The 57,089-nt window shown below is 71.3% G+C and carries 52 protein-coding genes (1 of these 52 only partly in view); 30 read left to right on the top strand and 22 right to left on the bottom strand.

From position 1 onward, the window contains the following. The 6 genes from AB0B68_RS23130 to AB0B68_RS23105 all read right to left on the bottom strand — a co-directional run. Positions 1-511: the 5' portion of a succinate dehydrogenase/fumarate reductase iron-sulfur subunit gene (locus AB0B68_RS23130; protein ID WP_355008232.1), read on the bottom strand. The gene continues 554 nt to the left of window position 1, outside the view; 511 of the gene's 1,065 nt are visible here — the first part of the coding sequence; the start codon lies at positions 509-511; its stop codon lies beyond the left edge, outside the window. After that, positions 508-2,436 (bottom strand): fumarate reductase/succinate dehydrogenase flavoprotein subunit, encoded by a 1,929-nt coding sequence (locus tag AB0B68_RS23125; protein ID WP_357207963.1) that lies wholly within the window; start codon positions 2,434-2,436, stop codon positions 508-510. Before AB0B68_RS23125 ends, AB0B68_RS23130 begins: the two co-directional genes overlap by 4 nt. 12 nt (positions 2,437-2,448) lie before the next feature. Continuing rightward, positions 2,449-3,255: a hypothetical protein gene (locus AB0B68_RS23120; RefSeq protein WP_124859396.1), complete on the bottom strand. Its 807-nt coding sequence runs from the start codon at positions 3,253-3,255 to the stop codon at positions 2,449-2,451. Between the two features lie 265 nt (positions 3,256-3,520). Further along, complete coding sequence (locus AB0B68_RS23115; RefSeq protein ID WP_357262610.1) at positions 3,521-4,927, bottom strand: metallopeptidase TldD-related protein; 1,407 nt, start codon at positions 4,925-4,927, stop codon at positions 3,521-3,523. Positions 4,928-5,047: 120 nt separating this feature from the next. Then, positions 5,048-6,484, bottom strand: coding sequence for a TldD/PmbA family protein (locus AB0B68_RS23110; RefSeq protein WP_357199827.1), 1,437 nt, complete (start codon positions 6,482-6,484; stop codon positions 5,048-5,050). Between the two features lie 32 nt (positions 6,485-6,516). Next, positions 6,517-7,065, bottom strand: a complete 549-nt coding sequence (locus AB0B68_RS23105; RefSeq protein ID WP_357199824.1) for a Uma2 family endonuclease — start codon at positions 7,063-7,065, stop codon at positions 6,517-6,519. A gap of 277 nt (positions 7,066-7,342) precedes the next feature. Between AB0B68_RS23105 and AB0B68_RS23100 the strand changes: the two genes are divergently transcribed. The 6 genes from AB0B68_RS23100 to pip all read left to right on the top strand — a co-directional run bounded on the left by AB0B68_RS23100 (position 7,343) and on the right by pip (position 14,364). Beyond that, on the top strand, positions 7,343-8,398 hold the full coding sequence (locus AB0B68_RS23100; RefSeq protein ID WP_357199836.1) for an ABC transporter ATP-binding protein: 1,056 nt from the start codon (positions 7,343-7,345) through the stop codon (positions 8,396-8,398). Positions 8,399-8,453: 55 nt separating this feature from the next. Beyond that, positions 8,454-9,464: a dipeptide ABC transporter ATP-binding protein gene (locus AB0B68_RS23095; protein ID WP_357199821.1), complete on the top strand. Its 1,011-nt coding sequence runs from the start codon at positions 8,454-8,456 to the stop codon at positions 9,462-9,464. After that, positions 9,461-10,468: an ABC transporter permease gene (locus tag AB0B68_RS23090; RefSeq protein ID WP_357199818.1), complete on the top strand. Its 1,008-nt coding sequence runs from the start codon at positions 9,461-9,463 to the stop codon at positions 10,466-10,468. Before AB0B68_RS23095 ends, AB0B68_RS23090 begins: the two co-directional genes overlap by 4 nt. Before the next feature lie 11 nt (positions 10,469-10,479). Next, positions 10,480-11,466: an ABC transporter permease gene (locus AB0B68_RS23085; RefSeq protein ID WP_112604983.1), complete on the top strand. Its 987-nt coding sequence runs from the start codon at positions 10,480-10,482 to the stop codon at positions 11,464-11,466. A gap of 145 nt (positions 11,467-11,611) precedes the next feature. Beyond that, positions 11,612-13,354, top strand: coding sequence for an ABC transporter substrate-binding protein (locus AB0B68_RS23080; RefSeq protein WP_357262606.1), 1,743 nt, complete (start codon positions 11,612-11,614; stop codon positions 13,352-13,354). Between the two features lie 62 nt (positions 13,355-13,416). Further along, the gene (pip, locus tag AB0B68_RS23075) at positions 13,417-14,364 is read left to right on the top strand and encodes a prolyl aminopeptidase (RefSeq protein ID WP_357262603.1); all 948 of its coding nucleotides are present in this window, start codon (positions 13,417-13,419) and stop codon (positions 14,362-14,364) included. 14 nt (positions 14,365-14,378) lie between these two features. Here the strand turns inward: pip and AB0B68_RS23070 are convergent, their stop codons facing one another. Then, entirely contained in the window at positions 14,379-15,131 is a 753-nt protein-coding gene (locus AB0B68_RS23070; RefSeq protein ID WP_357262600.1) for an XRE family transcriptional regulator, read from the bottom strand. A gap of 144 nt (positions 15,132-15,275) precedes the next feature. Between AB0B68_RS23070 and AB0B68_RS23065 the strand changes: the two genes are divergently transcribed. From AB0B68_RS23065 to AB0B68_RS23050, 4 genes are all read left to right on the top strand, one after another. After that, a complete protein-coding gene (locus AB0B68_RS23065; RefSeq protein ID WP_357199806.1) occupies positions 15,276-15,440 on the top strand; it encodes a hypothetical protein in 165 nt (54 codons plus the stop codon). Further along, entirely contained in the window at positions 15,430-16,602 is a 1,173-nt protein-coding gene (locus AB0B68_RS23060; protein WP_357262597.1) for a helix-turn-helix domain-containing protein, read from the top strand. The genes AB0B68_RS23065 and AB0B68_RS23060 overlap by 11 nt, the downstream gene beginning before the upstream one ends. 183 nt (positions 16,603-16,785) lie before the next feature. Beyond that, positions 16,786-17,247 (top strand): pantetheine-phosphate adenylyltransferase, encoded by a 462-nt coding sequence (gene coaD / locus AB0B68_RS23055; protein ID WP_357199800.1) that lies wholly within the window; start codon positions 16,786-16,788, stop codon positions 17,245-17,247. A 72-nt stretch (positions 17,248-17,319) separates the two neighbouring features. Next, entirely contained in the window at positions 17,320-17,856 is a 537-nt protein-coding gene (locus AB0B68_RS23050; RefSeq protein ID WP_357262594.1) for an ATP-binding protein, read from the top strand. 12 nt (positions 17,857-17,868) lie between these two features. Here the strand turns inward: AB0B68_RS23050 and AB0B68_RS23045 are convergent, their stop codons facing one another. From AB0B68_RS23045 to AB0B68_RS23025, 5 genes are all read right to left on the bottom strand, one after another. Beyond that, the gene (locus AB0B68_RS23045) at positions 17,869-18,519 is read right to left on the bottom strand and encodes a response regulator transcription factor (protein ID WP_357262591.1); all 651 of its coding nucleotides are present in this window, start codon (positions 18,517-18,519) and stop codon (positions 17,869-17,871) included. After that, positions 18,507-19,727 carry a sensor domain-containing protein gene (locus AB0B68_RS23040; RefSeq protein WP_357199791.1) on the bottom strand — a complete coding sequence of 407 codons (1,221 nt, stop codon included), beginning with the start codon at positions 19,725-19,727 and terminating at the stop codon, positions 18,507-18,509. The genes AB0B68_RS23045 and AB0B68_RS23040 overlap by 13 nt, the downstream gene beginning before the upstream one ends. Next, positions 19,724-21,064, bottom strand: a complete 1,341-nt coding sequence (locus AB0B68_RS23035; protein ID WP_357199788.1) for an FtsX-like permease family protein — start codon at positions 21,062-21,064, stop codon at positions 19,724-19,726. Before AB0B68_RS23035 ends, AB0B68_RS23040 begins: the two co-directional genes overlap by 4 nt. Then, on the bottom strand, positions 21,061-21,798 hold the full coding sequence (locus AB0B68_RS23030) for an ABC transporter ATP-binding protein (RefSeq protein ID WP_357199785.1): 738 nt from the start codon (positions 21,796-21,798) through the stop codon (positions 21,061-21,063). The genes AB0B68_RS23035 and AB0B68_RS23030 overlap by 4 nt, the downstream gene beginning before the upstream one ends. Before the next feature lie 244 nt (positions 21,799-22,042). Next, positions 22,043-22,945 (bottom strand): NADP-dependent oxidoreductase, encoded by a 903-nt coding sequence (locus tag AB0B68_RS23025; RefSeq protein ID WP_357199782.1) that lies wholly within the window; start codon positions 22,943-22,945, stop codon positions 22,043-22,045. A gap of 104 nt (positions 22,946-23,049) precedes the next feature. Between AB0B68_RS23025 and AB0B68_RS23020 the strand changes: the two genes are divergently transcribed. Beyond that, positions 23,050-23,448: a helix-turn-helix domain-containing protein gene (locus AB0B68_RS23020; protein ID WP_357199779.1), complete on the top strand. Its 399-nt coding sequence runs from the start codon at positions 23,050-23,052 to the stop codon at positions 23,446-23,448. Between the two features lie 203 nt (positions 23,449-23,651). Here AB0B68_RS23020 and AB0B68_RS23015 read toward each other — a convergent pair whose 3' ends face one another. Together AB0B68_RS23015 and AB0B68_RS23010 are read right to left on the bottom strand one after the other, a co-directional pair. Further along, a complete protein-coding gene (locus AB0B68_RS23015) occupies positions 23,652-23,855 on the bottom strand; it encodes a DUF1737 domain-containing protein (protein ID WP_357262588.1) in 204 nt (67 codons plus the stop codon). A gap of 66 nt (positions 23,856-23,921) precedes the next feature. Then, a complete protein-coding gene (locus AB0B68_RS23010; RefSeq protein WP_357262585.1) occupies positions 23,922-26,066 on the bottom strand; it encodes a prolyl oligopeptidase family serine peptidase in 2,145 nt (714 codons plus the stop codon). A gap of 86 nt (positions 26,067-26,152) precedes the next feature. On the opposite strand from AB0B68_RS23010, the gene mshB reads away from it, so the two are divergent. The 3 genes from mshB to AB0B68_RS22995 all read left to right on the top strand — a co-directional run bounded on the left by mshB (position 26,153) and on the right by AB0B68_RS22995 (position 28,113). Further along, positions 26,153-27,079 carry an N-acetyl-1-D-myo-inositol-2-amino-2-deoxy-alpha-D-glucopyranoside deacetylase gene (gene mshB / locus AB0B68_RS23005; protein WP_357262582.1) on the top strand — a complete coding sequence of 309 codons (927 nt, stop codon included), beginning with the start codon at positions 26,153-26,155 and terminating at the stop codon, positions 27,077-27,079. Positions 27,080-27,096: 17 nt separating this feature from the next. Further along, positions 27,097-27,534 carry a hypothetical protein gene (locus AB0B68_RS23000; protein ID WP_357199833.1) on the top strand — a complete coding sequence of 146 codons (438 nt, stop codon included), beginning with the start codon at positions 27,097-27,099 and terminating at the stop codon, positions 27,532-27,534. A gap of 114 nt (positions 27,535-27,648) precedes the next feature. After that, complete coding sequence (locus AB0B68_RS22995; protein ID WP_357199767.1) at positions 27,649-28,113, top strand: hypothetical protein; 465 nt, start codon at positions 27,649-27,651, stop codon at positions 28,111-28,113. A gap of 204 nt (positions 28,114-28,317) precedes the next feature. On the opposite strand, the gene AB0B68_RS22990 is transcribed toward AB0B68_RS22995, so the two are convergent. Continuing rightward, a complete protein-coding gene (locus AB0B68_RS22990) occupies positions 28,318-29,289 on the bottom strand; it encodes a GNAT family N-acetyltransferase (RefSeq protein ID WP_357262579.1) in 972 nt (323 codons plus the stop codon). Positions 29,290-29,368: 79 nt separating this feature from the next. On the opposite strand from AB0B68_RS22990, the gene fdxA reads away from it, so the two are divergent. Genes fdxA through AB0B68_RS22965 form a run of 5 tightly spaced genes read left to right on the top strand, consistent with a single transcriptional unit; the run spans position 29,369 to position 33,145 of the window. Further along, the gene (gene fdxA / locus AB0B68_RS22985; RefSeq protein WP_030490464.1) at positions 29,369-29,695 is read left to right on the top strand and encodes a ferredoxin; all 327 of its coding nucleotides are present in this window, start codon (positions 29,369-29,371) and stop codon (positions 29,693-29,695) included. Beyond that, positions 29,692-30,795: a succinyldiaminopimelate transaminase gene (gene dapC, locus AB0B68_RS22980; RefSeq protein WP_357262665.1), complete on the top strand. Its 1,104-nt coding sequence runs from the start codon at positions 29,692-29,694 to the stop codon at positions 30,793-30,795. Before fdxA ends, dapC begins: the two co-directional genes overlap by 4 nt. A 22-nt stretch (positions 30,796-30,817) precedes the next feature. Continuing rightward, positions 30,818-31,837, top strand: coding sequence for a prephenate dehydrogenase/arogenate dehydrogenase family protein (locus AB0B68_RS22975; RefSeq protein ID WP_357262576.1), 1,020 nt, complete (start codon positions 30,818-30,820; stop codon positions 31,835-31,837). Between the two features lie 10 nt (positions 31,838-31,847). Next, complete coding sequence (locus tag AB0B68_RS22970) at positions 31,848-32,498, top strand: SIMPL domain-containing protein (protein ID WP_357262573.1); 651 nt, start codon at positions 31,848-31,850, stop codon at positions 32,496-32,498. After that, positions 32,498-33,145 carry a nucleoside/nucleotide kinase family protein gene (locus AB0B68_RS22965; RefSeq protein ID WP_357262570.1) on the top strand — a complete coding sequence of 216 codons (648 nt, stop codon included), beginning with the start codon at positions 32,498-32,500 and terminating at the stop codon, positions 33,143-33,145. The genes AB0B68_RS22970 and AB0B68_RS22965 overlap by 1 nt, the downstream gene beginning before the upstream one ends. Here the strand turns inward: AB0B68_RS22965 and AB0B68_RS22960 are convergent. Next, positions 33,142-33,699, bottom strand: a complete 558-nt coding sequence (locus tag AB0B68_RS22960) for a sugar O-acetyltransferase (protein ID WP_357223445.1) — start codon at positions 33,697-33,699, stop codon at positions 33,142-33,144. The genes AB0B68_RS22965 and AB0B68_RS22960 overlap by 4 nt on opposite strands. A gap of 75 nt (positions 33,700-33,774) precedes the next feature. On the opposite strand from AB0B68_RS22960, the gene AB0B68_RS22955 reads away from it, so the two are divergent. Next, the gene (locus AB0B68_RS22955) at positions 33,775-37,194 is read left to right on the top strand and encodes a S8 family serine peptidase (protein WP_357262567.1); all 3,420 of its coding nucleotides are present in this window, start codon (positions 33,775-33,777) and stop codon (positions 37,192-37,194) included. Between the two features lie 51 nt (positions 37,195-37,245). Here AB0B68_RS22955 and dapD read toward each other — a convergent pair whose 3' ends face one another. After that, a complete protein-coding gene (dapD, locus tag AB0B68_RS22950; protein WP_112675716.1) occupies positions 37,246-38,205 on the bottom strand; it encodes a 2,3,4,5-tetrahydropyridine-2,6-dicarboxylate N-succinyltransferase in 960 nt (319 codons plus the stop codon). A gap of 78 nt (positions 38,206-38,283) precedes the next feature. Here dapD and dapE point away from each other — a divergent pair, with 78 nt between their 5' ends. Continuing rightward, positions 38,284-39,357, top strand: coding sequence for a succinyl-diaminopimelate desuccinylase (dapE, locus tag AB0B68_RS22945; RefSeq protein ID WP_355008204.1), 1,074 nt, complete (start codon positions 38,284-38,286; stop codon positions 39,355-39,357). Positions 39,358-39,393: 36 nt separating this feature from the next. Here dapE and AB0B68_RS22940 read toward each other — a convergent pair whose 3' ends face one another. Then, positions 39,394-39,561, bottom strand: coding sequence for a hypothetical protein (locus AB0B68_RS22940; protein ID WP_156057972.1), 168 nt, complete (start codon positions 39,559-39,561; stop codon positions 39,394-39,396). Between the two features lie 154 nt (positions 39,562-39,715). Here AB0B68_RS22940 and AB0B68_RS22935 point away from each other — a divergent pair, with 154 nt between their 5' ends. The 7 genes from AB0B68_RS22935 to AB0B68_RS22905 all read left to right on the top strand — a co-directional run bounded on the left by AB0B68_RS22935 (position 39,716) and on the right by AB0B68_RS22905 (position 50,944). Further along, positions 39,716-40,570 carry a TIGR00730 family Rossman fold protein gene (locus AB0B68_RS22935; protein WP_357206763.1) on the top strand — a complete coding sequence of 285 codons (855 nt, stop codon included), beginning with the start codon at positions 39,716-39,718 and terminating at the stop codon, positions 40,568-40,570. Next, on the top strand, positions 40,570-41,115 hold the full coding sequence (locus tag AB0B68_RS22930) for a TIGR00730 family Rossman fold protein (protein ID WP_355008201.1): 546 nt from the start codon (positions 40,570-40,572) through the stop codon (positions 41,113-41,115). The genes AB0B68_RS22935 and AB0B68_RS22930 overlap by 1 nt, the downstream gene beginning before the upstream one ends. Before the next feature lie 191 nt (positions 41,116-41,306). Beyond that, the gene (locus AB0B68_RS22925) at positions 41,307-44,876 is read left to right on the top strand and encodes an ATP-dependent DNA helicase (protein ID WP_357262562.1); all 3,570 of its coding nucleotides are present in this window, start codon (positions 41,307-41,309) and stop codon (positions 44,874-44,876) included. 187 nt (positions 44,877-45,063) lie between these two features. Next, entirely contained in the window at positions 45,064-48,531 is a 3,468-nt protein-coding gene (locus tag AB0B68_RS22920; RefSeq protein WP_357262559.1) for a UvrD-helicase domain-containing protein, read from the top strand. A gap of 226 nt (positions 48,532-48,757) precedes the next feature. Further along, positions 48,758-48,961: a cold-shock protein gene (locus AB0B68_RS22915; RefSeq protein ID WP_007464836.1), complete on the top strand. Its 204-nt coding sequence runs from the start codon at positions 48,758-48,760 to the stop codon at positions 48,959-48,961. Between the two features lie 224 nt (positions 48,962-49,185). After that, the gene (locus AB0B68_RS22910; RefSeq protein ID WP_357262555.1) at positions 49,186-50,499 is read left to right on the top strand and encodes a DEAD/DEAH box helicase; all 1,314 of its coding nucleotides are present in this window, start codon (positions 49,186-49,188) and stop codon (positions 50,497-50,499) included. Between the two features lie 244 nt (positions 50,500-50,743). Then, a complete protein-coding gene (locus tag AB0B68_RS22905; RefSeq protein ID WP_357208483.1) occupies positions 50,744-50,944 on the top strand; it encodes a hypothetical protein in 201 nt (66 codons plus the stop codon). A gap of 213 nt (positions 50,945-51,157) precedes the next feature. Here AB0B68_RS22905 and AB0B68_RS22900 read toward each other — a convergent pair whose 3' ends face one another. Genes AB0B68_RS22900 through AB0B68_RS22885 form a run of 4 tightly spaced genes read right to left on the bottom strand, consistent with a single transcriptional unit; the run spans position 51,158 to position 54,329 of the window. After that, the gene (locus AB0B68_RS22900) at positions 51,158-51,613 is read right to left on the bottom strand and encodes an Rrf2 family transcriptional regulator (protein WP_357262552.1); all 456 of its coding nucleotides are present in this window, start codon (positions 51,611-51,613) and stop codon (positions 51,158-51,160) included. 1 nt (position 51,614) lies between these two features. Next, positions 51,615-52,499 carry an ABC transporter permease gene (locus AB0B68_RS22895; RefSeq protein ID WP_357204798.1) on the bottom strand — a complete coding sequence of 295 codons (885 nt, stop codon included), beginning with the start codon at positions 52,497-52,499 and terminating at the stop codon, positions 51,615-51,617. After that, positions 52,489-53,268 (bottom strand): ABC transporter ATP-binding protein, encoded by a 780-nt coding sequence (locus AB0B68_RS22890; protein WP_357204796.1) that lies wholly within the window; start codon positions 53,266-53,268, stop codon positions 52,489-52,491. Before AB0B68_RS22890 ends, AB0B68_RS22895 begins: the two co-directional genes overlap by 11 nt. Next, entirely contained in the window at positions 53,265-54,329 is a 1,065-nt protein-coding gene (locus tag AB0B68_RS22885) for an ABC transporter substrate-binding protein (protein ID WP_357204795.1), read from the bottom strand. The genes AB0B68_RS22890 and AB0B68_RS22885 overlap by 4 nt, the downstream gene beginning before the upstream one ends. Before the next feature lie 173 nt (positions 54,330-54,502). Between AB0B68_RS22885 and AB0B68_RS22880 the strand changes: the two genes are divergently transcribed. Both AB0B68_RS22880 and AB0B68_RS22875 read left to right on the top strand, forming a co-directional pair. Next, on the top strand, positions 54,503-55,618 hold the full coding sequence (locus AB0B68_RS22880) for an LLM class flavin-dependent oxidoreductase (RefSeq protein WP_357262549.1): 1,116 nt from the start codon (positions 54,503-54,505) through the stop codon (positions 55,616-55,618). A gap of 10 nt (positions 55,619-55,628) precedes the next feature. Further along, positions 55,629-56,939, top strand: a complete 1,311-nt coding sequence (locus tag AB0B68_RS22875) for a pitrilysin family protein (RefSeq protein ID WP_357204791.1) — start codon at positions 55,629-55,631, stop codon at positions 56,937-56,939. Positions 56,940-57,089: the final 150 nt, after the last annotated feature.

The following is a 57,089-nucleotide window of genomic DNA, read 5'->3' as shown; positions in this document are numbered from 1 at the left end:
GCGGACCGGAGAACGCCTGCTTGTTCTCCTCGTGATCGCGGATCACGTGGCAGACCGTCTGGCACAGGAAGCACTCGATGCACTTACGGAACTCCTGCGAGCGCTCCACGTCGACCTGCTGCATCCGGTAGTCGCCCGGAGCCACGTCCGTCGGAGGGGCGAACGCCGGGGTCTCCCGTGCCTTCTCGTAGTTGAACGAGACGTCGGTGACCAGGTCCCGGATGACCGGGAAGGTGCGCAGCGGGGTGACAGTGACGGTCTCGTCGTCGCCGAAGGTCGACATCCGCGTCATGCAACCCAGCCGCGGCTTGCCGTTGATCTCCATCGAGCAGGAGCCGCACTTGCCGGCCTTGCAGTTCCACCGGCAGGCCAGGTCGGGCGCATCGGTGGCCTGCAAACGGTGGATGACGTCGAGGACGACCTCGCCCTCGTTCACCTCCACCATGTAGTCCTGGAGGTCGCCGCCGCTCTCGTCGCCCCGCCAGATCCGGAACTGACGCTTCCCGCTCATCGGTTGTCCGCCTCTCCAGCGTCGTCAACGAGGGCGTCGAAGTCGGCGAGCTCCTCGTCGGTGAGGTACTTGGCCAGCTCGGCCCGGTCGAAGAGGCCGATCAGCTCCGACCGCATCTTCGGCAGCGGCTTGCGGGTCAGCTGCACGGTGTCGCCGTCCAGCGCGCAGACCAGGTTGACCTGCCGCCACTTCGGCTCCATCGTCGGGTAGTCCTCCCGGGTGTGCCCGCCGCGCGACTCCTGCCGCTCCAGCGCCGCCTTCGCGGTGCACTCCGAGACCACCAGCATGTTGCGCAGGTCCAGGGCCAGGTGCCAGCCCGGGTTGTAGCGTCGGCCGCCGGCCGCGCTCACCTTGGCCACCCGCTCACGCAGCTCGGCGAGCCGGACCAGCGCGTCGGCCAGCTCACCCTCCCGGCGGATGATGCCCACCAGATCCCCCATCACCGCCTGGAGGTCCTGCTGAAGGGTGTACGGGTTCTCGCCGGTGTCCCGTTGCAGCGGCGCGAGGGCGGTCTCCACGGCCGCCTCGACCTCGTTCACGGCCACCTTCGGTCGGGCGGTCAGCCCGTCGGCGTAGCTGGCCGCGTGCCCGCCCGCCCGCTTGCCGAAGACCAGCAGGTCGGACAGGGAGTTACCACCGAGGCGGTTCGAGCCGTGCATGCCACCGGAGACCTCACCGGCGGCGAACAGCCCGCGTACGTGGCCGAAGGCCGCACCCGAATCCGGGTCGACCTCGACGCCGCCCATCACGTAGTGGCAGGTCGGGCCGACCTCCATCGGCTCGGCCGTGATGTCGACGTCGGCCAGCTCCTTGAACTGGTGATACATCGACGGCAGCCGGCGGCGGATCTCGTCGGCCGAACGTCGGCTCGCGATGTCCAGGAAGACGCCACCGGCGGGGGAGCCCCGGCCGGCCTTGACCTCGCTGTTGATGGCCCGGGCCACCTCGTCGCGCGGCAGCAGCTCCGGAGGGCGTCGGTTGTTGTCCGGGTCGGTGTACCAGCGGTCCGCCTCCTCCTCGGTCTCCGCGTACTGCTTGCGGAAGACGTCGGGGACGTAGTCGAACATGAACCGCTTGCCGTCGGAGTTCTTCAGAACGCCGCCGTCACCGCGCACCGACTCGGTGACCAGGATGCCCTTCACCGAGGGCGGCCAGACCATGCCGGTCGGGTGGAACTGGAGGAACTCCATGTTGATCAGCGTCGCCCCGGCGCGCAGCGCCAGCGCGTGCCCGTCCCCGGTGTACTCCCAGGAGTTCGAGGTGACCTTGTAGGAGCGCCCGACACCGCCGGTGGCCAGCACGACCGCAGGCGCCTCGAAGAGGATGAACTCGCCCGACTCGCGGTAGTAGCCGAACGCGCCGGCCACCCGGTCACCGTCGAGCAGCAGCTCGGTGATGGTCGTCTCGGAGAACACCCTGATCCGGGCGTCGTACGAGCCGAACTCCCGCTGGTCCTCCTGCTGAAGCGAGACGATCTTCTGCTGGAGGGTGCGGATCAGCTCCAGCCCGGTCCGGTCACCAACGTGCGCCAGGCGCGGGTACTCGTGGCCACCGAAGTTGCGCTGCGAGATCTTGCCGTCCTTGGTGCGGTCGAAGAGCGCACCGTACGTCTCCAGCTCCCAGATCCGCTGCGGCGACTCCTTCGCGTGCAGCTCGGCCATCCGGAAGTTGTTGAGGAACTTGCCGCCGCGCATGGTGTCGCGGAAGTGCACCTGCCAGTTGTCCCGGCTGTTCACATTGCCCATCGCGGCGGCCGCGCCGCCCTCGGCCATCACCGTGTGCGCCTTGCCGAACAGCGACTTGGAGATGATCGCGGTCTTCTTGCCGGCCAGCCGGGCCTCGATCGCCGCGCGCAGACCGGCGCCGCCGGCCCCGATGACGACGACGTCGTAGTGGTGTCGTTCGATGCGAGTGGTTGTGGTCATGTCAGGGGCCCTTTAGTTGATGAACCGCAGGTCGGAGAACCAGCCGGCAGCGAGCGCCATGATGTAGAAGTCGGCCAGCGCCAGGGTGCCGAGAGTGATCCAGGCGAGCTGCATGTGCCGCACGTTCAACGCCGAGACGAAGGTCCAGGCCTTGTACCGCACCGGGTGCTTGGAGAAGTGCTTGAGCCGGCCGCCGATGATGTGCCGGCAGGAGTGGCAGGAGATCGTGTACGCCCAGAGCATCACCACGTTGAGCAGCAGGATGATGTTGCCCAGCCCGAAGCCGAAGCCCTTCGGCGAGTGGAAGGCGAGAATCGCGTCCCAGGTGTTGATCAGCGAGATGATCGCGGCGGCGTAGAAGAAGTAGCGGTGCAGGTTCTGCCCGAGCAGCGGGAAACGGGTCTCACCGCCGTACTCCTTGTGCCCGTCCGGGACCGCGCAGGCCGGCGGCGACAGCCAGAACGACCGGTAGTACGCCTTACGGTAGTAGTAGCAGGTGAGCCGGAACAGCAGCAGGAACGGCAGGGTCAGCGCGGCGTCCGGGATGATCCACCAGCCGGGCAGGAACCGGCCGAAGTGCGAGGCTTCCTCGACACACCGGTCGGTCACGCACGGGGAGTAGAACGGGGTCAGGTAGTGGAACTGGTCCACCCAGTACCACTTGTGCATGAAGACCCGGACCGTCGCGTACGCGACCCAGGCGCTGAGCCCGATCACGGTGATCAGCGGGGCGAACCACCATCGGTCGGTACGCAACGTCTTCGCCGCGATGGCGGCGCGCGCCCGCGCCCCCTTCGGCCTCGTTGCCGTTGAAGTCATTCGAGTCGTCTCCTCGACGGGCCCGTACGGGCGGGCTGGTCTCTCTCCGGTCGGCACGCGGACCGGCGAACCCGCACCCGCTGCCACGTCATGCGCACACCAACGACCACGCCGGATCGACCGACGCAGCTAAGTGACACACGTTACGCCGATCTCCGCGAGCCGTCCGCGCAAGGGAGTGTCCCGTGTGTCTGGCCTGCGGAAAAGCCCTCGACGCGCCGGTTTTGCGCGCGTCGCCGACCATCAGCGAGCGTGGCCGACAACGTCAGCCGGAGGCTCCTCCGGTGAAGTGCCACGACGCCAGCCGCAGCGACGGCGCCGCCCACCAGGCACCGTCCACCCGGTCCGGTTGGCGCACCGCCCGCGCGCCGAGCCCGAGCACCGCCCCCGGCCCGAGCGCCCGCGGGTACGACTCGGTGAACCGCAGGTCACGGACCGCCCGGACGACAGTGCCGTCCTCGATCAGCCAGACGCCGTTGCGGGTCAAGCCGGTGACGACGAGGCTCTTCGGGTCGAGCACCCGGGTGTACCAGAGATCGGTGACCAGCAGCCCTCGGCGTACGCCGGCCACCAACGCGGCGGTGTCCGCGTCGACGACCGCCCCGGCCGCCGCGCCGGTGGTGCTCCGGCCCACTGCACTGGCCGGACCCGCCACCGCGCCGGTCAGCCGCAGGTTTCGGGGCATCGGGCCCCAGGTGGTACCCCCGGCGACCGCGTGCCCGGTGGACTCCGCGCCCGCCTCGGCGGCGGTCCGGCGATCGTGCGCCACCGCCCGGGTGGTGCCCGCCTCGACGAGCGTCAGCGCCCGTCGGCCGGTGCCCTCCGCGTCGAACGGCAACCCGGACCCGCCCAGCGGGTCGTCCACCACTGTCACCGCCCTGTCGAACTGGGCCGCGCCCGGCTCGGCGAACGACTGCCGCTCGGCGTACCGCTTGCCGTTGAAGCCGAAGAACGACAGGTTCTGCAGGAGGTCCGCCACCGCGGCCGGCTCGAACACCACCTCGTAGTGCCCCGGCGGCAGCTCGACCGGGTCGGCCGCCGCCCGCACCATCGCGGCCGCCTGCGCGCCCAACTCGGCGCCGTCGAGGTCGGACAGCCGGTCGGCGCTGCGCCGGGCCACCCCGTCGGCGCCGTCGAGGCGGGCGATGCCGTCCATCGCCGCCTCCACCGAGCGGCCGTACGCCGAGTGCCCGGCCGAGTTGGCGAACGCCGACGAGCGGTGCGCGGTGCGGCAGTAGCCGGCGGTGCTGAGGCCCCCGGCAGCGGCCACGAACGCCCGCACCCGATCGGCCCGCTGATCCGGCTCAGCGTGCGCGGTGGCCTCGTCGACGGGCGGGGCGTCCGGCGTGGGCATGGGCGGGGTAAGCCCTGGCCAACCCGGGTCGGGCGGGCAGAGCCGCGCCGCGGCCAGGGTGCGCTCCACCAGACCGGACAGCCCGTCGGCGGTGACCACGCTGCCGCCACCGGCAGCCGTCCGACCGTCGACGTGCACCCGCAGCCGAACCCCGACGGTGGACTCGGAGACGTTCTGGTGGATGCCCGAGTTGGCGAAGCGGGTCAGCGCCAGGTCCGCCCGCGTCACCACCGCCTCGGCCTGCGCGGCTGGCCCGCCAAGACGCCGAACCAGCTCCACCACCTGCCCCGCCAGCTCCAACTCCGTCTGCCCACTCATGCCGAGCCACCTTTCGTTCGCGACTGCGGGGCTCGCAAACCCGGCTCACTCCTCGCGCTCACGCCGAGCCACCTTTCGTTCGCGACTGCGGGGCTCGCAAACCCGGCTCACTCCTCGCGCTCACGCTGAGACCCCTACGCGGACGTTGCGGAACCGGGCCGGCGCAGCCGGGTGGCCGGTGTGCCCGATCTGGCCGGGCTGGCCCTTACCGCAGTTGGGCGTGCCCCAGGAGACCGTCTCGCTCGAGAGCATGTCCATCGAGCGCCAGAACAGGGGGCCGATCCCGGTGTACGTGGGGTTGCGCAGCATCCGCCCACGCCGCCCCTTCTTGATCTCCCAGCCGACCTCGCAGCCGAACTGGAAGTTGAGCCGCTTGTCGTCGATCGACCAGGAGCGGTTGAGGTCCATCAACACGCCGTCGTCGGTGGCCGCGATGATCTCCTCCAGCGTGTGCGGGCCGGGTTCCAGGCCGACGTTGGTCATCCGCACCATCGGCAGCCGGGCCCACCCGTCGGCCCGTACGCTGCCGCCGTAGTCGAGGCTCGCCATGGCTGCGGAGTCCCGGCCGGCGAGCACACCCACCCAGCGGCCGTCCCGGACCGCGTCCCGTTTGACCGCCGGGGAGCCCTCGTCGTCGAAACCGAAGCTGCCCAGCGCACCCGGGATCGTCGGGTCGATGGTGATGTTCATCAGCTCCGAGCCGTAACGCAGCGAGCCGAGCTGGGCCAGGTCCAGCCAGGACGTGCCGGCGAAGGCCGCCTCCCAGCCGAGGATCCGGTCCAGTTCGATGGCGTGCCCGACCGACTCGTGGATCTGCAGGGCCAACTGCTCGCCGCCGAGGATCAGGTCTGTCTCGCCGGCCGGGCAGGCCGGCGCGGTGAGCAGCGCCCGGGACTCCTCGGCGATCTGCGCGGCGTGCGCGGCCAGATCCAGCGACTCGACCAGCTCCCACCCGGTGGTGCCGTACTGGCCGCGGTAGCTCGGCCAGGAGCGGCGCTGCGTCTCGCCGTCGCCGATCGAGGTGGCCGAAATGCCGCCGCCGCACTCGCGGATGCGCTGGTCGATCCGGTGGCCCTCGCTGGAGACGAACCACTTCGCGGTGTCCCAGATCTGGTACAGGCCCTCGGCCAGGTCCGCGCCGTGCTCGGCCATCGTGCGCGTCGCGTCGACCAGCAGATCGCCCTTGTCGGACAGCGGCACCCCGAGCGGGTCGATCTGGCAGCCGGACGCCCAGCTCGCGGTGACAGCCTGGACCGGCACCAGGTCGACCGAAGGGCCCGGCACCCGCGCGCTCGCCATGGCGGTCCGCGTCGCGCGCCGGCCGGCGTCGCGGGCGGCGGCGTCCGACAGATCGGGTACGGCGTGGAAGCCCCAACTCGCTCCGACCAGCGCTCTGACCCCGAGCCCGATGCTCTCGTCCTGGGTCAGCTCCTCCACGTCACCGTTGCGCGCGGTCATCGACTCGTAGCGGCGGTGCATCACCCGGGCGTCGGCGTACCGGGCGCCCGCGTCGAGGGCGGCCTGGACGGCGGCGGCGGCCGCGTCGAACTCGGTCATGGACCGACCCTAGGCCAGCGGACCGACACCCGTCAGGGGAGCAGTTCCTCCGGCCGGATGGTGGCCTTCACCGGCTCAGTCAGCTCCAACACCTCTCCCGGTCTGGTCACGGACTGCTCGGTGTAGTGACCGCCCCGCCGCCGGTACAGATGCACAATGCCGCTGTCCTGCTCGACCAGGAGATACCACTCGATGCCGGCGGCGGCGTAGTAGTGCATCTTGAGGACTTTGTCGGTGGACGCGTTGCTCGGCGAGATGATTTCGCACACCAGCCGCACGTCACTCGCCTCGACGTTGAGCTCGTCGAAGTCGATCGGGCTGGTGATGACGAGATCGGGGATCGGAATCCGACCCGGCCTGAGCCGGACGTTCACCGCTTCCAGAACGTGCAGGCCGGCTTCGCGAACCGGGCCTCGCAGAACCGCGCGTAGTTCGCCCGAGATGTTTTGGTGCCGCGGGGTGGGGGCTGGGGTCACGTGAAGGCTCCCGTCGAAGAGTTCAACGCGTTGCTGCGTCTCGCCGAGGGCGAGGTACTCCTCTTCGGTCCACGGGCCTTCGTGGTTGAACACCGCCGCGGTCATCGTCACCTCCGCCTCGTGCCACGGGCATCCTCTGCTGGCTGCTCCGCCAATCGTCGCACTTCACGTGCGTCCTGGGCCATGAACGGGTGTGGATGGCGAGGTGACGGGGGTGCGGGGCCGATGCCGACTCGTTACGCTCGGGCCCGCTGACACGTGCCGACTTTGTAGCTTATTTTCACCCTCGGGACTTTGCTGTAAGTTCTCTTCGTCACTGAGGGAGGTGGCCGTGGACAGCTCGGAACCCTCGCCGTCCGGGGACCCGGACGACCGTCCCGCCGTGCCGGCGCAGCGCTCCGACCAGGACGCCTACCTGCGGGTGCGTGATCTTCGGGTCCGGTTCGACACCGAGGACGGCGTGGTGCGCGCTGTCGACGGGGTGTCGTTCGCCGTCGAGCGGGGCCGCACCCTCGGCATCGTGGGTGAGTCCGGCTCCGGCAAGAGCGTCACCTCGCTGGCGATTCTCGGCCTGCACGACCCGAAACGGACCACCATCACGGGGGAGATCTCCGTGGGTGGCCGGCAGGTGGTCGGCCTGGCCGACGAGGAGGTACGCCGGCTGCGCGGCCGGGATATGGCGATGATCTTCCAGGATCCACTGTCGGCTCTGCACCCGTACTACACGGTGGGCCGGCAGATCGCCGAGGCGTACCGGGTGCACCACCCGAAGGCCAACCGGCGCGAGGCCCGCCAGCGTGCTGTCGACATGCTGGACCGGGTCGGCATCCCGCAGCCGGCGCGTCGCTTCGACCAGTACGCCCACGAGTTCTCCGGCGGCATGCGCCAGCGGGCGATGATCGCGATGTCCCTGGTCAACGACCCGGCGCTGCTGATCGCCGACGAGCCGACCACCGCGTTGGACGTCACAGTGCAGGCGCAGATCCTGGACCTGCTCGCCGACCTCCAGGCCGAGTTCCACTCCGCGATCATCCTGATCACCCACGACCTCGGCGTGGTCGGCCAGGTCGCCGACGACGTGCTGGTCATGTACGGCGGGCGGGCCGTCGAGCGGGGCAGCGTCGAGCAGGTGCTCCGTGCGCCGCAGCATCCGTACACCTGGGGGTTGCTCTCCAGCGTGCCGTCGCTGCACGGCGACGCGGACGCGGACCTGGTGCCCATCCCCGGCAACCCGCCCAGCCTGATCAACCTGCCGTCGGGCTGCGCGTTCCACCCGCGCTGCCGGTACGCGGACCGCGCCGGCAGCCGCTCCCGCACCGAGGTGCCCGAGCTGCGCCCCGCCGGGGCCGATGGCCACCTGGTCGCCTGTCACCTGAGCGCGGAGGAGCGCGCCGCGTTCTACGCCGAGGACATCGCACGAGTGGGGGTGGCTGTGTGAGGGCGAGGAACGTAGCGCAGCGGAGTACCGCAGTCCCGAACGGAGGACTGTGGAGATGACCGATGAACCACTGCTGCGGGTACGCGGCCTGAGCAAGCACTTCCCGGTACGCCAGGGGCTGCGCGCCACCGGTCTGGTGCGGGCGGTCGACGGGCTCGACTTCGACGTGCGCCCGGGCGAGACGCTCGGCCTGGTGGGGGAGTCGGGCTGCGGCAAGACCACCACCGGTCGGATGCTGGTGCGGTTGCTGGAACCGACGAGCGGCAGCATCGAGTTCGACGGGCGGGACATCACGCACGCCGGCCGCCGGGAGTTGCGCCCGCTGCGCCAGGAACTCCAGATCATCTTCCAGGACCCGTACGCCTCGCTGAACCCTCGGCACACGGTGGGCCGGATCGTGGCGATGCCGCTACAGGTCAACGGAATCAAGCCGCCGGGTGGCATCAAGGCCCGTGTCCAGGAGTTGCTGGAGCTGGTCGGGCTGAACCCGGAGCACTACAACCGGTACCCGCACGAGTTCTCCGGTGGTCAACGCCAGCGCATCGGCATCGCCCGCGCGCTGGCCCTGCGGCCCAAGCTGATCGTCGCGGACGAGCCGGTCTCCGCGCTGGACGTCTCGATCCAGGCGCAGGTCGTCAATCTGCTGCGCGACCTGCAACGCGAGCTTGGCCTGGCCTTCGTGTTCATCGCGCACGACCTGGCCGTGGTCCGGCACTTCTGCCAGCGGGTCGCGGTCATGTACCTGGGTCGGATCGTGGAGATCGGCGACCGGGCGGACATCTACGAGCGCCCACAGCACCCGTACACCCGGGCCTTGCTCTCGGCGATCCCGGACGTCACCCAGCTCGGCCCGGCGGGGCGGATCCGGCTGACCGGTGACGTACCCACCCCGCTGGACCCGCCGTCGGGCTGTCGGTTCCGCACCCGGTGCTGGAAGGCGCAGGACATCTGCGCCACCGAGGAGCCCGCGCTGATCCCGCGCGACGGCGGCAACCAGGCCACCGCGTGTCACTTCCCCGAAGTGGCGGGGTCGATCACCCAGGTCGTCGAGGAGGTGTCGTCGTGAGCCTGTCCCCGGTGGAGGGTGTGGCGCTGGCCGAGATCGAGTCCGGTGGCGACGAGAGCGGAGCCGCGACCACTGGCGTCGTGGGCCGTTCGCCCGGTCAGCTCGCCTGGCTGCGGCTGCGCCGCGACCGGACGGCGGTGATCAGCGGCGTACTCCTGGTCTTCTTCCTGTTGTTGGGGTTGGCTGCTCCGCTGATCGAGATGGTCTACGGGATCGGCCCGCGGGAGCAGTTCCAGAACATGCTGGACGGCTTCGGCATGCCGCTGGGGTACGCCGGCGGGGTCAGTGGCGAGCACTGGTTCGGTCTGGAGCCGGGGCTGGGTCGGGACATCTTCATCCGGCTGATCTACGGGCTGCGGACCTCGCTGTTCATCGCGTTCGCGGCGGCCCTGATCACCGCGACGATCGGGATCGTGCTGGGGGCGCTCGCCGGCTACCTGGGCGGCTGGCTCGACGCGGTGATCAACTGGATCACCGACCTGACCCTGGCCATGCCCTTCCTGATTATCGCGCTGGCGCTCACGCCCACCATCACGCTGCGCTTCTACGGTGAGCGGGGGCAGGTGTCGTCCGCCTTCGGGGTGGGCGTGCTGATCGCCGTCTTCGCCATCTTCGGCTGGACCAGCACGGCCCGGCTGGTTCGCGGGCAGGTGATCGCGCTGCGCGAGCGGGAGTTCGTGGAGGCGGCCCGGGCCAGCGGGGCCGGGTTGGGGCACATGCTCTTCCGGCAGTTGCTGCCGAACATCTGGGCGCCGATCCTGGTGTCCTTCTCCCTGGCGGTGCCGCAGTTCATCACCAGCGAGGCGGCGCTGTCGTTCATCGGCGTCGGCCTCAGCGACGAGACGCCGAGCTTCGGCCGAATGATCTACCGCAGTCTGGACTTCCTCCAGACCGACCCGGCGTACGTGTTCTTTCCGGGCATCACGATCTTCGCGCTGGTGTTCGCCTTCAACCTCTTCGGCGACGCGTTGCGGGACGCGCTCGACCCGAAGTCGTCCCGGTAGGGGTCAAAATCATGGCGCGATTTCTGCTCAAGCGACTCTTCTCCGCCACGCTGACCCTCTTCGCGGTGAGCGTGTTGACCTTCCTGATGTTCTTCGCTCTTCCGCGCGACCCGGTCAGTAGCATCTGCTCGAAGAACTGCAACCCGGAGCGGCTGGAGCGGGTCCGCGACGACCTGGGCCTGAACGATCCGCTGATCAGCCAGTACGCCGGTTACATGAAGGGCATCGTGACCGGTCGGGACCTGGGTAGCGCCCAGGGCGGCCGGTGCGACGCACCCTGCCTGGGCTGGTCGTACGTCACCAACGAGGCCGTCTCGGACACCATCGCCCGGGTGCTGCCGGTGACGCTGAGCATCGTGATCCCGGCGGCCATCCTCTGGTTGCTGCTCGGCGTGGGGCTCGGCATGGTGTCCGCGCTGCGTCGGGGCACCTGGCTGGACCGGCTGGCGATCGGCTTCTCGCTGACCGGCGCCTCGTTGCAACTGTACTTCGTGGGCGCGGTGCTGCTGCTGGTGTTCGTCTACAACCTGCGGCTGTTGCCGGTGCCCAGCTACACCTCGATATTCGACAACCCGGCGAAGTGGGCCAGCGGGCTGGTGCTGGCCTGGGTGGCGCTGGCCTTCCTCTTCTCGGCGATCTACGCACGGCTGTCGCGGGCGCAGATGTTGGAGACGCTGTCGGAGGACTTCGTCCGGACCGCGCGGGCCAAGGGCCTGGCCAAACCCACTGTGTACGGGAGGCACGCGCTGCGCGCGGCGATCACTCCGGTGGTGACCATCGCGGGGCTGGACGTGGGCGGGGCGCTGGGCGGGACGGTGATCACCGAGACGACGTTCGGCATCCAGGGGTTGGGGCGTACGGCGGTGGACGCGGTGCGCTCGGGTGATCTGCCCACGATCATGGCGACGGTGCTGATCGCCGCCGTCTTCGTGGTGTTGGCGAACGTACTGGTGGACCTGCTCTACGCGGCCATCGACCCTCGGGTGCGGCTGCGCTGAGCTGTCGGTGGACGGGGCGCGCCCGGTGGCGGAATTTATCGACAACTGTTACACAAATTGTAAGTTTTTTTCCTTACGATCCTCGGGACGTCGGCGGTTCTCGCCCCGACGAAACCGCACGGCACATGGGTGAAGGGGGTACTTCATGAGACCACGCGTGGTGGCTGCCGCAGGCGGCGCGATCGCTCTGGTTGTGGCATTGGGTGCGTGCTCGAAGAACACGGGCGAGGGCACCACTGTGGACAGCGAGCGGAAGCAGACCGGGGTCATCGCGACCGACCCCAAGGACTCGCAGGGGCCGGCGGCCGAGGTGAGTGGCGCCCAGAAGGGTGGCACGTTCAGCGTCATCCGGGAGTCCCCGATCTCCCACCTGGACCCGCAGCGGACGTATTCGTTCGCCGGTCTGATGGCCAACCCCCTCTGGTCGCGCTACCTGACCACCTGGAAGGACGACGGCAAGGGCGGCCTGGTCCTGGTGGGCGACCTGGCCGAGACGCCGGGCAAGAACGTCAACAACGACTGCAAGGTCTGGGAGTTCACGATCAAGGACGGGGTGAAGTTCGAGGACGGCCGGCCGATCACCTCCAAGGAGATCGCGTACGGCATCGCCCGCTCCTTCGACCCGGACCTGTCCGGCGGCCCGACCTACATCCAGGAGTGGCTGGCCGACACCGCGCAGTTCGACACCAAGTGGGACTTCAAGAAGAACAAGACGTCGCTGCCCCCCGGCCTGAGCACGCCGGATGCGAAGACGCTGCGCTTCGAGTTCGCCAAGCCCCGCTGTGACCTGCCGTTCGCGGTCTCGCTGCCGACCACCGCGCCGCTGCCCGCCGACAAGGACACCGGCGTCGACCTGGACAAGCAGCCCTTCTCGTCCGGCCCGTACAAGGTCGCCAAGAACCAGGTCGGCGTGCAGATCACCCTGGACCGCAACCCCAACTGGGACCCGAAGACCGACCCGGTCCGGCACCAGTACCCGGACCAGTTCGTCTGGAGCTTCGGCCCCACCGCGGACGCCGCCAACAACCGGGTGATCGCCGACAACGGCGCCGACCAGAGCGCGCTCGCCTTCAACACGGTGCCCGCCTCGCTGGTCGCCAAGGTGGCCGGGGACGCGTCGCTGAAGTCCCGGACGCTCCTCTCGCCGACCCCGAGCGCAAACCAGCTCGTCATCAACAACCAGCGGGTCACCGACCTGAAGGTGCGTCAGGCGCTCAACTACGCCATCGATCGCGAAGGCATGATCAAGGCGCTCGGCGGTCAGACCGTCGCCGCGCCGCTGACCACGCTGATGCCGCCGGCCACCATCGGCTACAAGGCGTACGACGCGTACCCGGCGGGCGCCAACGGCAACGTCGACAAGGTCAAGGAGCTGCTCGGCGGCAAGACGCCGGAGCTGGTTCTCGGTGTCGCCGACAACTCGACCGAGCAGCAGCAGGGTGCCCAGCTCAAGGCGAACCTGGAGCGGGCCGGCTTCAAGATTACCGTCCGGAACATCTCGGACGACGCGAAGCTCGACGAGATCAAGAAGAAGAACAACCCCTGGGACCTGTACATCGGTAACTGGGCGGCGGACTGGCCCAGCGGAGCGTCGATCCTGCCGGTGCTCTACGACGGCCGGACCATCAAGGCCGAGGGCAACAGCAACCAGTCCTACTTCAACGACCCGACGATCAACGCTGAGATGGACCGCATCCTGGCCATGCCCCCGGCCGACCAGGGACCGGAGTGGGCCAAGCTCGACGAGCGGATCATGAAGGAGCACGCACCGGTGGTGCCGTTCTACGTCGACGTGGCCTACAACGTGCACGGCTCCAAGGCCGGCGGGATCTTCATCTCCAGCGTCTTCGGCTACCCGTCGTTCGTGAACGCGTACGTCAAGCCGTAAGTCACACCGCAGACCAGCAGGGTCCCCTTCCGACAACGTCGTCGGGAGGGGACCCTGCTGTCATGGACTGGTACCCGCCCATCGAGCCGTACGACTCCGGGATGCTCAGCGTCGGCCACGGCAACGAGCTCTACTGGGAAGTGTGTGGAAACCCCGGCGGCAAACCCGCGGTGTTCCTGCACGGCGGCCCCGGCGGTGGTCTGCTCCCCGGCAATCGGCAGTACTTCGACCCGTCCGGCTACCGCGTCGTGCTGTTCGACCAGCGGAACTGCGGTCGCAGCCGGCCCTTTGCGGGCGACCCGAAGACGTCACTGGAACACAACACCACCCCGCATCTGGTGGCGGACATCGAGCAGCTACGAGAGCACCTGGGGATTGAGCGCTGGCTCGTCTTCGGAGGCAGTTGGGGCAGCACCCTCGCCCTGGCCTACGCGCAGGCCCATCCCGAGCGGGTCACCGAACTCGTACTCCGTGGCGTGTGGCTGGTTCGCAGGTCGGACGAGGCATGGGCGTTCACCCCGGCGGGCGCAGCGCATCTGTTTCCCGCAGAGTGGGCGGCCTTCTGTGCTGCGATCCCCGTGACGGAACAGCACGACCTCGTCGGCGCCTATGGCCGCCGCATCTCCCATCCCGACCCCGCGGTCCACGGCCCGGCGGCCCGTGCCTGGATGAGCTGGGAGCTCTCGGCCAACACCCTGCTGCCGATGGCGCCGCCCGGCATCGACGACGCCAGCCTGCTGGCGTTCGCCCGCATCACACACCACTACATCAGTAACGGCGGCTTCCTCCTGCCGGAAGGTCTCCTGGCGGGAGTCGACCGCATTCGACACATCCCGGCGGTGATCGTGAACGGTCGATACGACATCAAGACGCCACCAAAGCAAGCCTGGGACCTGCATCGGGTCTGGCCTGAGGCGAAGTTCCACATCGTGGAGGACGCGGGCCACAGCGGCTCCGAACCTGGCACCCGCAGCCTGCTCATCGAAGCCACCAACCAGTTCCTCGCGTAAAGGGTCACAGCGTGCTATTCCGGCGAGGTGTTGTACTGGTGGAGCGTCGCCTTGGACGTGGAGGCGTCCCGGAAGGTCAGCTCCCATGGGCCGGTGTTGACGTCCATGTCCTTGCCGAAACCGACCCACTTCCCGGCCATCCGTCGACCAGTCGGCTCGACCAGTAGCTGGATCGCGCCGTGGTAACGGGCTCCTCGGTAGTAACCGGCCGAGTCGGTCTGCTCGACCCAGGTGCCGGTAACCACGGCACCGTCAACGGTCAGATCCATTGACAGTGAGGATGCCGCCGAGCCAGGAAGGCTTCGCACGGTTAGTTGGTCGCCGTGCTGGAGTACGACCACGAAGTGCTGTCCGGCGAATGATTCCCCCCGGCCACTGGAGTGGTACTGGTAGCGGCTGAGCCAGACCCCGTCGTACGACGCGTGGACCGTGAGTGGCTTGGGCGTTGGTGTGGCCAGGCTCGACATGGGCGAGGTCAGGTCGTGGCCACCGTGTTGGTCGTCGACGACATCGCCATTGGGTATCGCGGCGAAGCCGAGCAGTGAGACCGGCAGGCCGGTCACGACTTCCAGTGCGCGGGCGTACACGGGCCGGGGTGCGGCGATCGCGCCAGACTCCCAGCGCTGGACCAGTCTCTTGTTGGCGTCGTTGGGCTCGCCGACGCGACGGCCGGCGGCCTGGAGCGCGCGGGCGAAGTCGTCCTGGCTCATCCGCATCCCGGTGCGGACCGCGCGTAGAGCGGTATTCGGGGCATTCATGTTCGCCACAATAGCGATCTGTCGCCTTAATGTCGCCAGCAAAGTGCCCGTGTTGTCGGGCTCTGTGCCGTCGCGCCTGACGACGGCTCGGCGTCATTGTGACAAGCAACGCGGCGGCTGAGGCTGCGATGCGGACCAGCAGCGGAGGTGATGATGCCCAGTTCTGACGACGAGATGGTCAGCCGGGGAGAGCAGATCGACGCGGCCGAACGGGAAGAGGCCAAACGCCGGTTGCTCGCGCAGGCCGAGGCGGAGCGGATACCGGTGCAGGAGACGACTCGGGCGGTGCCGGACCGGCGGTGGCGTGGTGAGCCGTGAGCCGGTGCCGATCGGTCGGCGGGTCGCCTACCTGCGGGTGCGGCGGAGGTTGTCGCAGCAGTCGTTCGCGGATCGGTTGGGGAAGTCGAAGAGCTGGGTGGACAAGGTCGAACGCGGGGTCCGTTCTCTGGAGCGGGTATCGACCATCCGGGAGATCGCGGCGGTGCTGCGGGTCGATCCCGCAGCCCTGCTCGGTCGTGATGTCCAGCCCGCCGGGGCGGCGGAACGTCGCGAGGGAGTGGCGCGGATTCGGGCCGCGCTGTCGGCGTACCCAATGGCTTATGGTCGCCCGGCGGACCGTGACGTGATGTCGCCCGATCGGTTGGCTCGGGAGGTGCGGCACGCGTGGATGACCTACCAACATGCCCGGTACCCACGTCTGGTCGAGCTGCTCCCCACGTTGGTGACCGAGGTTCACCGCGCCCACGCGCTGGACCCCGAGGCCGGGCGCGCAGCGGTGGTCGAGGCGTATCGGGTGACGGCGGCGCTGCTGGTGAAGCTGGGTGAGAGGAGCCTCGCGTGGCTGGCCGCTGACCGGGCGATGTCCGCCGCCGCCGATGACCGGGTGATGTTGGCCTGCGCGGCGGTGCAACTTGGCCAGGTGCTGCGGGCATCGGCTCAGGCAGGGGCGGTAATGCTGGCCGCCGCTTCCCAGATCGCCCCGGGCACCCCGGAGGAGATGTCGCTGCGGGGATCGCTGCTTGTGCAGGCCGCCCTGATCGCGGCCAGGGCGGGTGACGATCGGGTGGTCGGTGGCCTGCTTGACGAGGCCGCCGAGCTGGCCGTCCAGGTGGGCGACGAACACGACCATCATCGGACGGCGTTCGGGCCGACGGCGGTCGAGTTGGCCCGGGTCACCGCTGCCGTGGAGATGGGCGACGGGCCGCAGGGGGTCGCCCGGCACGAGTTGGCGATCGGACGGGACGGGTGGCGATGGCTGCCGATCGAGCACCGCGCCGCGCACCTGATCGACGCGGCGCGCGCCTACCTCCAGACGGACGACGCCATCAACGCGGCCAGGGTTCTGCTGCGGGCCGAACACATCGCGCCCGCCGAGATTCACCATCGGCCGGCCGCCCGGGACGTGGTTGCCCAGGCCGCCCGCGACCCGGCCGCCCCAGCCACGATCACCCAGCTCGCCATCAACCTCGGAGTGCTGTGAGCAGGACGGTCCACCCCGATAGATCAACGTGTGTCGAGCGAGAAGATCGCGCCGATCTTGCAGATTCGGTCGTCAACATGAGTGGAATGCCTGTTGTGTCGCGACAGGAAGTGCAAGATCGCCGAGCAGGGTGAGTCCAGATTCGAAGGCTGGGATGATCGGGGCCATGCGGTTGGAGTCGCGGTGACGGCTGTGCCGGTGCTGCCGGTGCGCGATTCGCTGGCGGTCTACCCCGGCACATTCGATCCGTTCACCCCCGGCCACGGCGACCTGGTGGCGCGTGCCCGGATGATGTTCGACCTGGTCATCGTGTTGCTGGCGGTGAACGCCGACAAGCAACCAACCGCCGAGGCCACGGCCAGGGCGGCCCGCGTACGCGACGCCATGCCGGCGGCGTGGGGCAATGTCGAGGTGGACACCTGGACCGGGCTGACCGCTGCCTACTGCGCGCGTCGAGGTGCCACGGTCATCGTTCGCGGCGTGCGCACCGCCGCGGACCTTCGCTACGAGTACCAGCTCGCCGCGATGAACGAGCAGCTCGGCATCCAGACCGTCTGGCTGCCGCCCCGTCCGCACCTGGCCGCCGTCTCGTCCACTGCCGTACGGGCGTATGACGCGGCGCGGCCGGCACCGCCGGTCCCATAGCGTCCCGGAGAGCCGGAGCGGTGGCCGAGTCGAGAAGGCCGGCGATGGGCGTTCGCACGGAAGGGGGCGTCGATGACGCGACCAACACTGTTCCTGACGGTAGGGCTGCCGTGCACCGGGAAGACCACCGCCGCTCGGCGCATCGAGATCGAGTCGGCGGCACTTCGTCTCACGAAGGACGAATGGGTGAAGGCTCTCTACGGGCCTGAGAATCCGTCGTCGGCTCAGGACGTGATCGAGGGACGACTCATCGAGATCGGGCTGCGGGCGCTCGAACTCGGCAACAATGTGGTGATCGACTTTGGCCTCTGGAGCCGGGACGAGCGCTCCGCCCTACGCCAGGCGGCAGCAGACCTGGGCGCGCTTGTGGAGCTGCGCTACTTCGAAGTCAGTCCAGTCGAGCAGCGCCGGCGACTGGATCGGCGGCAGGCCGAAGCGCCGCACACCACATGGCCGATGTCCGATGCGGAACTCGCCGAATGGGCTGCCGGCATCGACATCCCGACGCCCGGCGAGCTGGACGGCAGTGAGCCTGTCGACGACCCACCTGCTGGTTTCGCGACATGGCACGAGTGGCGCGGACACCGCTGGCCACCCTCGGTCTCCTAGCGTCCCACCGGCTCAGCGCCCCGCGTTCAGGTAGCGCAGCACGGCGAGCACTCGTCGGTGGTCGGTCCGCGCCTGGGGCAGGTCCAGCTTGGTGAAGATGGCTGTCACGTGCTTCTCCACGCTGCGTGGGGCGAGGTGGAGCGCCTCGCAGATGGCAGCGTTGGACCTGCCCTCGGCCAGCATCCCCAGAACCTCTCGTTCCCGCTCGCTGAGGCGGGCGACGCCCGCGTCCACCGCCGGCGCCGCCAGCAACTGCCGCACCACCTCCGGGTCCAGCGCTGTCCCGCCGGCGGCCACCCTTCGCAGCGCGTCGATGAAGTCGTCGGTGCTGACGATGCGGTCCTTCAACAGGTATCCGACCCGCCCGGGGTGCTCGGCGATCAGTTGCCGCGCGTACCGGGTCTCCACCCACTGGGAGAAGACCAGCACACCGGTCTCCGGGTACGCCGCCCGGATCGCCAGCGCCGCCCGCAAGCCTTCATCGGTGAAGGTCGGCGGCATCCGCACGTCGACCACCGCCGTCTCCGGCCGGTGCTCGCCGACCGCCGCCAGCAGGTCGTCGCCGTTGTCGACAGTCGACACGACGGTGATTCCGTGATCGGTCAGCAGCAACCTGATCCCGTCGCGCAGCAACGGGTTGTCCTCAGCGATCACAACTCGCATGGCAGCTCCACTGTGATGGTCGTCGGTCCGCCGGGCGGGCTGTCCACCCGCAGCGCACCGTCCAGCGACTCGGCCCGCCGGACCAGCCCTGCCAGACCCGTACCCTTGCTTCCAGGCCTTGCCCCGCCGCGCCCGTCGTCGGTGACGGTCAGGCGCAGCGTGCCGTCCAGGGCGCGAAGGTCCAGCCGGATCCGGCTGGCAGCGGCGTGCTTCGCCACGTTGGTGAGCAGTTCCGCGGCGCTGAAATAGAGCGCCGACTCCATTTCGGGTGTTGGTCGCTGGGGCAGGTCCACGTGCACGTCGACGGGCACCGCGCTGCGTGCGGCCAGGGTCTCGATCGCGGTGCTCAGGCCGGAATCCAACGCGGGCGGGTGAATGCCCCGCACGATGTCCCGCAGCTCGGTCAGTGCCTCCACCACCGCGCCCTGGGCCTGCGTCACCATCGCCCGCAGCTCCGGCTCGCCGACTCGCCGCTCGATGCGCGACAGCGCGACGCCCAACGCGACCAGCCGGGCCTGCGTTCCGTCGTGCAGGTCCCGCTCCACCCGCCGCAGGAGTGCGGCCGCATCCGCCCGCAACGCGGCCCGGCTGGCCTCCAGCGCAGCTATCCGGGCTCGCTCCGGGCCCGGCTCCAGCAGCGCCCCCACCAACCGCCGGTCCAACCACACGATGAGCCGGAAATACCACGGAAACGCCAGCAGCGCGGCCAACCCCTGTGCGGCCAGACCCCAGGTGCCGCCCCACGGCGGATCCTGCGGGAACCGGTGCATCCACACGGGGTACGCGAGCCCCAGCAGCCCTCCCACGATGAGGACCCCGCCGAGGTAGGTGGCCGCGGTCATCAGCGGCAGCCGGGCTAAGCAGTACCCGAGGGCCCTCCAACCGCTGGCGTCTGTCAGCACCGCAGCCGCCCAGCGCACCGGGCCCGACCCGCGGCGTCGCAGCGGTGGCGGGTTCGGCCAACTCCAGCCGAGGAAGAGCTGGGCCGGTCCACGGAAGTACCGCACTGTCAGCCGGACCAGCACCAGCACACCGGTCAGCAGCGGTAGCCCGATCGTCAGCAGCGACAGCGCGGAGAACACCAACCCCAGCAGTGCCAGCGCGAACGTCGGCACGGCCAGTACGGCGCCGGTGACCGCGTATCCGACCTCACGCCAGGTACGGCCGGCCACCGGCGCGCGCAGGACCGTGGCGACGACCGATCTCACGCGTCGACCGCCAGCGACTCCACCGCCGGGCGGCGCATCGCGACCAGCGCCGGCACCACGGTGCCCAGCAGGACCAGACCGATCACCGCGGCCAGGCCGACGGTCAGCTGCCCGCTCGGCAGGTACGGCATCCACGTGCCCAGCATGCCGTGCAGCATCGGCACCAGGGTGACCATCGCGACCACCGTACCCATCGCCAGAGCGGTCAGGGTCACCATCAGGGCTTCGCAGACGACCACGGCCAGCACCCTCATCCTGCTCGCGCCGACCAGCCGGGTCACCGCAAGCTCCCGGCGCCGGGCCAGCAGCACGGTCACCAACGTGTTCACCGCTGCGACCGCGGCGAAGGCCACATAGACGGCAGTCCCGGAGTACTCCGTCCACACTCGTGCCGCCGATTCGGGGGCGGCGTTCACATGTTCGGACGTGGTGTGCGTGAGCACCTTCACCATGGCGAACGCGATGGCGAGCACCAGTGGTACCAGCGCGCCGGACAGCGCCTTGGACCGCACCGCGAGGTTGTCCGCAGCCAGCGCCCCGGTGCCCCCGAACAATCGCGCCAGCGGGGCGGCCATCCGCAGCAGGACCGGACCGAGGAAACCGGCCCCGACGCACAAGGCCAGCATCGTGAGGAAGCTCGACTCGCCGGCCTTCGCCGGGTCGCCGTTCGCGATCTGGATCGACAGCAGTACGCCGCCAGCCACGAGTACCACCCCGATCGCGGTACGCACAAAGCTGAGCTGCCGCCGCGGAACGGCCGTCTCGGTCAGCGCGGCGGCGGGGCGTACCCGTGCGGGACGAATCGCGGCGACCAGCGCACCGAGCATCGACGCCCCGACGGTGATGCCCAACGCGGCGGGCAGCGCCGCGGTCGAACTGTGGAACGTCACGCCCTGTGGGATCACCCCGTGCCCGGTGAGCCCCGCCAACCAGGCGCGGGCGAGTAGGGCACCGAGTGGCACCCCGAGCAGGACCGCCGGCACCGCCACCGCAGCGGCCTGGGCCGCCACCGCGCGGCGCACCCGCCCGGGAGTGGCACCGACCGCCCGCACCAGCGCGATGTCCCGGCCCTGCCGGGCGATCGACGACGTCATGGTCAGCCCAACGATCAATGCGGTCAGGTACACCGACATCACCACGAAAAGCGTGGCCATCTCGGGGATGCTGCTCTCCGTCAACGCCTGGCGGGCGGCCGGGTCCAACCGCGCGCCGGACAGCGAGGAGGTGGCGCCGAGCGCTCCGGACGCCAGCGCGGCGGCCAGGCACTGCGTGATGAACGGGCCAGCGAATGCCCACGGCTGCTTGCGCAGCGCCTGCCTGGTCAGCCCCGCGTTCACCGGGCCACCGCCGGGTCAGTCACCGTGCGGGCCAACCGCTCCGTGATGGTTGTCGGATCGGGCGTCGGGCCGTCCGCCACCACCTCACCGTCGCGCAGCAGGATGAGCCGGTCGCTCCAGGCCGCAGCCATCGGGTCGTGGGTGACCATCACCACCGTCACCCGGGAGCGGTCCACCCCGCTCCGAAACAACTGCAGAACCTGCGCACCGGTGGTCGGGTCCAACGCCCCGGTTGGCTCATCAGCGAAGACCACGGCGGGACGGCCAGCCAACGCACGGGCAATGGCGACCCGCTGACGCTGGCCACCGGACAACTCACCAACCGACCTGCCAGCCAGCCCGGACAGCCCGACCTCGGCCAGCACCTCGTCGAGCGGGCGCGGGCGCGGACCACCCAGTCGACGGGGCAGCAGCACGTTCTGCCGCACCGTCAGTTCCGACAGCAAGTTGTAAGACTGGAACACGAAACCCACCCGGTCGCGCCGCAGCCGGGTCAGCGCACCTTCGCGCATCCGAGTGACGTCGCGGCCGACCAGCCGGACCCGCCCCGACGTCGGCCGGTCCAGCCCGGCCGCGCACTGAAGCAGGGTGCTCTTGCCCGACCCGGTCGCGCCCATCACCGCCACGAACGTGCCGGCCGCCACCGCGAGTGAGGCGCTGCGAAGAGCGGCGACCGGCCGGCGGCGCGAGCCGTAGATGCGGGTCACCCCGTCAAGTTCCACCACGTTGTCCATGCGCTCCAGCCTCGGCGCCGGCGGCGGCAGGGACATCCGGGTGGCCCGAACGGTACGGGTGCGGTTATCCGCACCACCTTGTGAGAGGCCTACCTGGTGTTCGCGCCCGACCGCCTGGACTTCGCCGCTGCCGAGCGGTCCACGGCGGTACTAACCGCAGCGGAGAAGGACCAGTTCACCGCAGCGCTGCACACCGGCGATCCCCGCTGGGTCCTCGGGCGTGACAGCCGAGCTTTCGCCCGGATCAGGGGACGATCACCACGCCGCCGCGCACGCCGCCCTGGGCCAGCCGCTCGTGGGCGCTCGCCGCGTCGGCGAAGGGGTACACGTCAGCGACCCGGAGCGGGATGTCGCCGCTGATGACGAGTTTGACCAGTTCGCCGAGCCGGGTTCCGTCCGGTAGCACCTCCAGCGCGAAGGTCCGGATTCCGCGTACCGGCTCCGGGCGGAGCGGGGGTGACGCGGCCACGTAGCCGCCGCCGTCCCGAACGAGGTCCAGCAGCGAGGAGCCGATCACCGCCAGGTCGATGACCGCGTCGAACGTGCCCGTCGGGTCGTCGGTGCGGGACAGGAACGCCGCACCCAGCGACTCGACGAACTCGCGGTCGTTCGCCCCGGCGAGTCCTGTGGCGTGCAGACCGGTCGACCGGGCGAGCGCCAGAACGAACCCACCGACCTGTCCGGCGGCGCCGGTGACGAGCACTGTTGAACCCGTGGGGAGCGCGAGCAGGTCGAGTGCCTGGGCGGCGGCGAGGCCATTGGTCGGCAGGGTCGCCGCCTCGGTGGCGGGGACACCGGCGGGCGCGGAGGTCAGCCAGGCGGCGTCGAGGACCACGTATTCAGCGTGGGCGCCGGCAGTGGTTTGCAGCCATGGCGAGAAGCCGATGACCTCGTCGCCGATCGCGTACTCGTCGACCGATGGGCCGACCGCGTCGACGCTGCCGGCAACGTCCCAACCGGGCGTGTACGGCAGGCCGGTCGGCAACGGGGCCGGAAACCGACCGGAGCGGACCATCAGATCGACCGGATGGACGACCGACGCCGCGACCCGCACCCGTACCTGCCCCGGCGCGGGCTCGGGCACCGGCATCTCGGCCACGTGCAGGACCTCCGGTCCTCCGAACTGTGCATAGCTGACTGCGCGCATCGCCGTCTCCTTCGTGGGACTTCGTTCTCACCACGACCGTACGAAGCATCGGCACTGTGAGAAAGTAGGTACCTTAAAGTGCCTAGGGCACCAAAGGAGGAAAGATGGCGACGTCGACCGCAGCGAAACGCCGTGAACAGGCGAAACGTGACTACGACGCGTTCCTTGACCAGTGCCCGACCCGTGAGCTGCTGAGCAGACTCACCGACAAGTGGGTCGCCCTGGTGATCCCAGCGCTCGTCAACGGCCCGCAGCGGCACGGCGAGCTCGCTCAGCGCATCGCCGGCGTCAGCCAGAAGATGCTCACCCAGACCCTGCGCACCCTGGAGCGCGACGGACTGGTCACCCGCACCGTCACCGCCTCGGTGCCGGTCCGTGTCGACTACGAGCTCACCCCGCTCGGCCACGAACTGTTCCCGGTCATGATCGCGATCAAGGACTGGGCCGAGTCGCACATGGACCGCGTCTTCGAAGCCCGGACCCGATACGACGCACGCCCCTGAGATCCCGCGACGCCGATTGCGTCCGAAACCGCCGCGATGTTTCCGCCCGGAGCTGCCTGGTGCGGACCGCCAAGATCACCGCCGGCTTTGCCGCTGTGCGAACAAGAGATCTTGGACAGTTTCCGTTCCATAATGACGGAAACTGTCCAAGATTCACGCCCATGCCCACGGCGTCGCCTGACATCGGTCCGGTGGGGTCGTCTCTACCCGGCGCTTGCCCCGGAGTCGACAGGGCGGGACAGCACCAACGCCTGCGCGGCGATGACGCGTTCGCCGTCGAAGGTCAGCGCCGGTGACCCGTACAGCTGATAGCCCTTGTCGAGAAGCGCGCTGACGCGGGCGCAGAACTGGGCATCATCGGGCCCGGTGATGAGGCGGTAGCCGAGCGGCTTCGTGTGATCCGACACCGCTGCATTGTCACCGTCCGGACGCCGGAGCGCCGTCCCGGGCAGCATCCCGTGACAGAACGCTGCTCACAGCAGGTGGGTGCGGAGGAACTCCAGCTCCAGGGGGAGTAGCCGCTCGGCGGTGCCGTTCGCGGCCATGTGCGTAGCGCCGGTCAGCGGCAGCACGGCGTGCGGTCGGCCGGTGCTCAACAGGGCGGCCGAGAGCCGGAGGGTGTGCGCGGCCACCACGTTGTCGTCGGCCATGCCGTGCACCAGCAGCAACGGGCGGGCCTGCTCCGGGCTGGTGACCGGCTCGGCGGCCAACTCGACCAGCGAATGGTGCGCGTAGATGTCCTGGCCGTCTTCCGGCAACCCCAGATAACGCTCGGTGTACGCGGTGTCGTACAGCGCCCAGTCGGTCACCGGGGCACCCGCGATCCCGCACCGGAACAGCTCCGGGTGCCGCAGCACCGCCAGGCCGGCCAGCCACCCGCCGAACGACCAACCGCGCACCCCCACCCGTCCCAGGTCCAGGTCCGGGTGCTTGCCGGCGAGCGCGGTGAGCGCGTCGATCTGGTCGGTCAGGATCACGTCGGCGACCCGCCGGTGGATCGCCTTCTCGAACGACGGGGCCACGCCCGGCGTACCCCGGTTGTCGATGGTGACCACCGCGAACCCGGCGTCGGCCCACCACTGCCGCTCCAACCACGCGGCCCGCGCCGCCACGACCTCCTGGTGCCCCGGGCCGCCGTAGATGTCCAACAGCACCGGCAGCCGCCGGCCCGTCACGTGGTTGTCCGGGTAGAGCACCGCCGCCGGCAGCCGCCGGTCGGTCACCCGTTCGAGCAGCGGCAGCGGAGAATACGGCGGGGCGGCGGCGAACGAGCGCAACTCGGCGATCTCCTGATCGCCGCGACGCACCGTCCAGCGCACCCCTGCGTGATCCAGCGACGCGACCCCGACGGCCAGCACGTCCCCGCCCACAGCGGCGGTGTACCAGCCGGAGTCGGTGGTGAGCCGACGCGCGTCCACGCCACCGCCGATGGTGGTGCGGACCCGGAACAGGTGCCGCTCGCTCGGCTCGCCGTCGCTCGCCTCCACGAGCAGGTCGGCCGGGCCGGTGGCGGCCGGCAGCCGACCCACCACCCGTCGTACGTACAGCGACGGCGGGGTGAGCAGGGTGCCGTCCGCGAACAGGCATCGGGCGTCGTACCCGTCGTGGGCAAGTTCCCCACCGACCAGTACGCGGCCATCCGGCAGGTGCGCGGGGGTGCCGGCGATCGGTTCGACCCAGCGAGGATCGGCCAGCTCGGCGTGCACCTGCGTCTCACCGGTGCGCGGGTCGACCGCCAGCACCAGCCCGTGCTGCTGCGAACGGCGCAGCACGGTGATCAACGGAGTGCCCTCGCCCCAGCTCACCCCGGTCAGGTATGGGTAGGTCTCCCGGTCCCAGTGCACGTCGACCCAGCCGTCGTCCAGGTCCAGCAGGTGCAGGCTGACCTCCGCGTTCGGCCCACCGGCCCGGGGGTACGCGATGGCGGTCGGCGGGCTCGCCGGCTCGGCCGGGTCGTGCAGGTGCCACCGCTCCAGGCGGGACTCGTCGACCCGGGCGGCGAGCACCGAACGGCTGTCCGGCGACCACCAGTACCCCCGGAACCGGCCGAACTCCTCCGCCGCGATGTGCTCGGCCAACCCCCAGCTCACCCCGGCGTCCTCGCCGGCCAGCAGGGTGTCGGTGCCGTCGGGGTCGATCACCCGCAGTTCACCCCGACGCACCCCTTCGGCGGCGTCCGTCACGTATGCCAGCCGCTGCCCGCTCGGGTCCGGACGTGGGTCCAGCACCGGGCCGGCGGTCACCACCTCCACCACGTCGCCGTGCACCAGATCGGCCCGGAACAACCGCCCGGCCAGCGCGAACACCGCAACCCGGCCGGCCGCGTCCAACGCGTACGAGCCGATGCCGGCGGCGCTGAGCCGCAGCCGCTCGCGGAGCGCGCGTTCGCCGGGGGAGAGGGAGCGGACGTCCCCGCCCTCGCCCAGCAGGGTCGCCGGGTCGGCGACCAGCCGCTCCTCGCCGGTGCCCACGTCCAACAGCCAGAGTGCGTCCGCCGGATCCTCGGGGCCGGCGGAACGCAGGAAGATCACCCGGGAGCCGTCCTCAGCCACCGAGACAGCGCGTGGCGCGCCGTGGCTGAACCGGCGGGTGCGGGCGGCCAGCTCCGGAAAGTCCACACGCCAAATCGTAGAGCCGGAGCGGGGGTGATGTGGCCGACCTGGGCGGACGCGTCAGCGTTGGCTGGGCCGAACCGCCAGTTAGAGTGACCGTCGTGACGATGCTGCCCGACCGCCGCCTGCTGCTGGTCCACGCGCACCCCGACGACGAGTCGATCGGCACCGGCTCGACGATGGCCCACTACGCCGCCGACGGCGCGCACGTCACGCTGGTGACCTGCACGCTCGGCGAGGAGGGCGAGATCCACGTGCCAGCGCTGGCGCAGCTCGCCGCCGCCGAGGCAGACCAGCTCGGCGGGTACCGGGTGGCCGAGCTGGCCGCCGCGTGCGCCGCGCTCGGCGTCAGCGACCACCGTTTCCTCGGCGGCGCCGGCCGCTACCGTGACTCCGGGATGATGGGGCTCGCGACGAACGAGCACCCCCGGGCGTTCTGGCAGGCCGACCTCGACGAGGCCGCCGGGCACCTCGTGGAGATCCTGCGCGAGGTACGCCCGCAGGTGCTCGTCACGTACGACCCGAACGGCTTCTACGGCCACCCCGACCACATCCAGGCGCACCGGGTGGCCATGCGCGCCGTCGAGCTGGCCGCGGAGGAGGGCTGCGCCCCGCTCAAGGTCTACTGGACGGCCCTGCCGCTCAGCGTCCTGGAGGCCGGCATGACGCATTTCGCCGAGTCGTCCGACAACCCGTTCGGCGGCATCGAGGACATCGCCGACCTGCCCTTCGGCACCCCGGACGCCCAGATCGGCGCCCGGATCGACGGCACCGACCAGCACACGGCCAAGGAGGCCGCGATGCGGGCGCACGCCACCCAGATCCCGGCCAACTCGTGGCTCTACTCGATCGCCGGCAACTTCGGTGGCGAGTTCATGGGCGTGGAGTTCTTCACCCTCGCGCTGGGTGAGAAGGGCCCGGGTGCCGGGCCGTACGGCTGGGAGGACGACCTCTTCGCCGGCCTGCCCGCGGGAACCGCCCCGGACCGGTCCCCGGTCGCGGCGGCGGGTTCCCGGTGACCCTGCCGGCCGCACCGATGACGGTCGTGGAGGACCAGGAAGCCCCGCCCCCGGCGGGGCCACCGCCGCGCCTGCTGGACCTGGGCGTCCGGGTGGTCGGTGGGATCGTCGTGGTCATCGCTGGTGTGCTGACCGGCGTACTGGAGCTGCTGCTCGCCACGCTCCGCGTCGGCGGGCAACTGGTCGGCGTGTCGGTGCTCCTCGCCATCGGCGCCAACATCCTGCTGAGTTGGTTCGCGTACGAGGCGGTCGGCCGTCGCTGGGCGGTGGCGCTGCCGGCGGTGCCGTGGTTCGCGCTGATGGCGGTCGCCGCCATCCGAACCAACGAGGGCGACCTGTTGCTGGCCGGCGACAACTGGGTCGGGCTGGCCATGATCGTGGCCGGCGCGATGACCTTCGCGGTGATGGGCTTCCGGCAGATCCTCGCCCCACAGCCGACCATGCTGGGCGGCTGACGCCGGGCTGATTCCGGCCGCTGTCGGGTGATGACGGCTCCCAGGTAAGGGTGGTAGATATTCCTGCCAGGGATGCGAACCCCGCGACGGGGCGTACGGCAGGAGGGTCCGGCGATGAACAAGCGGTGGCGTGACCTCGGGGTGCTCGTTGCAGCGCTGTTCGCGGTCAACGTGGTCGCCCGATTGATCATCCGGCTCGGCTTCGACGGTGACGACACCGCCGCCGACCGGGTGTCGCTGGCGATGTTCACGGTGATCGGCCTGATCCTCGCCGTGGTCGCCTTCCGTTGGGGTCGTCGCCGACCGCTGGCGGGCTGGGCTGCCGACATGGCCCTCGTGGTGCCGGTGGCGTTGCTGCTGACTGTGCTGGTCGGGCCCCTGCTGGTCGGTCACGACCCGTTCGCCGGCGGCGCGGCGACGTTCTTCGCGCAGATCTGGCTCTACCTGCTCGCCAGCGGCGCCGGGTTGCTGATCGGCTATCTGGTGCTCACCGCGCTCGGCCGGGACTACCGCTCTCAGCAGCTCAAGCGGTACGCCGAGGTCAAGGCCGCGAAGCCCCGCCGGGTCGTCCGCCGCTGACACCGCCCGGCTCGGCCGTCCCGACGTTGCGGCCGCCCGTCTGGGCCGCCCGAACGCAGCTTGATCGACTCGGCTTCCTTGAAGTCGGGGGGTTCCGGGCGTCCGGATGCCGCGACTTCCTGAAAGCCGAGTGGATCAAGCGCCGGGCCGCCGCCGTGCCGGGCCGCCGCCGGGCCCGGCGGCGCTCGACGCGCGCCTCGCGAGTCAGTTCGGGGCGACCCGGGTCAGGTAGGTGTGGTGGGTGACGAAGCCGAGCCGCTGGTAGAGCGCGACCGCCGCCGCGTTGCGCTGCTCGACCTGGAGGAACGCGTGCGTCGCGCCAGCTGACACGCCCCAGTTGGCCAGCTCGTGGATCACGCGGCGGGCCAATCCCTGACGGCGGGCCGCCGGTACCACCTCGATCAGGCTGAGGCCCAACCAGCGCCCCTGGCCGGTCACGGTGCCGCGGCCGACGGCCACCAGGGCGTTGTCGGCGTACACGTGGGCGAAGCGGACCTGGCCCACGGCGGTGAGGACGTGTCGGGCGGCGTCCGGCAGGCCGCCCTTGCGGCCGGCGGCGATGGCCAGCCATTCGTCGCTGGGCGCGGTGGCCAGCTCGACGACCGCACTGCCCCACCCGTCGGCCTGGCCGCTGGCGGGCGTCGACGCCGGCAGGGGCAGCGGCGCGGTCTGCACCAGCGTCGGCGGGCGGGTGCCCCAGCCGCGGTCGTCCAGTTCGGCACCGACCGGAGCGGCGAGGGGCAGCGGCGTGTTGATCAAGGCGGGTTGCCCTCGCTCGGCGTACCAGCGCTCCACCGCGTCGACCGCGGCGGCCAGTGGTCGGTCCGGGTCGCCGATCGGCAGCGCCGAGTTGGCGCGCCCGGTCCAGCCCTCGGCCGACCGGAGCAGCCAGTCACCCAGTCGGCCCCGCGTTGGTGCGGGCCAGGCCTCGTCGGCGGCCCGCTCCAGGGCCACGACGGCCGCAGCGGTCGGCCGACGGGTCGGCGGAACGCGCTTGGCGCGGTGGACCTGCGCCACCGGGACCCGAAGCGGCCCCTGCGCGGTGGCCAGCGTGAGATGAGTCTCGCTCAGCTCGACCAGCTCGCCGAGGGCATCGGAAAATAGCGGGCGGCCCTCGCGAATCCCCACAATCCGGCGGACCACGATTCGGTGTCCCACATCCTGCTGTCGGAGCACGATCGACCCCCTCCCCGGCGAGATACTAGGCTCTTACCGTCGCGGGAGATCGCGGCGAGTCTTGCGGAGGAGAAGACCGGTGACCTACATCATCGCCGAGCCGTGCGTAGATGTGCTCGACAAGGCATGCATCGAGGAGTGCCCGGTCGACTGCATTTACGAGGGCAATCGGATGCTCTACATCCACCCCGACGAGTGCGTCGACTGTGGTGCCTGTGAGCCCGTCTGCCCTGTAGAGGCGATCTTCTACGAGGACGACGTCCCGGAGCAGTGGAAGGACTACACCGGCGCGAACTACGAGTTCTTCGAGGACCTGGGCTCGCCCGGTGGCGCCTCGAAGGTCGGCAAGGTGGAGAAGGACGCCACCTTCGTCGCCGCGCAGCCGCCGCGCGGCGAGGGCCACTGAACCGGCCCGCGCCGGTCTCGTCGCGGCTGCCCGAGTTCACCTGGGACACCCTGGACGCCGCGGCCACGTTGGCCGCGGCGCATCCGGAGGGCCTGATCAACCTCTCCATGGGTACGCCGGTCGACCCGGTGCCCGAGGTGATCCGGCGGGCGTTGGCTGACGCGTCCGACGCTCCCGGTTACCCGCTGACCGCCGGCACCCCGGCGTTGCGGGCCGCCATCGCGGCGTGGGTGTCCCGGGCCTGCGGCGCCGGCGTCGACGGTCTCGGTGTGCTGCCGACCATCGGCTCGAAGGAGCTGGTGGCCTGGCTGCCCACGCTGCTCGGCATCGGCCCGGGTGACGTGGTGGTGGTGCCGTCGGTCGCGTACCCCACCTACGAGGATGGCGCCCGGCTGGCCGGTGCCACAGTCGTCCGTGCCGACTCGCTCACGGCGGTCGGGCCGACCTCGCGGGTTCGCCTGGTCTGGGTCAACTCGCCCGGCAACCCGACCGGCCGGGTGCTGCCCGCGGCGCACCTGCGCAAAGTGGTCGACTGGGCCCGCGAACGTGGCGCGGTGGTCGCGAGCGACGAGTGCTACCTGCCCCTGGGCTGGTCGGCCGACCCGGTCTCGGTGTTGTCTCCGCAGGTCAGCGGGGGCAGCTACGCCGGGGTGCTGGCCGTGCACTCGCTCTCCAAGCGGTCCAACCTCGCCGGCTACCGGGCCGGGTTCGTGGCCGGCGACCCGGCGCTCGTCGCCGAGCTGCTCAAGGTCCGCAAGCACGCCGGCATGATCGTGCCCGCGCCGGTGCAGGCGGCCATGGTCGCCGCGCTGGAGGACGAGCGACACGCCGAGGAGCAGCGGGAGCGTTACCGGGCCCGGCGGGAGGTGCTCGCCGCGGCGTTCACCGGTGCCGGGTTCACCGTCGAGCACTCCGAGGCGGGCCTCTACCTCTGGCTGACCAGGGGTGAGGACTGCTGGCAGACGGTCGACTGGCTGGCCCGACGCGGCATCCTGGTCGCCGCCGGCGTCTTCTACGGCCCGACGGCCGGGCAGCATGTCCGGGTCGCGCTGACCGAGTCCGACGAGCACATCGCCGGCGTCGCGGCGCGCCTCGCCTGATCGCGGCGCCGGGCGGTCGAGCATGGTGGACAGGCCAGGTGCGCGGATACGGGCGGCAGTCGTCGGCACCGGCCTGATCGGTGGCTCGGTGCTGCTCCGGATGGTCGCCGCCGGCATCGACGTGGTCGGGTGGGACCCGGACGAGGCCACCCGGCGGGAGACCCGTCGGGTGGGCGTACCCACGCCGGACCGCCTGGTCGAGGCGGTGACCGACCGGGACGTGGTCTTCCTGTGCGGACCGTTGCCCACCCTGCCAGCGACGCTGGTCGAGGTGGCGGCGATGACCGGTGAGCGTTGTGTGCTCACCGACGTCGGTAGCACCAAGGAACAGGTGGCGGCGTTCGCCGCCGCGCACGGGCTGACGCACCGGTTCGTGCCCGGCCACCCGATGGCGGGCACCGACCGGGCGGGCTTGACGGCCGCGCGCCCGGACCTGCTCACCGGCGCGGCCTGGGTGCTCTGTCCGGCGCCCGGCCCGGCCACCACCGCGTTCCGTTGGCTGGCCGAGCTGCTGGTGGAGGTCTTCGAGGCCCGGGTGGTGCCGATGTCCGCCACGGAGCACGACTCGGCCGCCGCGCTCGCGTCACACGTGCCGCACCTGCTCGCCGGCGCGCTGGCCGGCGCCGTGCAACGCGCGCCGCTGCGCGACGCGATCCTCGCGCTCGCCGCCGGCAGCTTCTCCGACGGCACCCGGGTCGCCGGAACCCCGGCCGATCGGACCGCCAACATGCTGCTCGGCAACCGGGACCGGGTGCTGCGTGAGCTGGCCGAGGTCACCGCGTTCCTGGACGACCTGACCACCGCGCTGCGCGCCGATGACGCCCCGGCGCTGACCGCACGCTACGACGAGGCGCGGGCCTCCCGGGTGGCGCTGCGCGACAGGCGGTTCGACGTGGACGACAGACAGTTCCCGGCCGGTGGTGACCACGCCGCAGAGGTGTCCTGGTTGCGCGAGCTGGGGGTGGCCGGCGGCTACCTGGCCGGCCTGCACGTCGACGCGGACACCGTCTCCTACGCGGCGCGGCGCCCCGTCGCTGACTAGGCTGAGGGGCATGGCGACGGACGGTCCGGTGGTGCAGGTGCGCGGCGAGGCGTACCGGGAGGTGCCGCCCGAGCTGGCCCGGTTCGCGGTCACCGCGACGGCGCGTGACCGGGACCGGGAGGCGACGCTCACCCGGTTGGCGGAGCGGGCCGCCGCCGTTCGGGTGCTGTTGGACGGCTCCGGGCCGATGGTGGCGCGGCGGGAGACGGGCGACCTGCGGGTGCGGCCGGAGACGCGGCGCTCGGGCGAGCGGGTGGTCGCCTGGCACGGCAGTGTCACCACGACCGTCACCGTCACCGACTTCACAGCCCTTGGTGAGCTGATGCTGCGGCTGGCCGACCAGGACCAGGTCGAGGTGGCCGGCCCGTGGTGGGAGCTTCGTCCGGACAGCCCCGCCCACCGTGCGGCTCGGCACGCCGCGATCAGCGACGCGCTGCTGCGGGCCCGGGAGTACGCGGAGGCGCTCGGTGCCCAGGTCACGTCGCTGATCGAGCTGGCCGACGCGGGGCCCGTCGATCGGCCGATGTTCGCCCGCGCGGCGTTCGCCGGCGGCGGTGGTGCGGGTGGTGGCCCGCCGGAGCTTGAGCTGGACCCGCAGCCGCAGACCGTGCAGGCGGCGGTGCAGGCGCGGTTCACCATCAGCGACCCGGTTCTGGGCTGATGCCGCCGGCCCGGGTGCTGTCCGCCGACGAGTTGGTGGCGCGGGCGTTGACGCTCGTCGAGGCCGGCCCGCGACAGCTGCTTGGCATCGCCGGCGCGCCGGGCGCCGGGAAGTCCACCCTGGCGGAACGGATCGTCGCCGAGATCGGGCCGGCAGCCTGCCTGGTGCCGATGGACGGTTTCCACCTGGCGCAGACGCAACTGGTTCGCCTGGGCCGCGCCGACCGCAAGGGCGCTGTGGACACCTTCGACGCCAACGGGTACGTCTCGTTGCTGCGCCGGCTCCGCCGGTTGGAGCCGACGTCGGTCTACGCGCCGGAGTTCCGCCGGGAGCTGGAGGAGCCGGTGGCCGGCGCGATCGAGGTGCTGCCGTCGGTCCGGCTGGTGGTGACCGAGGGCAACTATCTGCTGTTGCCGGATTTCCCCTGGCAGGAGATCCGACCACTGCTGCACGAGGCATGGTTTCTCGACCTGGACGCCGAGGTGCGGCACCGCCGGCTGACCGCCCGGCACGAGGCGTTCGGTCGGTCTCCGGAGCAGGCGCGGGCGTGGGCGCTGGGCAGCGACGAGTCGAACGCCGCCTTGATCACCCCCACCGCCGACCGGGCTGACCTGGTCGTCCGCCTGTCAGATCCACCGACCGTCTAGCCGAGTTCGCGGACCGGCCGGGCCGGGTTGCCGACGGCCACCACGTTGGCGGGCAGGTCCCGGGTGACCACCGCGCCCGCGCCGACGACGGTGTCCGCGCCGATCGTCACGCCGGCCAGGACTATCGCGCCACCGCCGAGCCACACGTTGTCGCCGATGGTGATCGGCTTGGCCGCCTCCCACTTGTCCCGTCGCGGGCCGGGCTCGACCGGATGCGTCGGGGTGAGCAGCTGCACGTTGGGGCCGACCTGGACGTCCGCGCCGAGGGTGATCGGAGCGACGTCGAGGAAGACCGCGTTGTAGTTGACGAAGCTGCGGGGGCCGATCCGGATCTGCCAGCCGTAGTCGCAGTAGAACGGTGGGCGGATCCAGGTGTCCTCGCCGAGTTCGCCGAGGAGTTCACGCAGTGCCGCGATCCGCGCCTGCGGATCGGCCGCGGGAGTGGTGTTGAAGCGCTCCATCAGCCGGGCGGCCCGGTCCAGATCGGCGATGATTTCGGGATCGTCGGCGATGTATGGCTCGCCGGCGAGCATCCTGTCCTTCATGGAGGTCACCGCCCGATCATGCCGGCCGGTTCGTCGGCTCGTGGCGGGTCCGTCACTTTCTGGCCTTCTTTTTGCATACTCGGTATGCAATTCTGGGTTGTCAATGTGACTCCATCCATCAAGACGCTTGACCAGGAGGATCCGTTGCACCAGGGAAGAAGATTGGCCGCTCTCGGCCTCGTGTTCGCGCTGGCGCTCTCCGCGCCGGCTCCCGCCTCAGCCACGACCGCCGCGCCCGCCCCACCGGGCGGCACCGACAAACAGTCCACTCCGGGTGGACCCATCGCCAACCGCTCGACCACCGTCACGCTGATCACCGGTGACCGCGTCACAGTCACCGCGTCCGGTGCCTCGGTCCGGCGCGGCGCCGGCCGCGAGGACGTGCAGTTCCTGGTCCAGCGCGAGCGCGGACGCCTCACCGTGACGCCGACGGACGCGCTGCCGTTGCTGCGCTCCGGCCGGGTGGACCGGCGACTCTTCGACATCACCGGGCTGGTCGAGGCGGGTTACGACGACACCAGGCGCAGCACCCTGCCGCTGCTGGTGTCGTACGGCTCGACGGGGACCGCCCGGCGTGCCCCGGCCGCCCTGCCCGGCACTCGGCTGACCCGCGACCTGCCGGTGATCCGCGGTGCCGCCCTGAACAGCGACAAGTCCTCCCTCGGCGCGGTGTGGGCGACTCTCGCCACCGGTCGAACTGGGGCCCGGCTCGACGCGGCGGGGGGCGTCGAGCGGATCTGGCTGGACGGGCGTCGACAGGTGAGCCTCGACCACAGCGTGCCGCAGATCGGCGCGCCCGCCGCCTGGGCGGCCGGCTTCACCGGCGCCGGAGTGTCCGTCGCGGTGCTGGACACCGGCGTCGACGCGACCCACCCGGACCTGGCCGGCAAGGTGGCCGAGGCGCGCAACTTCACGGAGGCCACCGACGCTCGCGACACTGTCGGCCACGGCACCCACGTGGCCTCGACGATCGCGGGCTCCGGCGCGGCCTCCGACGGTAAGTACCGGGGCGTGGCACCGGACGCGACGCTGCTGGACGGCAAGGTCTGCGAGGACAACGGCTGCCCCGACTCGGCGATCCTCGCCGGCATGCAGTGGGCCGCGGTCGAGAAGAAGGCCGCAGTGATCAACATGAGCCTCGGCGGCTGGGACACCCCGGAGGTCGACCCGCTGGAGGAGGCGGTGCAGACCCTGACCGCGCAGACCGGCACGCTGTTCGTCCTCGCCGCCGGCAACGACGGCTCGGACGGCTCGGTCGGCTCCCCGGCCAGCGCCGACGCCGGGCTCGCGGTGGGCGCGGTGGACCGCGACGACGAACTGGCCGACTTTTCCAGCCGGGGCCCGCGAGTCGGCGACGACGCGCTGAAGCCGGACATCACCGCGCCCGGCGTCGACATCGTCGCCGCCCGGTCCGCCAACGGCGTCATCGGTGATCCGGTGGGGGACCGCTACGTCACGCTTTCCGGCACCTCGATGGCCACCCCGCACGTGGCCGGGTCGGCCGCGCTGCTGGCCCAGCAGCACCCCGGATGGCGCGCTGACCGGCTCAAGGCCACCCTGATGGCAGCCGCCAAGCCGCACCCGGACCAGACCGCCTACCAGCAGGGTGCCGGGCGGGTCGACGTCGCACACGCCATCACCCAGCAGCTCACCTCCGACCCGGTGAGCGTCTCGTTCGGGCGCACACTCTGGCCGCACACTGACGACGTTCCGATCACCCGCACGGTGACCTGGCGCAACGACGGTCCGGCCCCGGTCACCGTGGACCTGAGCATCGAGGGCGCCGGCCCCGGCGGTCGGGCGCTGCCGGTTGGCCTCTTCCAGTTGGGCGCCGACCAACTCACAGTGCCGGCAGGTGGCACGGCCGCCACGACCGTCACCACTGACACCCGGGTCGGCGACGCCGACGGCTACTGGACCGGGCGGATCGTGGCCCGGTCCGGTGCTGCGGTAGCTGTCACCCCGCTGGCCGTGAACCGGGAGGTGGAGAGCTACACGCTCACGGTGGAGCACCTGAACCGCGCCGGAGCGCGCACAGCGGACCACTGGACGTCACTGGTCGGATTGGACACCTTCGGCTTCTGGGACGTCGTCAGTTCCGACGGGGTGGCCACCGTGCGGATGCCCAAGGGGCACTACGGCCTGAGTGGCCTCGTCTTCGAGCCCGGTCCGGAGGACGAGCAGCGCGGGATGTCCCTGTTGATGCAGCCCGAGGTGACCGTCGAGCGGGACACCCGGATCGTCGTGGACGCCCGTCGGGCCAGGCCGGTGCGGACGACCGTTCCGGACCGGACCGCCGTCCCGCAACTGATCGACCTCAGCGGCAACTTCACCGCCGACGACGGCAGTGGGTACGGGGTCGGGCTCTGGGCGGAGACGTTCACCGGCCTGACCAGCGGTCAGATCGGCAAGCCGGTCAGCGCCGATAAGTTCGTCGCAACCGTCAGCAGCAACTGGACCACGCCGGAGGCGGACAAGAGCCCGTACCTGTACGCGTTGGCCGAGGCGATCCCTGGCCGGATGCCCACCGGGTTCGTCCGCGACTACACCCGGCGGGACCTGGCCACCGTCGTGCACCAGTTCCGCGGTGGCCAGCCGGGCACGGTGGCCGAGCGGCTCGTGTTCCCCGAGCTGGAGTACAACGTCGGCTATTCCGCTGTGGTCCTGCCCACCGTCGTGCCCGGCCAGCGGGTCGAGCACTACAACACCAGGAACGTGAAGTGGGAATCCGAAATCTACATCGGAACGGTGGACGAGGAAGGCTGGTTGAACCCGAACGCGGCGCTCTTCTCCGTCCCCACCGCCTACCGGGCCGGCCGGACGGTCCAGGAGATCTGGAACCAGGCGCCGTACTCACCGTCCTTCCCGAAACCGCGCTGGCCGCACCAGAGCGTCTCCCGGGTCGGCGACACCATCCTGGCCGACGTGCCGATGTACAGCGACGCGGCCGGGCACCCCGGCGCCTCGCTGACCGACAGTGAGCACACCAAGCTCTGGCGCAACGGCAAGCTGGTCGGGGAGAGCGAGTACGCCGGCTACGGGGAGTTCACAGTGCCACCGGGTGCTGCGGACTACCGGCTCGTCACGTCGGCGAAGCGGAGCTTCACCGACCTGAGCACCGATGTGGAATCCAGCTGGACCTTCCGGTCGAGGCACGTCGCCGGTGAGACGCCGGCCCGACTACCCCTGTCGACGGTGCGCTTCGCGCCGCCGCTGCGGGTCGACAACAGTGCTCCGGCCGGTCAGGGCCTCGTCGTGCCGGTACGGGTGCAGCGGCAGCCCGGCGCAGCGGCCAACCGGGTGGAGAAGCTCACCGTCGACGTCTCCTACGACGGCGGGAAGACCTGGAGCAGGGCGAAGCTGGTCCGCACCTCGACCGAGGGCTGGTCGGCCCTGTTGCGGCATCCGGCCGGCGCCGGCCACGTGTCGCTGCGGGCCACCGCCCGGGACACCGCCGGCAACACGGTGACCCAACGGATCATCCAGGCGTACCGGCTGCGCTGAGGCGTACCCCGTCCGGGTCCGCGGCCGAGCGCCGCGGACCCGGCGGGGCCGTCAGTCGTTGGCGTGCAGGGCGGCGTTCAGCTCGATGCCCCGGCCGGTGCGCGGCCGGGCCTCCAGCCCACCGGTGACCGAGTTGCGCCAGAACAGCAGACCGTCGACGCCGGACAGCTCCCGGGCCTTGACCACCCGGCCGTCAGGGAGCGTGATCTTCGACGCGGCGGTGATGTAGCAGCCGGCCTCGACCACGCAGTCGTCGCCGAGCGAGATCCCGACGCCGGCGTTCGCGCCGACCAGGCTGCGCTCACCGATGCTGATCTTGTCGGTGCCGCCGCCGGAGAGGGTGCCCATGATGGAGGCCCCGCCACCGATGTCGGAACCGTCGCCGACCAGCACGCCCTGCACGATCCGCCCCTCGACCATCGAGGTGCCGACGGTGCCGGCGTTGAAGTTCACGAAGCCCTCGTGCATCACAGTGGTGCCGGCGGCCAGGTGCGCGCCGAGACGGACCCGGTCGGCGTCGGCGATCCGCACACCGGAGGGCACCACGTAGTCGGTCATCCGCGGGAACTTGTCGACCCCGTACACCGCCAGGTGCCGGCCGGCAGCCCGCTCGATCACCCGCAGCTCGTCCACCCGCTCCGGGGGGCACGGCCCGGCGGACGTCCAGGCCACGTTGGCCAGCTTGCCGAAGATGCCGTCCAGGTTGAGCTGGTTGGGTCGCACCAGGCGGTGCGAGAGCAGGTGCAACCGGAGGTACGCGTCGGAGGCGTCCTTGATCGGGTCATCCAACGAGCCGATCACGGTCACGACCTGCACGGTACGCAGACCAGGCAGGGGCCGGTCACCGAGCGCGGCCGGCGGCAGGTCGAGCACGTCCGCCTTGTCCTCGCCGGCTACCAGCGGCAGCTCGCCCAGGCCCAGCTTGCCGGTCGGGTACCAGGTGTCGAGCACCTGCTCGTCTGCGGTGACCGTAGCCAGGCCGATGCCCCAGGCGGAATCTGCGGACGTCACTGTTACACCTCTCGGTCACGGCCGGGCTGACCTCGGCTCGCTCCTCGCGCTGACAGACCTGAAGGTACCGTGCGAACCATGGAGAACCCGCTGACCCCCGAGGTCCTCGCCGATCCGGTGCAGCTGACCCGCGCTCTGGTCGACATAGAGTCCGTGTCCCTCAACGAGAAGGCGATCGCCGACTGTGTCGAAGAGGTGCTGCGGGCCGTACCGCACCTGACCACCCACCGGCACGGCAACACGGTGATGGCCCGTACCGACCTCGGTCGGTCGCAGCGTGTCGTGCTGGCCGGGCACCTCGACACGGTGCCGTTGAACAACAACTTTCCGTCGACGATGCGCGGCGACCTGATGTACGGCTGCGGCACCTCCGACATGAAGTCCGGCACCGCGTACGCGCTGCACCTGGCGGTGACGCTGCCCGAGCCGCGCTACGACGTGACGTACTTCTTCTACGAGGCCGAGGAGATCGAGTCCAAGTACAACGGGCTCAACCTCGTCGCCCAGGCGTTCCCGGAGTGGTTGCAGGCGGACTTCGCCGTGCTGCTGGAGCCGACGTACGGCATCGTCGAGGCGGGCTGCCAGGGCACCATGCGCTCGGTGGTCACCACGACCGGCGTACGCGCCCACTCGGCGCGCTCCTGGCACGGGGTCAACGCCATCCACGCCGCCGGCGAGGTGCTGCGACGCCTCCAGACGTACGAGGCGCGCCGGGTAACCATCGACGGCTGCGACTACCGCGAGGGCATGAACGCGGTGCGGATCAACGGTGGGGTGGCCGGCAACGTGGTCCCCGACCTGTGTGAGGTCGAGGTCAACTACCGGTTCGCCCCGGACCGCACCCCGGCCGAGGCGGAGGCGCACCTGCGTGAGGTGTTCGCCGGCTTCGAGCTGAAAGTCACCGACACTGCTGCCGGTGCCGCGCCCGGGCTCGACGCGGCCCCCGCGAAGGAGTTCCTGGCGGCGGTCGGCGCCGCGCCGATCGGCAAGCTGGGCTGGACCGACGTGGCCCGGTTCGCGGCGATGGGCATTCCCGCGCTGAACTTCGGCCCGGGCGACCCGAACCTCGCCCACCACCCCGACGAGCACGTCGAGATCAGCAAGATCCGCGACGGCGCGGCAACCCTGCACCGCTGGCTAGCCCCAGCCTGACCCCCGCCGGAGCGCCCGGTGATCAAGAGGTTTGCGTCAGCCTGGCCCGTTGTCGGCGACGCAAACCTCTTGATCGGCTCCGGACGGGGTGGGGGAGGTGGGGATCGGGTTCTGCTGGCGGGTGCGGCGGCGTTCGGCCACCACGTCTCGGATCCGTCGCTGCATCTGGCGACGAATCCGGATCATCTCGCTGTTACTGATCACGCTGTCTCCTCCCCCGAAGGCGCGCGCCGGGGCATACCCGGTATGTGAATAGTAAGACGTACGGGAGCGCCGAATAGTTGCCCGTGATCCCGAACAATTTCTCGGCGTCCCCGCCCCGCGCACCCGGGCGGTGCTGCTCCACTACGGTTGCCCCATGAGCCAGAGCAACGGGCGGGAGGCCGGTCGCGGTCCCGGACAGGAGCGGCATCGCGGTGCGGTCACCCTGCGCAGAGGGGCGATCCCGAGCAGCACCGCCGACCAGCGACTGCTTGATTCACGGGGGCGGGGCGACTGGAAGACCAAGGACGCCTGGCGCGCGCTGCGCATCCTCGCCGAGTTCGTCGAGGGTTTCGACACCCTTGCCGACGTGCCGTCGGCGGTCAGCGTCTTCGGCTCGGCGCGTAGCGCGCCGGACAGCGCCGAGTGCCAGTTGGCCGAGGAGTTGGGCGGTGCGCTGGCCCGAGCCGGCTACGCGGTGATCACCGGAGGTGGGCCCGGCGTGATGGAGGCCGCCAACCGGGGCGCCAGCGAGGCCAACGGGCTCTCCGTGGGGCTCGGCATCGAGCTTCCGTTCGAGCAGGGCATCAACGACTGGGTCGACCTGGCCATCGACTTCCGTTACTTCTTCGCCCGCAAGACGATGTTCGTCAAGTACGCCCAGGCGTTCGTCGTACTGCCCGGCGGGTTCGGCACCATGGACGAGTTGTTCGAGGCGCTCACCCTGGTGCAGACCGGCAAGGTCACCCGGTTCCCGGTGGTGCTCATGGGCGTCGCCTACTGGCAGGGCCTGCTGGACTGGCTGCGCGACACGATGGCCGCCACCGGCAAGATCGGGCCGGTGGACCTGGATCTGATCTGCCTCACCGACGACGTCAACGAGGCGGTCCGGTACATCGTCGCGTCGGAGGCCGCTCTCTCCGCCGAGCAGGAGGCGGTCCGCGAGGAGGCCGTCGCCCGCACCGGCGCAGACCAGCAGGCGGCAGCCGAACAGGCTCGGGACCACGACTGATGGCGGCGATCTGCGTCTTCTGCGCCTCCTCTCGTACCCTCGATCAGCGCTGGTTGGACCTGGCCGCCGAGACCGGCGCGGAGCTGGCCCGGCGCGGGCACACGCTGGTCAGCGGTGGTGGCTGTGTCGGCATGATGGGCGCGCTGGCGGACGGCGCCCGATCCGCCGGAGGGCGCACCGTCGGCGTGATCCCGCAGTCGCTGGTCGACCTGGAGGTCGCCGACCTGGCCTCGGACGAGCTGCTGGTGACCGACTCGATGGCCAGCCGCAAGACCCTGATGATCGACAAGTCGGACGCCTTCCTCACCCTGCCCGGCGGGCTGGGCACCCTGGACGAGTTGTTCGAGGTCTGGACCACCGCCACCCTCGCCCAGCACACCAAGCCGATGGTGCTGATCGACACCGACGGGTTCTACCGCCCCCTGCTGGACTGGCTCGACGCGCTGGCCGACCAGACCTTCCTCAAGCCCGCCGGCCGCGACCTCCTGACGGTCACCACCACCGTCACCGAGGCCCTCGACGTCCTGGAATCCCACCTGACCTGACCCCCACCCCGCCCGCCCGGCCCGCCCGGACCTCGGCCCGCCCCGGTGATCATGAAGTTAGCGGCGTCTCCGTCGGCGTGTCGCGCCGCTAACCTCATGATCGACAGGGGTAGATGGGGTGGGGTGCGCGGGGGCGGGGTGTGGGGGTAGGGGTGGGGTTGGTTGTCGTATGGGTCTGATGGGATGAGCTGATGCAGGCGTACCGGTTGGTGCGGCGGCCCGGAGGGTCGGCGCGGGGGGACGGGGCGACGCCTGACAGCGTTTCCCTGCTCGCCAGCGACGGCACGTCAGTGGGCGGTGTCGGCACGTCCGGTGGGCCCGATCGCGTGGCCGGGGCCGAGCCGGCCGTCGGCGGCGGCTGGCGGGCCGATCCGGTGCAGGCCGAGGTGGTCGGGCACACCGACGGGCCGATGCTCGTGCTCGGCGGCCCGGGCACCGGCAAGACCAGCACGCTGGTCGAGGCGGTCGCCGCCCGGGTGGCCGAGGGGGCCGACCCCGAACGGATCCTGGTGCTGACCTTCGGCCGCCGAGGCGCCACCGCACTGCGACAACGCATCGAGGCCCGGATCGCCCAGGACGGCCACCGGGTGCTGCGCGAGCCGTTGGTGCGCACCTTCCCGGCGTACGCCTTCGGGCTGCTCCGCCGCGCCGCCGCCGAGCGGGGCGAACCGTCGCCGCGGCTGCTCACCGGCCCCGAACAGGATCTGATCATCCGTGAGCTGCTGGACGTGGTGGGCGAGGAGCCCGAGGACGACCCGGTCGGCTGGCCCACCGACCTGCGCCCCGCCCTGCGCACCCGGGCGTTCGCCGGCCAACTGCGCGACCTGCTCATGCGCGCCGCCGAACGCGGCGTGGGCCCGATCGAACTGGCCCGGCTGGGTGAGAAGCTCGGCCGCGCCGACTGGCCGGCCGCCGCCCGCTTCCTGCGGGAGTACGTCGCCGTGCTCGCGTTGCGTGACGTCAGCAACCGGGGCTCCATCGCGTACGACCCGGCGGAGCTGGTCCGGGCGGCCACCGGGCTGCTGCGCGACGACGAGGAGTTGCTGGCCGCCGAGCGTCGTCGGCTCGCGTACGTCTACCTCGACGAGCTGGCCGACACCGACCCCGCCCAACTGGAGCTGCTCTCGGTCATCGCCGGCGGTGGCAAGTCGCTCGTCGCGTTCGCCGACCCGGATTCCTCCACGTACGCGTTCCGGGGCGCCGACCCGGCCGGGGTGGCGACGTTCCCGCACCGGTTCCGGACGGCATCCGGTGCGCCGGCCGCGCAGGTGCTGCTGACCACGTCGTACCGGGCCGGGTCGGGTCTGCTCACGGCGATCGCCCGGCTGGGTCGCCGGCTGCGGGGCCCGGCCGCGCACCGCCGGCTGCACCCCCTGCCGGACGCGCCGCCCGGCGTGGTCGAGGTGCACACCTTCCGCTCGGCGACCAGCGAGGCCGCCTGGTTGGCCCACGCGCTGCGCTCGGCACACCTGCTCGACGGCGTGCCGTGGTCACGGATGGCGGTGCTGGTGCGGTCCACCGCGTTGCAGCTGCCCACCCTTCGACGGGCGCTGCACGCTGCCGGCGTACCCACAGTGGTGCACGGCGAGGATCTGCCCCTGCACCTGCAACCGGCGGTCGCGCCACTGCTGCTCCTGCTGCGCTGCGCGCTGGAGCCGGAAAGACTCGACGAGGAGGCGGCGGTCGCGCTGCTGCACTCGCCGCTCGGCGGGGCCGACCCGCTGGCCGAACGGCGGCTGCGGCAGGGCCTTCGCGCGCTCGCGTTGGCCGGCGGTGACCGACGTCCCTCCGGGGAGCTGATCGTCGAGGCACTACAGGATCCGGAGGAGTTGGCCGGCATCGAGCGGCACTGGGCGGAGCCGGCGCAGGCGGTGGCCGGGCTGCTGGCCATCGCACGCGAGGCCGCTGCCCGGCCGGGCGCGACCGCCGAGGACGTGCTCTGGGCCGTCTGGCACGCCAGTGGCCTCGCCGAGCGGTGGGCCGGCGCGATCAACCAGGGGCGTCCGGAGGCCGGTGAGGGCGACCTGGCCCGGCGTCGGCGAGCCGAGGCTGCCGACCGCGACCTGGACGCCGTGCTGGTCCTCTTCGACGCTGCGGCCCGGTTCACCGACCGGCTGCCCGGTGCCCGTACCGAGGTCTTCCTCGACCACGTGCTCGCCCAGGACCTACCGGCCGACACCATCGCGCCGACCGCCGACCGGGGAGCGGCGGTACGCCTGCTCACCGCGCACGCCGCGAAGGGCCTGGAATGGGACCTGGTCGCGGTGGCCGGTGTGCAGGAGGGCATCTGGCCGGACCTGCGGTTGCGCGGCAGCCTGCTCGGCTCCGAGCGACTGGTCGACGTGCTGGCCGGCCGGTCGGTCGACGGGGCGACCGCGGCGAACGTGGTGGGTCAGACCTCGGCGTTGCTGGACGAGGAGCGTCGGCTCTTCCACGTCGCCATCAGTCGGGCCCGCCATCGGCTGCTGGTCAGCGCCGTGGCATCGGCCGCCGTCGGCGGCGACGACCACGAGGAGCAACCCAGCCGGTTCCTGCACGAACTGGGCCCGAGCATCCCGCCACCGACCCCGCCGAGCACGCCACCGACTCCGCCGCCCACCTCGCCGCCCACCCCGCCGAGCGCGACGCCGCCGGCCCCACCGACCCCGCCCGGTCCCCGCACCGAGCCGTCGTCCGGCGGCAACGGGGGCGCTGCGGCGGGCGAGTCCGGCGACGAGGAGCCGGACCGCCCCGGGGCGCTGCCGGTGACCCGTCCACCCCGGGCGCTCACCCTGCCGGCGTTGGTCGCGGAACTCCGTACCGCCATCACCGACCCGGCCGCCCCGGCGGCCCGGCGGCGCGCCGCGGCGGCCGAGCTGGCCCGGCTCGCCGCCGCCGGGGTGCCCGGCGCGCACCCCGACGACTGGTGGGGGTTGCGGGTTCTCTCCGACGACCGGCCGCTCGTCGACGACGGCGACCCGGTGCGGGTCACCCCGTCGGCCATGGAGAGTGCGCTGCGGTGCAGCCTGCGCTGGCTGCTGGAACGGCACGGCGGCAGCGGCCCTACCAGCACCGCGCAGGGGGTGGGCAACCTGGTGCACGCCGCCGCGATGCTCGCCGAGGACGCCAGCGCCGACCGTGGCGCGCTGCTCGACTACGTGGCCGCCCGGTTCGACGCGATCGAGCTGGCGGCCCGGTGGATGGCCGGGCCGGAGCGGGAACGCGCCGAGGCGATGGTCGACAAGCTGCTGCGCTGGCTGGCCACCAATCCGCGCCGGTTGCTCGCCATCGAGCACGAGTTCGCCGTCCGCCTGGACGACCCGAATCGGCCCGTCGACCTGACCGGTCGGGTCGACCGGCTGGAGGTCGACGAGGCTGGGCGGCTCGTGGTGATCGACCTGAAGACCGGCAAGTCGACAGCTGTCACCGGCACCGACCTTGCCGAGCACCCGCAGCTCGGCGCCTACCAGGCGGCGGTGGAGGCAGGGGCGTTCGCCGAGTTCGGTGACGAGTCCGGGGGCGCCGCGCTGGTGCAGCTCGGGACCTCCGCCAAGGACGCCAGGGAGCAGAATCAGCCGGCCGCCAGCGAGGGGCCGGCGGCCGGTTGGGCGACCGCGCTGGTCCGGCGGACCGCCGATACGATGGCAGCCGCCACGTTCGCCGCGGTGGCCAACTCGAAGTGCCGGGTCTGCCCGGTGCGCACCAGCTGCCCGGTCTCCGGGCAGGGTCGCCAGGTCGTCGAGCCGCCCACCGTCCGACGCGCAGGCGAGGGCGAGGAGTGAGCGTGCGAGCCCAGTCGCGACCTGCGACGGCACCCGTGAGGGCGAGGAGTGAGCTTGCGAGCCCCGCAGTCACGAACTGAGATGGCACCGTGAGGGCGAGGAGTGAGCTTGCGAGCCCCGCAGTCACGAACTGAGATGGCACCGTGAGGGCGAGGAGTGCGCCGGTGTTGGGAACTGAGACGGCACGGTGAGTCAGCCCACCCTGTTCGGCGCGGGTCCCGCGCCGACGCCCCGACTCGCGGACTCCGGCCCTCGGTACACACCGGTGGAGCTGGCCAAGCTGCTGCGGTTGCCGGCGCCCACCCGGGAACAGGCCGCGATCATCGCCGCCCCGGTGGAACCGCTGCTGGTGGTCGCGGGCGCCGGGTCGGGCAAGACCGAGACGATGGCCGCCCGGGTGGTCTGGCTGGTGGCCAACTCGTACGTGCGGCCGGAGCAGATCCTCGGGCTGACCTTCACCCGCAAGGCGGCCGGCGAGCTGGCCCATCGGGTACGAACCCGGCTCGACCAGCTGATCCGCCGACTCGGCAGGCAGGGGCGGGACCCGCTGGACGACCCGCTCGCGGGTGAACCCACCGTCTCCACCTACCACTCGTACGCGGGGCGGATCGTCACCGAGCACGGGCTGCGGGCCGGCTACGAGCCGTCCACCCGGCTGCTCACCGAGGCGTCCCGCTGGCAGTTGGTCGACCTGCTGGTGCGCAACTACGACGGCGACATGTCCGAGGTGGACCGGATGCCGAGCACCATCACCGACGCGGTGCTGGCGCTGGCCGGGGAGTTGGACGAGCATCTGGTCGCGCCGGACGACCTGGCGGCCTGGACCGGTCGGTTCTTCGCCGAGGTGCAGTCCCGGCCGGGTCGGGTGTACGCCGACGTGCGTAAGGCGCTCACCCTCCAGCAGACCCGGTTGCGCCTGTTGCCGCTGGTGCGGGCGTACGCCCGGCGCAAGGAGGACTTCGAGGCGATGGACTTCGCCGACCAGCTCGCCCGGGCGGCCCGGGTGGCCCGGGACCACCCGGGGGTCGGCGTGATCGAGCGGGACCGCTTCCGGGTGGTGCTGCTCGACGAGTACCAGGACACCAGCCACGCACAGGTGGTGTTGCTCAACGCGCTGTTCGGTGGCGGGCACCCGGTGACCGCGGTGGGCGACCCGTGCCAGTCGATCTACGGCTGGCGGGGGGCCAGCGCGGGCACCCTGGACCGGTTCCCCACCGAGTTCGCCCGCGCCAACGGTGAGCCGGCCCCGGCGCTGGGGCTCACCACGAGTTGGCGCAACCGCCCGGAGATCCTCCGGGTGGCGAACGCGCTCTCCACCCCGCTGCGGGCGGCGGGTGCCCGGGTGCCGGAACTGCGCTCCGCGCTGACCGTCCGGGACCCGATCCCGCACCGCAGCCCGGGCGGCGCGGCCGGCGGCACCGTGCACTGCGCGATGCTGCCCACGTACGCCGACGAGGCCGCCTGGATCGCCGACAGCGTGCTCGCCGCCTGGCGTGGCGCGGCCGGGATGCCGGGCGCGGCCCCGGAACACATCCCGGTGGAGCGCCGTCCGACGACGGCCGTGCTGGTCCGGGTGCGCAGCCAGATTCCGGCGATCGAGTCGGCGCTGCGTGAGCGGGGCCTACCGGTCGAGGTGGTGGGGCTGGGCGGCCTGCTGGACACCCCCGAGGTACGTGACGTGGTCTGCACGTTGCGGGTCCTGGCCGACCCGACCGATGGCGCCGCGCTGCTGCGGTTGCTCACCGGCGCCCGTTGGCGGATCGGGCCACGTGACCTGGTGGCGTTGCACCGGCGAGCCCGGGCCATCGCGAACACCCGGCGACAGGTGGCCGCCGACGAGGCCTCGGAGATCAGCCCCGACCTGTTGGACGAGGCGACCCTGGTGGAGGCGTTGGCCGACCTCGGGCCGGCGCAGGCGTACTCGGCCGAGGGTTTCGCGCGGCTGCGCGCGTACGGCCGGGAGTTGGCGCTGCTGCGCTACCGGCTGGACCAGGCGCTGCCGGACCTCATCGCGGACATCGAGCGGACCATCGGCCTGGACGTGGAGGTCGCGGTGCGGGCCGGCCGGGACGGCGCCGGCGACGCGGGCCTGGCCCGGGGGCATCTGGATGCGCTCGGCGACGTGGCGGCCCGGTTCAGCGGGGAGACGCCCGGCGCGACCCTGTCCGGGTTCCTGTCCTACCTGGCCGCCGCCGAGGACGAGGAGCGCGGTCTGGCGCCGGGCGAGGTCGAGGTGGTGGAGGGCGCGGTGCAGGTGGTCACCGCGCACGCCGCCAAGGGCCTGGAGTGGGACGTCGTGGCGGTGGCCGGGCTCAGTCGTGGGCTGTGGCCGGGGCCGGTCCGCAACTCCGACCACTGGCTGGGTGGGCTGGGCGTACTGCCGTTCCCGCTGCGCGGCGACGCCGACGGGCTGCCCGAGTTGGCGCTCGACGAGGCGGGGGACCAGCGGGCCGTGGCGCGGGCGGTGACCGACTTCACCGACGCGTGGCGTGCCCACGACGAGCGGGAGGAACGCCGGCTGACGTACGTGGCTGTCACCCGGCCGCGCCGGCTGCTGCTCTGCTCCGGTTACTGGTGGGGAGAGGGCACGAAGCGACCGCGAGGTCCGTCGGTCTTCCTGCGTGAGGTGTACGACGCCTGCCTCGACGGCGGGCCGGGGCACCTGATCGACGCGTGGGCGCCCGAGCCGACCCCGGACGCGACGAACCCCACGGCCGAGGTCGTGCTCCGCGCGGAGTGGCCGGCCGACCCGCTGGGCGGTCGCCGGCCGGCGTTGGCCGAGGCGGCCGGGCTGGTGCGTCGCCTGATGGCCGACGGCCCGGCGGCGGCGCTCCCCGGGCCGGTCGGGCCGGTGCTCCCTGGGCCGGTCGGGCCGGTGCTCGCCGGGCCGGTCACGCCGATCGGCTCGACGGTCGAGTCAGGCGAGCCGGTCGAGCAGGTCGAGCCGGAGGTGGATCCGGAGGTGGCGCGCTGGCAGCGCGAGGCGGACCTGCTGTTGGCGGAGCGCGCCGAGCTGACCCGGCTCTCCGGTGCGGTCGAGGTGGCGTTGCCCGGGGCGCTGAGCGTCACCCAGCTGGTAGCGCTGCGGCGTGATCCGGCGGCGCTGGCGCGTACGCTGCGTCGCCCGGTGCCGTCCGAACCCAACCCGTACGCCCGTCGAGGCACCGCCTTCCACGCCTGGTTGGAGCAGCGCTTCGGCGCCGACCGCCTGTTGGACCTGGACGAGCTGCCCGGCGCGGCCGACGCGGACGCCGCACCCGACGAGGCGCTGGTCGAGCTTCAGGAGCGGTTCCTGGCCAGCGAGTGGGCCGACCGGTCACCGGTGGAGGTCGAGGTGCCCTTCGCCACGGTGATCGCTTCAGTGGTGGTGCGGGGCCGGATGGACGCGGTCTTCGCCAGGCCGGGTGGCCGGTTCGACGTGGTCGACTGGAAAACCGGCGCGCAGCCCACCGGGCCGGCAGCCGACGTGGCCGCCGTGCAGCTGGCGGTGTACCGGCTGGCCTGGGCGGAGTTGGCCGGTGTGCCGGTCGACCGGGTGGGCGCGGCGTTCCACTACGTCCGCCACGGGGTCACCGTCCGGCCCGCCGACCTGCTGGATGTGACCGGCCTCACGGCCATGATCGCCCAGTTGCCCGAGGATTCTGCCCAACATTGACCACTGCGGGGAAAACCGTGGTAGGTTGACCGGGTTGCAGTTTTGGTTACCAGAGACTCTGTGTGCGCCTGGCGGGATTGTGGCCCCAGGCGCTCTTTGTTGTGTCCGGAGTTCTCCGGGCGGGGCGACCAGAAGCGACAGGCGATTCGCGCATCCCCGCGCGGAGCGCTCCTCTTCGGGCACGCAACAAGTGCGTGTCCGACGTTCCGTCAAGGAGACGAAACACATGGCTATTGGCACCGTGAAGTGGTTCAACGCTGACAAGGGCTTCGGCTTCATCACCCCCGACGGCGGCGGCGCCGACGTCTTCGCCCACTTCTCGGCGATCCAGTCCTCCGGCTACCGGAGCCTGGACGAGAACCAGCGGGTCGAGTTCGAGGTGACCCAGGGCCAGAAGGGCCCGCAGGCGGAGAACATCCGCCCGCTCTGATCTTCGGATCGGTCAGCATTACCTGTCGCGCCCTCCGGGTGTGACGGTGACGGGACCGGCCCGCCCCGCCGCCGCCTGCCTACGCAGGCGGCGGCCCGGCGGCGGGCCGGCCTGTACTCCCTTTCGGTTCGTGCTTGTGAGTCCTGGCGGCCTTGTTCCGCTGGTTGACAGCGCCGATTTCGGCGCCCTCCCTCGACACGTGCCGCGTCGAGGAAGGCTTCCGCATGACCACAGTTATTCCCTCTTTCGCTCATACCGGTCTGGCGCCGGCGCTGCTCACCGCGCTGACCGCGCAGGGCATCACCGAGCCGTTCCCGATCCAGACGGCGACGCTGCCCGACTCGCTCGCCGGCCGGGACGTGCTGGGCCGGGGTCGTACCGGCTCCGGCAAGACCCTCGCCTTCGGGCTCCCGCTGCTGTCCCGCACCGTCGGCCGTAAGGCGCGGCCGGGCCGCCCGCTGGCCCTGGTGCTGGTGCCGACCCGCGAGCTGGCTCAGCAGGTAACCACCGCACTGGCCCCGTACGCCCGCGCCGTCGGGCTGCGCTGCGCCACAGTGGTCGGCGGCCTGTCGTTGCAGCGGCAGGCGGACGCCCTGCGCGCCGGCGCCGAGGTTGTCGTCGCCACCCCCGGTCGGCTGCACGACCTGATCAACCGTGGCGACGCCCGGCTCGACCAGGTCGAGATCACAGTGCTCGACGAGGCCGACCAGATGGCCGACATGGGTTTCCTGCCGCAGGTCACCAAGCTGCTGGAGCAGGTCGCGCCGCAGGGGCAGCGGATGCTCTTCTCCGCGACCCTGGACGGTGGTGTGGACCGGCTGGTCCGCCGCTTCCTGAGCAACCCGGTCACCCACTCGGTCGACCCGGGCACCGCGACGGTCACCGCGATGACCCACCACGTGCTGCACGTCGACGCTGCGGACAAGCCCGACGCGTTGACCCGGATCGCCGCCCGTGAGGGCCGCACCATCCTGTTCATGGGCACCAAGCACCGCGCCGACCGGCTGGCCCGCCAGCTGCTCTCCAAGGGCGTACGTGCGGCCGCGCTGCACGGCGGCAAGTCCCAGCCGCAGCGCACCCGGATCCTGGAGCAGTTCCGCAACGGTCAGGTGACCGCACTGGTCGCCACCGACGTGGCGGCCCGTGGCATCCACGTGGACGGGCTGGACATGGTGGTCAACGTGGACCCGCCGACCGAGGCGAAGGACTACCTGCACCGCGGAGGCCGTACCGCCCGGGCCGGCGAGTCGGGTTCCGTGGTCACCCTGGTCCTGCCGGAGCAGCGCCGGGACGTGTCCCGCCTGATGGCCACCGCCGGTATCCGGCCCGAGTCGGTCCAGGTGCGCGCGGGTGACGGAGCGCTGGCCCGGGTGACCGGTGCCCGCGAGCCGTCCGGTGTGCCGGTGACCATCGTCGCTCCGCCGGCACCCGCCTCGCGGCCCCGTACCTCCGGCGGCTCGGCCACCGACGGTGGCGCCCGTCCGGCGCACCGCGCGTCGGGCCGGTCCCGTCGGCCGCGTCGCCCCCGTACCGTCTGATCTTCTGCGCGTCGACCGACCCGTCCCGCTTCGGCGGGGCGGGTCGGTTTTGTCTGTGCGGTGACCCGGCCGGTCGGGTGTCAGCGCGGCCCGACCGGTCAGCCGGCCGCGCCGGGTGGCCCCTCGGCTGAGTCGGTAATCAGCCTTTCCCGGGTCGGCTGGCCGACTGCGCCCCGGTCGGTCGTGGTCAAGGCTGACCGACGGGGGGAAGTCGGGCGGGGGGCCCGGCTCGGGAGGGGTGACCATGGCGGGCGAAGCCGGCTCGGGTGCGCTGCGTGAACTGATCCTGGTGGTCGCGGTCGCGCTCGCCGGATTGTTGCTCGCCATGGTTGCGGCCTTCGCGCCCTGGCATGCCACCCCGGCGGGTAACGCTCCCGCCGGTCTGGTGGAGCTGCGCAGTCCTGGCGACCCGGGCCTCGGCCCGGCGACCGCACACGTGGGCTGAGCAGCAACCGGCCTACCGGCGCCGGCGGAGGGGCAGGCCCGGTCAGGATCGGTACGAGATGTGGTCGGGTCGGCGGGGCACCGACCCGACCACATCGCCCCCACACCCCACACCCCACACCCACCGCGCCGATCTTGCAGTTTCTGTTGCCGGTATGGGCCGTTGCGCCCCCTACGCCACGACAGAAAGTGCAAGATCGCGAGGCGGGGTGGGTCAGGCGGGGGGTGTGGGGATGGGGCTGACGGGGGCGTGGGTGAGCAGGTCGGCCAGGGTGGTGCTGTCGACCACAGTGGCGATCGCCCCGTGCACCGCCAGCCAGACGTCGGTGAGCCCGGCGGCCACTCCGTGATAGCCGGCCCGCTCGGCCGGCAGACCGCGCACCGTGGTGAGCGACCCGCCGACCGCACGCAGCACGTCTCCGACGGTGATCTCGTCGGCCGGGCGAGTCAGCGCGTACCCGCCGTCGGCGCCGCGATGGCTGTGCAGCAGACCGGCCCGGCGCAGATCGAGCAAGATGCCCTGCAGGAAGCTGAGCGGGATGTCCTGCGCCTCGGCCAGGCTGGCCGCCTTCGCCAACTCGCCGACCCGGTCGCCGTCGCCGCCACCACCGGCGGCGGCGACGGCGAGCATCGCCCGGAGCGCGTAGTCGCTGCGCGCGGAGACGAACACGTCACTGACCAGCCTGGTCCAGTACGCCCCAACGGCGCCGGATCGCCTTGTCCGCAGCGCCGAACGCGGTGTCTACGAGGAGTCCGACGACCAGAATGACGATCATGATGGCCATCAGCCGTTCCGCGTCCGAGAAATCTCTCGCGTAGGTGAGCTGAGCGCCGATCGACGTTCGCGCGGCGATGACCACGAGCAATTCACCGGCCATCAGACTGCGCCATGCGAAGGCCCAGCCCTGCTTGAGGCCGGCGACGATCGCGGGCAGCGCGGCTGGCGCGATGACGTACCGGTACAGGTTCAGACCTCGGGCACCCAGGTTGCGGCCGGCACGCTGCAGCAGCGGCGGGACGTAGTCCACGCCATGGATGACACCGTTGGCGATGGACGGCGCGGCACCGAGCACCACCACGAAGAAGATCGCCTGTTCGCTGAGTTCGAACAGCAGGATCGCCAGGGGGAACCAGGCAATCGACGGCATCGTCTGTAGTGCCGTGATCATGGACCCGATGGCGGCCCGGAGCACCTTCGACCGAGAGACGCCGAGGCCGAGCAGCAGGCCGACGGCCACTGCGGCGGTGAAGCCGATCACCGCACGCCGTGCCGTGGTGGCCAGCCCGTCCCAGAGCGCTTGACTCAGGAAGTAGTCGGCGAGGTCGGCGAAGACCGGCCCTGGGCCCGGCAGGGCCCAGGGGTCCTTCCACCCGGTCCAGACCACGGCCTGCCAGATTGCGATGGCGATGGCCAGTGCGGCGAGCTTGGGCCAGGTGGCCGCCCAGATCCGGGCGCCCCGGGAGACCTCCTTGTCCCGACCGGCGATCTCCAGCGCGTCGAGGCCGGTGATCTCCGCGTCGGTACGCGCCGAACTGGTGAGGGTGTCACTGGCCATGGCGGCCCACCTCCGTACGGAGCCGCTCGGTGACCTCGGCGGCGATGGCGGCGACCTCGGGGGAGTCGATCCGGCGAGGTCGCGGGATGTTCACCTCGGTGGAGTAGATGATCCGGCCGGGTCGGCTGGAGAGCAGGATGATCCGGTCGGCCAGCCGGGCCGCCTCGCGGACGTTGTGCGTCACGAAGAGCACCGAGAGCTTGCGCTCGGACCAGATCCGTTCCAACTCGTCGTGCAGGATGTCCCGGGTCATCGCGTCCAGCGCGCCGAACGGCTCGTCCATGAGCAGCACCGGAGTGTCCAGGGCCAGCGTGCGGGCGAGCGCGACACGCTGCCGCATCCCGCCGGAGAGCTCGTGCGGGCGCTTACGGCCGAAGTCGGCCAGGTGGACGGTGCGCAGCAGTTCGGCCACCCGCTCACGACGCTGGGCCCGGGGCAGTTTGCGAAGCTTGAGGGGCACCTCCACATTGGCGTCGACGGTCAGCCACGGGAAGAGCGCCGGCTCCTGGAACATGAGGCCCGGGTTGACGTCGCCGCCCAGGGTGATCTGCCCACTGCTGACCCGGTCCAGCCCGGCCACCAGGTTGAGCAGGGTGCTCTTGCCGCAGCCGGACGCGCCGACCAGGCAGACGAACTCGCCGGGTGCGACGTCCAGCGACACTCCGTCCAGGGCCAGGACGGCGTTCGCCCCGCGCCCGTACACCTTTGTCACGCCGGAGAGCGCGACCGCTGTGGTCGCGCTCTGCGGCGTCGTCGTGGTCGACGTCATGGTTGGACGACCTCGGGCTTGCCCTGCGCCTTGAGCGCGTTGTTGAGGTACTTCAGGTCGTACAGGCCCTTGAGGTCCACCGGTTCGGTCAGGCCGACGTCGACGGCGTGGTCGAGCCCGGCCTTCAGGGAGGACGAGATCGGGTCGTTGGTGAACTCCAACGTCGGCCACGCCTGCTTGATGAGCTTCAAATCGAGCGGCTTTCCGGTGATCTTGCCGATCGCGTCGGAGATGGCCTGCTGCGCCTCGTCCGGCTTGGTGTTGACGAACTCGTTGGCGGCCACCTGACCGTCGACCAGCCTCTGCACCACGTCCGGGTGCGCCTTGAGGAACTTGGTGCTTACCAGCAGGTTGGTGATGACGAACTTCTTGTCCGGCCACAGGTCGCGCTCGTCGACGAGCACCTTGCCGCCGGCGTTGACCAGGCGGGAGACGAACGGCTCGGGCACCCAGGCGCCGTCGATCGCGCCGCTGTTGAACGTCTCGATGGTCTGGGCGTTCTCCTGCGGCACGATCTTGACGTCGCCGCCGCCCTCCTTGGTGGTGGTGAGGCCCTGCTGCTTGAGCCAGTACCGGATCGCCACGTCCTGGGTGTTGCCCAGCTGGGGGGTGGCGATCTTCTTGCCCTTCAGGTCCTGCACGCCGGTGATGGTGGGCTTGACCACCAGCGCCACGCCGCCGGAGGCCGCGCCGGAGATGACCCGGACCGCCTCGCCCTTGGACTTGGAGAAGGCGTTCACCGTCGGGTTCGGACCGATGTAGGTGGCGTCCAGCGCACCGGAGAAGACCGCCTCGATGGCGGCCGGGCCGGCGTTGAAGGTCTTCGGGTCCAGCTTGACGTTGGAGCCGAGCTTCTCCGTGAAGATGCCCTTCTCCACGCCGACGACGGCCGGCGCGTGGGTGATGTTGGGGAAGTAGCCGAGGCGCAGCGTTACCGGGCCGGAGCTGCCGCCCGCGCCCTCGCTGTCGTCGCCGCACGCGGCGGTGCTGCCCAGGGTCGCCGCGCCGACCACGGCGAGGGTGGCCAGGGTGACCAACCGGCGCAGGGGGAGCCGTCTCATCGTCCATCCAATCCGCAGTATTCCTACTTAGTTGGTAGGAAGAGTGGGCCAGGCTGCGGTCAGCGTCAAGGCCCATCCACATGGCGGGATGGAGCATCTCAATTATGTCGGTATTTCCTACCAGCTTGCTAGGGTAATCGGCGTTCGGTCACCGGCAGAGAGGCGACTTCGCGATGACCTTCCACTGGTTCCTGCCCACCTCCGGCGACGGCGACCAGGTCGGTGCCGCCACCGTCACCGCGGGCGCCGCGAGGCACGACCGGGCCGCGACGGTGGCCTACCTGGCCGAGGTTGGCCGGGCCGCCGAGACGAACGGGTTCACCGCCGTTCTCACCCCGGTGGGCGCCGGCTGCCCCGACCCGTGGATCGTCTGCGCCGCGGTCGCCCAGCACACCGAACGGCTCGGCATGCTGGTCGCGGTCCGGGCCGGGTTCGCGCTGCCTACCCTGATCGCCCAACAGGCCGAGGCGTTCCAGGCCATCTCGGGCGGCCGGCTCTCGCTCAACATCGTGACCGGGGGCGACCCGGCCGAGCAGCGGGCGTACGGCGACTTCCTCGGGCACGACGACCGCTACGCGCGCACCGGCGAGTTCGTCGAGGTGCTTCGCCGTGCCTGGGCCGGCGGGCCGTTCGACTACGCCGGACAGCACTACCGGGTCGACGGCGGTGGCCTGGCCACCCCACTCGCGGCGCCGCCGCCGGTCTATTTCGGCGGCGCGTCCCCGGCTGCCGAATCGGTGGCCGCCCGGCAGGCCGATGTGTACCTGATGTGGGGTGAACCACCGACGTCGATCGCGGCCCGGGTCGCCCGGGTTCGGGCGCTCGCCGCCGAGCACTGCCGCACCCTGCGCACGGGCCTCCGGCTGCACGTCATCGCCCGCCCCACCAGCGCCGAGGCGTGGGCCGAGGCCGACCGGCTGCTGGCCGGGATGAGCCCGGAGCGGATCGCCGCCGCCCAGGCCCGGTTCCGTCGGATGGACTCGGTGGGTCAGACCCGGATGGCCGCGCTGAACGCCGGCCGCACCGACGGCCTCACCGTCGCACCGAACCTCTGGGCCGGCGTCGGCCTGGTCCGCGAGGGCGCCGGCACCGCGCTGGTCGGCAGTTACGCCGAGGTCGCGGCCCGGATCGACGAGTACGCCGCGCTCGGCGTCGACGAGTTCATCCTCTCCGGCTGGCCGCACCGCGAGGAGGCCGAGCGGGTCGGCGGCGAGGTGCTGCCCCTGGTGACAGCCCCGGTCGCGGCGGCTCCGGGAAGGTCGCGGGTGGCGGAGGTGTCGACGCGCTAGGGTCGACTCCGTGGCGGCGCGGAGATCCAGAATTCCAGCGACGAAGTATCCGGTCGAGCGGTTCAACCTCGACAACGGCCTGCGGGTGGTGCTCACCCCCGACCGCAGTGCCCCGGTTATCGGGGTGGCGGTGGTCTACGACGTGGGCATCCGCTCGGAGCCGGAGGGGCGTACCGGCTTCGCTCACCTCTTCGAGCACCTGATGTTCCAGGGCTCGGAGAACCTGGAGAAGCTGGCCCACTTCCGGCACGTGCAGGGGGCGGGCGGCACCTTCAACGGCTCCACCCACCTGGACTACACCGACTACTTCGAGACGCTGCCGAGCAACGCGCTGGAACGCGCGCTGTTCCTGGAGGCGGACCGGATGCGGGGCCCCCGGCTGACCGAGGAGAACCTGCGTAACCAGGTCGACGTGGTCAAGGAGGAGATCCGGGTCAACGTGCTCAACCGGCCGTACGGCGGCTTCCCCTGGCTGACCCTGCCTCCGGTCATGTTCGACACCTTCCCGAACGCCCACGACGGCTACGGCTCCTTCGACGACCTGGAGTCGGCGACCGTCGCCGACGCCGCGGACTTCTTCCGCCGCTACTACGCCAGCGGCAACGCCGTACTGGCCGTCAGCGGGGACATCGACGTGGCCGAGGCGACCGAGCTGGTCACCCGGCACTTCGGCGACGTGCCGGCCCGGCCGGCACCGCAACGGCCCGACTTCACCGAGCCCGACCTGACCGCCGAGCGGCGCACCTCGTACACCGACGCCCTGGCGCCGCTGCCGGCGGTGGCCGGCGCCTGGCGCGTGCCCGATCCGGTCACCGACTTCGACGGCTACCTGCCGTACGTGGTGTTGGCCGAGGTGCTCACCGACGGCGACGCGTCGCGGCTGGTCGAACGACTGGTGCAGCGGGACCGCACGGTGACCAGCCTCGGCGGATACCTCGGTTTCATGGGCGACCCGTTCGACGTCCGCGACCCCACCGCGCTGCTGTTGCAGGCGCACCTGCCGCCCGGTGGCGACGTGGACAAGGTGCTGCGCACCATCGACGAGGAACTGGACCGGCTGGCCACCGACGGGCTGACCGACGGCGAGCTGGCCCGCACCCAGGCCCGGATGGCGACCCACCTGCTGCGGGACACCGACGCGGTGCTCGGTCGGGCGCTACGCATGGCAGTGCTGGAGCAGCAACGCGGCGAACCGGGTCTGCTCAACGAACTGCCCCGGCTGGTCGGCGAGGTCACCGAGGAGCAGGTCCGGGCCGCCGCGGCCACCCTGCGCCCGGAGCGCCGGGCCGCCATCGAGGTCATCGCCGGAGGCGTTCGGTGAGCGCGAGGAGTGAGCCGGTTTTGCGAGCCCCACAGTCGCGAACGAAGGTGACACAGTGAGCGCGAGGAGTGAGCCGGTTTTGCGAGCCCCACAGTCGCGAACGAAGGTGACACAGTGAGCGCGAGGAGTGAGCCGGTTTTGCGAGCCCCA

Origin of the sequence: Micromonospora sp. NPDC049049 (assembly GCF_040649115.1) — a bacterium.
Taxonomy (GTDB): domain Bacteria; phylum Actinomycetota; class Actinomycetes; order Mycobacteriales; family Micromonosporaceae; genus Micromonospora.
The sequence above is the reverse complement of the archived record's forward strand: the minus strand, read 5'-3'. Positions and strand labels throughout refer to the sequence as shown.

Coding starts and splice junctions, on each gene's coding strand:
- AB0B68_RS23125 (WP_357207963.1), bottom strand. CDS start 2,436: ATGACCACAACCACTCGCATCGAACGACACCACTACGACGTCGTCGTC.
- AB0B68_RS23120 (WP_124859396.1), bottom strand. CDS start 3,255: ATGACTTCAACGGCAACGAGGCCGAAGGGGGCGCGGGCGCGCGCCGCC.
- AB0B68_RS23115 (WP_357262610.1), bottom strand. CDS start 4,927: ATGAGTGGGCAGACGGAGTTGGAGCTGGCGGGGCAGGTGGTGGAGCTG.
- AB0B68_RS23110 (WP_357199827.1), bottom strand. CDS start 6,484: ATGACCGAGTTCGACGCGGCCGCCGCCGCCGTCCAGGCCGCCCTCGAC.
- AB0B68_RS23105 (WP_357199824.1), bottom strand. CDS start 7,065: ATGACCGCGGCGGTGTTCAACCACGAAGGCCCGTGGACCGAAGAGGAG.
- AB0B68_RS23095 (WP_357199821.1), top strand. CDS start 8,454: ATGACCGATGAACCACTGCTGCGGGTACGCGGCCTGAGCAAGCACTTC.
- AB0B68_RS23085 (WP_112604983.1), top strand. CDS start 10,480: ATGGCGCGATTTCTGCTCAAGCGACTCTTCTCCGCCACGCTGACCCTC.
- AB0B68_RS23080 (WP_357262606.1), top strand. CDS start 11,612: ATGAGACCACGCGTGGTGGCTGCCGCAGGCGGCGCGATCGCTCTGGTT.
- pip (WP_357262603.1), top strand. CDS start 13,417: ATGGACTGGTACCCGCCCATCGAGCCGTACGACTCCGGGATGCTCAGC.
- AB0B68_RS23065 (WP_357199806.1), top strand. CDS start 15,276: ATGCCCAGTTCTGACGACGAGATGGTCAGCCGGGGAGAGCAGATCGAC.
- AB0B68_RS23050 (WP_357262594.1), top strand. CDS start 17,320: ATGACGCGACCAACACTGTTCCTGACGGTAGGGCTGCCGTGCACCGGG.
- AB0B68_RS23045 (WP_357262591.1), bottom strand. CDS start 18,519: ATGCGAGTTGTGATCGCTGAGGACAACCCGTTGCTGCGCGACGGGATC.
- AB0B68_RS23030 (WP_357199785.1), bottom strand. CDS start 21,798: ATGGACAACGTGGTGGAACTTGACGGGGTGACCCGCATCTACGGCTCG.
- AB0B68_RS23025 (WP_357199782.1), bottom strand. CDS start 22,945: ATGCGCGCAGTCAGCTATGCACAGTTCGGAGGACCGGAGGTCCTGCAC.
- AB0B68_RS23020 (WP_357199779.1), top strand. CDS start 23,050: ATGGCGACGTCGACCGCAGCGAAACGCCGTGAACAGGCGAAACGTGAC.
- AB0B68_RS23000 (WP_357199833.1), top strand. CDS start 27,097: ATGACGGTCGTGGAGGACCAGGAAGCCCCGCCCCCGGCGGGGCCACCG.
- AB0B68_RS22995 (WP_357199767.1), top strand. CDS start 27,649: ATGAACAAGCGGTGGCGTGACCTCGGGGTGCTCGTTGCAGCGCTGTTC.
- AB0B68_RS22975 (WP_357262576.1), top strand. CDS start 30,818: ATGGTGGACAGGCCAGGTGCGCGGATACGGGCGGCAGTCGTCGGCACC.
- AB0B68_RS22970 (WP_357262573.1), top strand. CDS start 31,848: ATGGCGACGGACGGTCCGGTGGTGCAGGTGCGCGGCGAGGCGTACCGG.
- AB0B68_RS22965 (WP_357262570.1), top strand. CDS start 32,498: ATGCCGCCGGCCCGGGTGCTGTCCGCCGACGAGTTGGTGGCGCGGGCG.
- AB0B68_RS22955 (WP_357262567.1), top strand. CDS start 33,775: ATGCAATTCTGGGTTGTCAATGTGACTCCATCCATCAAGACGCTTGAC.
- dapE (WP_355008204.1), top strand. CDS start 38,284: ATGGAGAACCCGCTGACCCCCGAGGTCCTCGCCGATCCGGTGCAGCTG.
- AB0B68_RS22935 (WP_357206763.1), top strand. CDS start 39,716: ATGAGCCAGAGCAACGGGCGGGAGGCCGGTCGCGGTCCCGGACAGGAG.
- AB0B68_RS22930 (WP_355008201.1), top strand. CDS start 40,570: ATGGCGGCGATCTGCGTCTTCTGCGCCTCCTCTCGTACCCTCGATCAG.
- AB0B68_RS22925 (WP_357262562.1), top strand. CDS start 41,307: ATGCAGGCGTACCGGTTGGTGCGGCGGCCCGGAGGGTCGGCGCGGGGG.
- AB0B68_RS22915 (WP_007464836.1), top strand. CDS start 48,758: ATGGCTATTGGCACCGTGAAGTGGTTCAACGCTGACAAGGGCTTCGGC.
- AB0B68_RS22910 (WP_357262555.1), top strand. CDS start 49,186: ATGACCACAGTTATTCCCTCTTTCGCTCATACCGGTCTGGCGCCGGCG.
- AB0B68_RS22905 (WP_357208483.1), top strand. CDS start 50,744: ATGGCGGGCGAAGCCGGCTCGGGTGCGCTGCGTGAACTGATCCTGGTG.
- AB0B68_RS22895 (WP_357204798.1), bottom strand. CDS start 52,499: ATGGCCAGTGACACCCTCACCAGTTCGGCGCGTACCGACGCGGAGATC.
- AB0B68_RS22890 (WP_357204796.1), bottom strand. CDS start 53,268: ATGACGTCGACCACGACGACGCCGCAGAGCGCGACCACAGCGGTCGCG.
- AB0B68_RS22885 (WP_357204795.1), bottom strand. CDS start 54,329: ATGAGACGGCTCCCCCTGCGCCGGTTGGTCACCCTGGCCACCCTCGCC.
- AB0B68_RS22880 (WP_357262549.1), top strand. CDS start 54,503: ATGACCTTCCACTGGTTCCTGCCCACCTCCGGCGACGGCGACCAGGTC.